51 protein-coding genes (2 of these 51 only partly in view) are annotated in these 55,778 nt (G+C 72.7%); 22 read left to right on the top strand and 29 right to left on the bottom strand.

The window, feature by feature from the left end:
• From AB0D99_RS16080 to AB0D99_RS16045, 8 genes are all read right to left on the bottom strand, one after another.
• Positions 1-432, bottom strand: partial view of a class F sortase gene (locus AB0D99_RS16080; RefSeq protein WP_362361296.1) — the 5' portion only. Its footprint begins 360 nt before the window's first position; the window shows 432 of its 792 coding nt (coding positions 1-432); its start codon is at positions 430-432; its stop codon lies off the left edge, out of view.
• The gene (locus AB0D99_RS16075; RefSeq protein WP_362361293.1) at positions 419-1,198 is read right to left on the bottom strand and encodes a hypothetical protein; all 780 of its coding nucleotides are present in this window, start codon (positions 1,196-1,198) and stop codon (positions 419-421) included. The genes AB0D99_RS16080 and AB0D99_RS16075 overlap by 14 nt, the downstream gene beginning before the upstream one ends.
• Positions 1,199-1,355: 157 nt before the next feature.
• Positions 1,356-2,846, bottom strand: coding sequence for a citrate:proton symporter (locus tag AB0D99_RS16070; RefSeq protein WP_362361290.1), 1,491 nt, complete (start codon positions 2,844-2,846; stop codon positions 1,356-1,358).
• Between the two features lie 134 nt (positions 2,847-2,980).
• The gene (locus tag AB0D99_RS16065; RefSeq protein ID WP_362361288.1) at positions 2,981-5,176 is read right to left on the bottom strand and encodes a molybdopterin oxidoreductase family protein; all 2,196 of its coding nucleotides are present in this window, start codon (positions 5,174-5,176) and stop codon (positions 2,981-2,983) included.
• A gap of 76 nt (positions 5,177-5,252) precedes the next feature.
• Positions 5,253-5,873 (bottom strand): TetR/AcrR family transcriptional regulator, encoded by a 621-nt coding sequence (locus AB0D99_RS16060; protein ID WP_362361285.1) that lies wholly within the window; start codon positions 5,871-5,873, stop codon positions 5,253-5,255.
• Between the two features lie 41 nt (positions 5,874-5,914).
• Positions 5,915-7,192: a hypothetical protein gene (locus AB0D99_RS16055; protein WP_362361282.1), complete on the bottom strand. Its 1,278-nt coding sequence runs from the start codon at positions 7,190-7,192 to the stop codon at positions 5,915-5,917.
• A complete protein-coding gene (locus AB0D99_RS16050; protein WP_362361279.1) occupies positions 7,189-7,968 on the bottom strand; it encodes a hypothetical protein in 780 nt (259 codons plus the stop codon). The genes AB0D99_RS16055 and AB0D99_RS16050 overlap by 4 nt, the downstream gene beginning before the upstream one ends.
• Positions 7,969-8,237: 269 nt before the next feature.
• Entirely contained in the window at positions 8,238-10,304 is a 2,067-nt protein-coding gene (locus tag AB0D99_RS16045; RefSeq protein ID WP_362361276.1) for a right-handed parallel beta-helix repeat-containing protein, read from the bottom strand.
• A 143-nt stretch (positions 10,305-10,447) separates the two neighbouring features.
• On the opposite strand from AB0D99_RS16045, the gene hmgA reads away from it, so the two are divergent.
• The 3 genes from hmgA (at position 10,448) to AB0D99_RS16030 (ending at position 13,797) form a co-directional block, all read left to right on the top strand.
• A complete protein-coding gene (gene hmgA / locus AB0D99_RS16040; RefSeq protein WP_362361273.1) occupies positions 10,448-11,773 on the top strand; it encodes a homogentisate 1,2-dioxygenase in 1,326 nt (441 codons plus the stop codon).
• 48 nt (positions 11,774-11,821) lie between these two features.
• A complete protein-coding gene (locus AB0D99_RS16035; RefSeq protein ID WP_362361270.1) occupies positions 11,822-12,571 on the top strand; it encodes a GntR family transcriptional regulator in 750 nt (249 codons plus the stop codon).
• 71 nt (positions 12,572-12,642) lie between these two features.
• A complete protein-coding gene (locus AB0D99_RS16030) occupies positions 12,643-13,797 on the top strand; it encodes a type ISP restriction/modification enzyme (protein WP_362361464.1) in 1,155 nt (384 codons plus the stop codon).
• A gap of 87 nt (positions 13,798-13,884) precedes the next feature.
• Here AB0D99_RS16030 and AB0D99_RS16025 read toward each other — a convergent pair whose 3' ends face one another.
• Positions 13,885-14,622 (bottom strand): TetR/AcrR family transcriptional regulator, encoded by a 738-nt coding sequence (locus AB0D99_RS16025; protein ID WP_362361267.1) that lies wholly within the window; start codon positions 14,620-14,622, stop codon positions 13,885-13,887.
• A 62-nt stretch (positions 14,623-14,684) separates the two neighbouring features.
• Here AB0D99_RS16025 and AB0D99_RS16020 point away from each other — a divergent pair, with 62 nt between their 5' ends.
• The 3 genes from AB0D99_RS16020 (at position 14,685) to AB0D99_RS16010 (ending at position 17,655) form a co-directional block, all read left to right on the top strand.
• Entirely contained in the window at positions 14,685-15,623 is a 939-nt protein-coding gene (locus AB0D99_RS16020) for an ATP-binding cassette domain-containing protein (RefSeq protein WP_362361264.1), read from the top strand.
• Entirely contained in the window at positions 15,620-16,396 is a 777-nt protein-coding gene (locus tag AB0D99_RS16015; protein WP_362361261.1) for an ABC transporter permease, read from the top strand. Before AB0D99_RS16020 ends, AB0D99_RS16015 begins: the two co-directional genes overlap by 4 nt.
• A 62-nt stretch (positions 16,397-16,458) precedes the next feature.
• Positions 16,459-17,655, top strand: coding sequence for a CaiB/BaiF CoA-transferase family protein (locus AB0D99_RS16010; RefSeq protein WP_362361258.1), 1,197 nt, complete (start codon positions 16,459-16,461; stop codon positions 17,653-17,655).
• Between the two features lie 129 nt (positions 17,656-17,784).
• Here AB0D99_RS16010 and AB0D99_RS16005 read toward each other — a convergent pair whose 3' ends face one another.
• On the bottom strand, positions 17,785-18,048 hold the full coding sequence (locus tag AB0D99_RS16005) for a hypothetical protein (protein WP_362361255.1): 264 nt from the start codon (positions 18,046-18,048) through the stop codon (positions 17,785-17,787).
• Positions 18,049-18,382: 334 nt separating this feature from the next.
• On the opposite strand from AB0D99_RS16005, the gene AB0D99_RS16000 reads away from it, so the two are divergent.
• Positions 18,383-19,957: a protein kinase gene (locus AB0D99_RS16000; RefSeq protein ID WP_362361252.1), complete on the top strand. Its 1,575-nt coding sequence runs from the start codon at positions 18,383-18,385 to the stop codon at positions 19,955-19,957.
• Here the strand turns inward: AB0D99_RS16000 and AB0D99_RS15995 are convergent.
• Positions 19,941-20,747, bottom strand: a complete 807-nt coding sequence (locus tag AB0D99_RS15995; RefSeq protein ID WP_362361249.1) for an SGNH/GDSL hydrolase family protein — start codon at positions 20,745-20,747, stop codon at positions 19,941-19,943. The genes AB0D99_RS16000 and AB0D99_RS15995 overlap by 17 nt on opposite strands.
• Positions 20,748-21,387: 640 nt before the next feature.
• Between AB0D99_RS15995 and AB0D99_RS15990 the strand changes: the two genes are divergently transcribed.
• From AB0D99_RS15990 to AB0D99_RS15975, 4 genes are all read left to right on the top strand, one after another.
• Complete coding sequence (locus tag AB0D99_RS15990) at positions 21,388-22,218, top strand: glycosyltransferase family 2 protein (RefSeq protein ID WP_362361246.1); 831 nt, start codon at positions 21,388-21,390, stop codon at positions 22,216-22,218.
• Entirely contained in the window at positions 22,215-23,237 is a 1,023-nt protein-coding gene (locus AB0D99_RS15985; RefSeq protein ID WP_362361242.1) for a glycosyltransferase family 2 protein, read from the top strand. Before AB0D99_RS15990 ends, AB0D99_RS15985 begins: the two co-directional genes overlap by 4 nt.
• A 20-nt stretch (positions 23,238-23,257) precedes the next feature.
• Positions 23,258-24,031, top strand: coding sequence for a polysaccharide deacetylase family protein (locus AB0D99_RS15980; protein WP_362361461.1), 774 nt, complete (start codon positions 23,258-23,260; stop codon positions 24,029-24,031).
• Between the two features lie 89 nt (positions 24,032-24,120).
• Positions 24,121-25,236 (top strand): DUF5925 domain-containing protein, encoded by a 1,116-nt coding sequence (locus AB0D99_RS15975; RefSeq protein WP_362361239.1) that lies wholly within the window; start codon positions 24,121-24,123, stop codon positions 25,234-25,236.
• A gap of 56 nt (positions 25,237-25,292) precedes the next feature.
• On the opposite strand, the gene AB0D99_RS15970 is transcribed toward AB0D99_RS15975, so the two are convergent.
• The gene (locus tag AB0D99_RS15970; RefSeq protein WP_362361236.1) at positions 25,293-25,667 is read right to left on the bottom strand and encodes a GntR family transcriptional regulator; all 375 of its coding nucleotides are present in this window, start codon (positions 25,665-25,667) and stop codon (positions 25,293-25,295) included.
• Positions 25,668-25,740: 73 nt separating this feature from the next.
• On the opposite strand from AB0D99_RS15970, the gene AB0D99_RS15965 reads away from it, so the two are divergent.
• Positions 25,741-26,661: a GNAT family N-acetyltransferase gene (locus tag AB0D99_RS15965; protein WP_362361233.1), complete on the top strand. Its 921-nt coding sequence runs from the start codon at positions 25,741-25,743 to the stop codon at positions 26,659-26,661.
• A complete protein-coding gene (locus tag AB0D99_RS15960; protein ID WP_362361230.1) occupies positions 26,642-27,127 on the top strand; it encodes a DUF402 domain-containing protein in 486 nt (161 codons plus the stop codon). The genes AB0D99_RS15965 and AB0D99_RS15960 overlap by 20 nt, the downstream gene beginning before the upstream one ends.
• Here AB0D99_RS15960 and AB0D99_RS15955 read toward each other — a convergent pair.
• The 5 genes from AB0D99_RS15955 to AB0D99_RS15935 form a co-directional block, all read right to left on the bottom strand.
• Complete coding sequence (locus AB0D99_RS15955; RefSeq protein ID WP_362361227.1) at positions 27,114-27,527, bottom strand: DUF6299 family protein; 414 nt, start codon at positions 27,525-27,527, stop codon at positions 27,114-27,116. The genes AB0D99_RS15960 and AB0D99_RS15955 overlap by 14 nt on opposite strands.
• A 79-nt stretch (positions 27,528-27,606) precedes the next feature.
• Positions 27,607-28,077 (bottom strand): GNAT family N-acetyltransferase, encoded by a 471-nt coding sequence (locus tag AB0D99_RS15950; protein WP_362361224.1) that lies wholly within the window; start codon positions 28,075-28,077, stop codon positions 27,607-27,609.
• Entirely contained in the window at positions 28,074-29,570 is a 1,497-nt protein-coding gene (locus tag AB0D99_RS15945) for a tripartite tricarboxylate transporter permease (RefSeq protein ID WP_362361221.1), read from the bottom strand. The genes AB0D99_RS15950 and AB0D99_RS15945 overlap by 4 nt, the downstream gene beginning before the upstream one ends.
• A 3-nt stretch (positions 29,571-29,573) precedes the next feature.
• The gene (locus AB0D99_RS15940) at positions 29,574-30,119 is read right to left on the bottom strand and encodes a tripartite tricarboxylate transporter TctB family protein (RefSeq protein WP_362361218.1); all 546 of its coding nucleotides are present in this window, start codon (positions 30,117-30,119) and stop codon (positions 29,574-29,576) included.
• The gene (locus AB0D99_RS15935; protein ID WP_362361215.1) at positions 30,116-31,099 is read right to left on the bottom strand and encodes a tripartite tricarboxylate transporter substrate binding protein; all 984 of its coding nucleotides are present in this window, start codon (positions 31,097-31,099) and stop codon (positions 30,116-30,118) included. Before AB0D99_RS15935 ends, AB0D99_RS15940 begins: the two co-directional genes overlap by 4 nt.
• 121 nt (positions 31,100-31,220) lie before the next feature.
• Between AB0D99_RS15935 and AB0D99_RS15930 the strand changes: the two genes are divergently transcribed.
• Together AB0D99_RS15930 and AB0D99_RS15925 are read left to right on the top strand one after the other, a co-directional pair.
• A complete protein-coding gene (locus tag AB0D99_RS15930) occupies positions 31,221-31,889 on the top strand; it encodes a response regulator (protein ID WP_362361212.1) in 669 nt (222 codons plus the stop codon).
• A 302-nt stretch (positions 31,890-32,191) separates the two neighbouring features.
• Positions 32,192-33,196: a lytic polysaccharide monooxygenase gene (locus AB0D99_RS15925; RefSeq protein ID WP_362361209.1), complete on the top strand. Its 1,005-nt coding sequence runs from the start codon at positions 32,192-32,194 to the stop codon at positions 33,194-33,196.
• A 10-nt stretch (positions 33,197-33,206) separates the two neighbouring features.
• On the opposite strand, the gene AB0D99_RS15920 is transcribed toward AB0D99_RS15925, so the two are convergent.
• The 3 genes from AB0D99_RS15920 to AB0D99_RS15910 all read right to left on the bottom strand — a co-directional run bounded on the left by AB0D99_RS15920 (position 33,207) and on the right by AB0D99_RS15910 (position 38,862).
• A complete protein-coding gene (locus AB0D99_RS15920) occupies positions 33,207-34,067 on the bottom strand; it encodes an alpha/beta fold hydrolase (protein WP_362361206.1) in 861 nt (286 codons plus the stop codon).
• Positions 34,068-34,258: 191 nt separating this feature from the next.
• Positions 34,259-35,218, bottom strand: coding sequence for a hypothetical protein (locus AB0D99_RS15915; RefSeq protein WP_362361203.1), 960 nt, complete (start codon positions 35,216-35,218; stop codon positions 34,259-34,261).
• Complete coding sequence (locus AB0D99_RS15910; RefSeq protein WP_362361200.1) at positions 35,215-38,862, bottom strand: DNA polymerase III subunit alpha; 3,648 nt, start codon at positions 38,860-38,862, stop codon at positions 35,215-35,217. Before AB0D99_RS15910 ends, AB0D99_RS15915 begins: the two co-directional genes overlap by 4 nt.
• A gap of 150 nt (positions 38,863-39,012) precedes the next feature.
• On the opposite strand from AB0D99_RS15910, the gene AB0D99_RS15905 reads away from it, so the two are divergent.
• From AB0D99_RS15905 to AB0D99_RS15895, 3 genes are all read left to right on the top strand, one after another.
• A complete protein-coding gene (locus AB0D99_RS15905) occupies positions 39,013-40,044 on the top strand; it encodes a DUF3533 domain-containing protein (RefSeq protein WP_362361197.1) in 1,032 nt (343 codons plus the stop codon).
• A 146-nt stretch (positions 40,045-40,190) separates the two neighbouring features.
• Positions 40,191-41,132 carry a GNAT family N-acetyltransferase gene (locus AB0D99_RS15900; RefSeq protein WP_362361194.1) on the top strand — a complete coding sequence of 314 codons (942 nt, stop codon included), beginning with the start codon at positions 40,191-40,193 and terminating at the stop codon, positions 41,130-41,132.
• Positions 41,133-41,174: 42 nt separating this feature from the next.
• Entirely contained in the window at positions 41,175-42,056 is an 882-nt protein-coding gene (locus tag AB0D99_RS15895; RefSeq protein WP_362361191.1) for an alpha/beta hydrolase, read from the top strand.
• Here the strand turns inward: AB0D99_RS15895 and AB0D99_RS15890 are convergent.
• The 6 genes from AB0D99_RS15890 to AB0D99_RS15865 form a co-directional block, all read right to left on the bottom strand.
• Positions 42,035-42,733 (bottom strand): hypothetical protein, encoded by a 699-nt coding sequence (locus AB0D99_RS15890; protein ID WP_362361188.1) that lies wholly within the window; start codon positions 42,731-42,733, stop codon positions 42,035-42,037. The two genes, AB0D99_RS15895 and AB0D99_RS15890, sit on opposite strands and share 22 nt — an antisense overlap.
• Before the next feature lie 102 nt (positions 42,734-42,835).
• Positions 42,836-43,726: a S1 family peptidase gene (locus AB0D99_RS15885; RefSeq protein ID WP_362361185.1), complete on the bottom strand. Its 891-nt coding sequence runs from the start codon at positions 43,724-43,726 to the stop codon at positions 42,836-42,838.
• A gap of 182 nt (positions 43,727-43,908) precedes the next feature.
• Positions 43,909-44,709, bottom strand: coding sequence for a DUF1684 domain-containing protein (locus tag AB0D99_RS15880; RefSeq protein WP_362361182.1), 801 nt, complete (start codon positions 44,707-44,709; stop codon positions 43,909-43,911).
• Positions 44,710-44,781: 72 nt separating this feature from the next.
• A complete protein-coding gene (locus tag AB0D99_RS15875) occupies positions 44,782-45,534 on the bottom strand; it encodes an amino acid ABC transporter ATP-binding protein (protein WP_362361179.1) in 753 nt (250 codons plus the stop codon).
• Positions 45,535-45,609: 75 nt separating this feature from the next.
• Positions 45,610-47,409: an FAD/NAD(P)-binding protein gene (locus AB0D99_RS15870; protein WP_362361176.1), complete on the bottom strand. Its 1,800-nt coding sequence runs from the start codon at positions 47,407-47,409 to the stop codon at positions 45,610-45,612.
• Positions 47,406-48,251, bottom strand: coding sequence for an amino acid ABC transporter permease (locus AB0D99_RS15865; RefSeq protein ID WP_362361173.1), 846 nt, complete (start codon positions 48,249-48,251; stop codon positions 47,406-47,408). Before AB0D99_RS15865 ends, AB0D99_RS15870 begins: the two co-directional genes overlap by 4 nt.
• A gap of 496 nt (positions 48,252-48,747) precedes the next feature.
• Here AB0D99_RS15865 and AB0D99_RS15860 point away from each other — a divergent pair, with 496 nt between their 5' ends.
• Complete coding sequence (locus AB0D99_RS15860) at positions 48,748-49,704, top strand: ABC transporter substrate-binding protein (protein WP_362361169.1); 957 nt, start codon at positions 48,748-48,750, stop codon at positions 49,702-49,704.
• Positions 49,705-49,728: 24 nt separating this feature from the next.
• On the opposite strand, the gene AB0D99_RS15855 is transcribed toward AB0D99_RS15860, so the two are convergent.
• Positions 49,729-50,976, bottom strand: coding sequence for a DUF5685 family protein (locus tag AB0D99_RS15855; protein ID WP_362361166.1), 1,248 nt, complete (start codon positions 50,974-50,976; stop codon positions 49,729-49,731).
• A 320-nt stretch (positions 50,977-51,296) separates the two neighbouring features.
• Here AB0D99_RS15855 and AB0D99_RS15850 point away from each other — a divergent pair, with 320 nt between their 5' ends.
• The gene (locus AB0D99_RS15850; protein ID WP_362361163.1) at positions 51,297-51,731 is read left to right on the top strand and encodes a cell division protein SepF; all 435 of its coding nucleotides are present in this window, start codon (positions 51,297-51,299) and stop codon (positions 51,729-51,731) included.
• 100 nt (positions 51,732-51,831) lie between these two features.
• On the opposite strand, the gene AB0D99_RS15845 is transcribed toward AB0D99_RS15850, so the two are convergent.
• A complete protein-coding gene (locus AB0D99_RS15845; protein ID WP_362361160.1) occupies positions 51,832-53,508 on the bottom strand; it encodes an MFS transporter in 1,677 nt (558 codons plus the stop codon).
• A gap of 406 nt (positions 53,509-53,914) precedes the next feature.
• Between AB0D99_RS15845 and AB0D99_RS15840 the strand changes: the two genes are divergently transcribed.
• Entirely contained in the window at positions 53,915-54,952 is a 1,038-nt protein-coding gene (locus tag AB0D99_RS15840) for a phosphatase PAP2 family protein (protein WP_362361157.1), read from the top strand.
• A 141-nt stretch (positions 54,953-55,093) separates the two neighbouring features.
• Here the strand turns inward: AB0D99_RS15840 and AB0D99_RS15835 are convergent, their stop codons facing one another.
• The gene (locus AB0D99_RS15835) at positions 55,094-55,297 is read right to left on the bottom strand and encodes a proteinase inhibitor I78 (protein WP_362361154.1); all 204 of its coding nucleotides are present in this window, start codon (positions 55,295-55,297) and stop codon (positions 55,094-55,096) included.
• Between the two features lie 331 nt (positions 55,298-55,628).
• On the opposite strand from AB0D99_RS15835, the gene ctaD reads away from it, so the two are divergent.
• A protein-coding gene (gene ctaD, locus AB0D99_RS15830; protein WP_362361151.1) for a cytochrome c oxidase subunit I crosses the window boundary here: on the top strand, positions 55,629-55,778 show its 5' portion. 1,554 nt of this gene lie beyond the right edge of the window; 150 of the gene's 1,704 nt are visible here — the first part of the coding sequence; it begins with the start codon at positions 55,629-55,631; its stop codon lies off the right edge, out of view.

Raw genomic sequence — 55,778 nt, 5'->3', positions numbered from 1 at the left:
GGCCGGCGGCGTGGCGAGCCGTCCGGAGGAGTCGAGTCCCAGGCCGAGCATCGGGGCCTCGATGGTGATCGCCGGGACGGCGAGGCCGGTGGGGCGCGAGCGGGCCAGGGGCGCGGGCAGCGGATCGGCCGTGGGCTTCGGCCGGGCCTTGGGCGCGGCCGGAGCCCCGGGCCGGGGCCCGGCCTTGCGCGGCGCCGAAGCCGTGGGCCGGGGCTGGGTCTTGGGCTTCTGGTCGGGGGGCCGCCCCGACCCGGCCGGGGACTGCGCGCCCGCCCCGTGCGCGGCCGGGGCGGCGATCGGCGGGTCGGACGGATCCTCGTCCTGAGCCCACCAGATGCCGCCGCCGACCAGCGACAGGGTCACCACCACCGTCCGGGTGAGCCGGAGGAGGCGCCGCTGCCTGCGCGTGAAGCGGGACCTACGCGGCGCCATCGGTGCGGCGGCGCGACCGGCGGACGAGGATCAGGCCGACCGTACCCGCGAGGGCGGCGGCGATGGCCGATCCGACCCCGAAGGCGGAGCTGTCCGTCCCGGTGGCGTCGGCACTGCCGCCACCACCCGCGCCGACCGGGCCCTGCGGGGGCTTGGTGGCGCCGCCGCCCCAGCTGCCGCTGCCGGTGGGGCCGGCGCCGGTGCCGCCGGTGGTGGCGCCGTTCCCGTTGCCGCCGGTCCCGTTGCCGCCGTTGGCTCCGTTCCCGCCGTTGCCGCCGTTCCCGTTGCCACCGTTGCCGTTGCCGCCGGTCCCGTTCGTCGGCGGGCTGGTGCTGTCGTCGCAGTCGACTCTGAAGACCTTGCTCTTCTCCGCGCCCTGCTGGCCCTCCCAGGTCCACTCGACCTTGTACCTGCCGTCGGCGAGCGTCAGGTCCGGGCTGATCCCGTGCCCCGCGGCGTCGATCGTGATCGAGCCGCTCGTGGTCACGCTGTCCACCGGTGGCTGTGGGGTGATGGCCCAGTTGATGGTCTGGAGCCCGTCGAAGTTGAAGGCGGCGAAGTAGAAGGTGCAGACCGAGGGATTGTTGACCGGGTTGTTCGCGGCCGTGCGGGGCTCCTCGCCCGGGCGTCCGGCGTGGTGGACCTTGACGTCGCCGTTGTCTCCGGGGGCGGCGACGGCCGCGGGAGCACCGGCGAGCGCGCTGCCGCCGAGGGCGAGGGTGACGAGCGCGGCGGACAGCAGGGGACGGACAGCCAGAGCGGCCATGTGGGGGTTCCTCCAGTCATGAAGACATCGGATGATCAACCGATAATCTGACTATCTGTCATGATGGAAACGCGGAGGGTGGTCGCAACGCCGTCCACCCTCCGCGTTTCACTCCCCCGGCGGAGGAGCCGACCCCCTCCGCCGCGCGCGCCGCCCCTTAGACGACCCCGAAGAGGATGCCCGCCGCGAGGACCACCAGCGAGGTGAGAGCCGCCCACTTCACCGTGAACCGGGTGTGGTCGCCGAACTCCACCTTCGCCATCCCGACCAGGACGTAGACGGCCGGAACCAGCGGGCTCGACATGTGCAGGGCCTGGCCGGCGATCGACGCGCGGGCGATCTCCAGCGGGGAGACGCCATGGGCCGCGCCCGCCTCCGCCAGGACCGGCAGCACACCGAAGTAGAAGCCGTCGTTCGACATGAAATACGTCAGCGGCAGGCTGAGCACACCCGTCACCAGGGCCATGTGCGGGCCCATGCCCTCGGGGATCGCCCCCACGAGCCAGTCGGCCATGTGCTTGACCATGCCCGTGCCGGTGAGGACTCCGGTGAACACGGCGGCCGCGAAGACCATGCCGGCGACATTGAGCACGTTGTCCGCGTGGGCGGCGATCCGGGCCTTCTGGTCGGCCATGTTCGGGTAGTTGACGGTGAGCGCGAGGGCGGCGCCGAGGAGGAAGAGGACGGGGATCGGCAGCAGTTCCAGGATCATCGCGGAGAGCAGGGCCACGGTGAGTCCGGCGTTGAACCAGTAGAGCCGGGGGCGCAGGGTCGGACGGTTCGGGTCGAGGCCCGGGAAGCCCTCCTCGGGCGCCTCCTCCGGCCGCCCCGGGGCGCCACCGGCACCCCCGGACGCCTTCTCGGGGTCCGCGCCCCGCCCGGCGCCACCCGCACCCCCGGACGCCTTCTCGGGGCCCGCGCCCCGCCCGGCGCCACCCGCACCCCCGGACGCCTTCGCGGGGTCCGCGCCCGGGCCGGCCTTCACCACGACGGTCTCGGTCCGCGCCGGCTCCAGGGCCTCGTCCAGGGTGAGGTAGCCGATGCGCTTGCGCTCGCGGCGGCCGAGGACGTACGCGAGGAGGAAGACGAAGAGCAGCCCCGTGCCGAGCGCCGGGATCATCGGGACGAAGATGTCGGCCGCGTCCAGTTTCAGGGCGGTGGCGGCTCGGGCGGTGGGGCCGCCCCAGGGAAGGGTGTTCATGACGCCGTTGGCGGTGGCGGCCACACCGGTCATGACGACCAGGCTCATCCCGAGCCGCTTGTAGAGCGGGTACATCGCCGAGACGGTGATCATGAAGGTGGTGGAGCCGTCGCCGTCGAGCGAGACGATCGCGGCCAGCGCCGCCGTACCGACCACCACGCGCACCGGGTCGGCCTTGCAGAAGCGCAGGATGCCCCGCACGATCGGGTCGAAGAGACCGACGTCGATCATCACGCCGAAGTAGACGATGGCGAACATCAGCATCGCCGCGGTGGGCGCCAGCTTGCCCACGCCGTCGAGGACGTAGTCCCCCAGCTGGGCCCCTTGTCCGACGACGACGCAGAACAACGCGGGGATCAGCACGAGCGCCGCGATCGGCGACATCTTCCTCGTCATGATCAGGACCAGGAAGGTCGCGATCATGGCGAAGCCGAGGACGGTCAGCATGGAGGACACCTCACGTTCACCCTTGAACTCCCACCGGGGCGGCTCCCACCGGTGCGGCGTTCGGATGACGTTAGGTGCCCCCTTCCGCCGTCAGCAAGATGTCGACGCGTGAGCAATACGAGCAAAACCCCAGGTCACGGCAGGGGCGCCAGCTCCACGGGGAAGCCGTTGAGCACGGCGGTACCGGACAGCGGGTCCAGCCGGGTGCCGTCGAGGAGCTGGTTCACGTTCACGCCGGGACGGGCGGCGGCGACCGTGAGACGGGTGCCCGGACGGTCGTGGCCCCAGCCGTGCGGCAGGCTCACCACCCCGCTCCGTACGGTGTCGGTGATCTCCACCTCGACCTCCAGCGCGCCCCCCTCGGCCGCGATCCTGGCGGGCTTGCCGTCCGCGAGACCGAGCCGGTCGGCGTCGTCCGGGTGGACCTGGAGGGTGCACCGGTTCGAGCCGCCGTTGAGGGACGGCGCGTTGTGCAGCCAGCTGTTGTTGGAGCGCAGGTGCCGCCTGCCGACGAGGACGAGGCCGCCCGGTTCCACGGCGAGGGCGGCGCGCAGCCGGGGCAGGTCGGCGGCGATCGGCGCGGGCAGCAGCTCGACGCGCCCGCTGCGGGTCTTGAGGACCCCGGGGAGACGGGGCTTCAGCGGACCGAGGTCGATGCCGTGGGGCGCCTGGCGGAGGTCGTCGAGGACCAGGTCGTACGGGCCGAGGCGCAGCATCATGTCGAGGCGCCGCTCGGGCCCGGTCGCGCCGCTCAGCCGCGCCGCGACGGCCTTGGGGTCGGCGCCGTGGACGGGCGAGTGCTCCTGCGCGACGGCCTTGGCGAGTGTCGTGTCGATGGCGAGGTCGTCGACGGCGGAGGGCGGCGCGCCGTGCATTCCCGAGACGGCGAGGATCAACCGGGCGTGGATCTCGCACTCGTCCATGCGCCCCTCCTCCAGCGGGACGGCGGCGGGCGTGAAGCGGACCTGGTTGCGGACGGCGAAGTTGTTGAAGGCGAAGTCGAAGTGGGCGCTCTGCGAGGGCGGCGGCGGGGGCAGCACGACATCGGCGTGCCGGGTGGTCTCGTTGAGGTACGGGTCGACGGCGACCATGAAGTCCACGGAGCCGAGGGCGGTGTCGAGGCGCCTCCCGTCGGGGGCGGACAGGACGGGGTTGGCGGCGACCGTGATCACGACGCGGATGCGCCCCTCCCCCTCCGTCTCGATCTCCTCGGCGAGGGCGGCCATCGGGATCTCGCCCTTGGCCTCGGGGTGGCCGGAGACGCGGCTGCGCCAGCGCCCCAGGGCGAAGCCCTTCCCCGGCCCGGCGGGGCGGGGCGCGGGGGAGGTCGCGGAGAGCGGGAAGAGCGCGCCCCCGGGACGGTCGAGGTTGCCGGTGAGGACGTTGAGGACGTCGACGAGCCAGTTCGCGAGGGTGCCGTACGCGACGGTGGAGCTGCCCATGCGGCCGTAGACGGCCGCCGTGGGCGCGGCGGCCAGTTCGCGGGCGACGGTACGGATGGTGGCGGCGTCCAGGTCGCAGGCGGTGGCGACCGCCTCGGGCGTGAAGTCCCGTACCGCTTCCCGCCCCTCCTCCACTCCCTCGATGTGCGCGGTGAGCGCGCCGGGGTCGGCGAGGTTCTCGGCGAAGAGGGTGTGGACGAGCGCGGCGAGGAAGAGGGCGTCGGTGCCGGGACGGATGGCGACATGGCGGTCGGCGAGCCGGGCCGTGCGGGTCCGGCGCGGGTCGACGACGGTGAGGGTGCCGCCGCGCCCGCGCAGCGCCTTGAGCTTGCCGGGGAAGTCGGGTGCGGTGCAGAGACTCCCGTTGGAGTCCAGGGGGTTGGCGCCGAGCATCAGCAGGTGGTCGGTGCGGTCCAGGTCCGGTACGGGGATGGCGAAGGGGTCGCCGAAGAGCAGTCCGCTGGAGACGTGCTTGGGCATCTGGTCGAGCGTGGAGGCGGTGAAGAGGTTCCGCGTGCGCAGGGCGCCGAGCAGCAGGGGCGGGTAGAGGGCGCCGGCCATGGTGTGGACGTTCGGGTTGCCGAGGACGACGCCGACCGCGTTCGGTCCGTGCTCCTCGATCAGGGGCCGGACCCGGGCGGCGATGGTGTCGAACGCCTCGGCCCAGGTCGCCTCCCGCAGCGTGCCGCCCTCGCGGACGAGGGGCCCGGTGAGCCGGTCGGGGTCGGCGTCGACCTCTCCGAAGGAGGCGCCCTTGGGGCAGATGAAGCCCTGGCTGAAGACGTCGTCGCGGTCCCCGCGAGCGCCGGTGACACGGGAGCCGTCGAGGGTGAGGGTCAGTCCGCAGGTGGCTTCGCAGAGCGGGCAGATACGCAGGGCAGTGGACATGACGGGCTCCCTGGGGCGGCGGCTGTGACGCGCGGGCACCAGCGAGCATACCGACCGGTACGCACGGTGGGGAGGGTCACGTCAGAGAGGGCGCGAGATAGGCGTAGAGCAGCTCGCGGGTCTCGGCGACGAGCTCGGGGTCCCCCGACGGGTCGGTACGGAAGGCGAGCTGGAGCAGCGCGTCGGCGGCCTCGACGCCGACCAGCACCTTGCGGCGCAGGATGTCGTCGGTGGTCCGGCCGAGCTGGGCGGCGAGCAGCCCGCAGAGGCGGTCCGCGACGCGATGGTTGGGGTCCTCGGCCGATTCCTCGCCGGCGGGCGGCGCCGGGACGCCGAAGTCGACGAGGGCGAAGCCGGGGACGGTGCGCTTCATGGCGATGTACTCGTCCAGGACGCTGTCGATCGCGCCGTGCGCGTCGACGTCGCCCGCCGAGGAGAGCCGGGCGGAGATCCGCTCGGCGTAGCGGTCGAGGTTGCGCTGGGCGAGGGCCGCGGCCATGGCGCGCTTGTTGCCGAAGAAGCGGTAGACGGAGCCGATGGGGACGCCCGCGCGGGCGGCGACGGCGCGGGTGCTCAGCTGCTCGTAACCGGTCTCGTCGAGGACTTCCGCACAGGCGTCGAGGATCCGCGCGAGGCGCTCGGCGCTGCGCTGCTGGACGGGGGTGCGGCGGAGTGAGGACGGGGACACGGGGTCCATGATGCCGCTCCGTTCCTGGTCGGGTCAGGAGATGGGCGGGGTCAGGCGATGAGCAGGCCGATGCCGCCGAGGGTGTACGCGATCATCAGCGCGAACAGCGGGAGTTGACCGGCCACCGCCCGGGCGGGCGGGAAGAGGCGCACGGAGCGGTCGTGGGCGGCGACGACGCCGAGGACGTGGCCGCTGACGATCGCGGCGACCTGGAGGGCGGCGAGGCCGCCGGGGCTCAGCGGTGGGGCGGGCGCGGAGGCGTTGTCGGTGCCCGCTGCCATCATGACTGTGCGTGGCCCTTCGGTGACGAGGAGTGTGAAGTAGTGGGCGATCAGGTAGCCGAGGGCGATCGGCAGGAGGGAGTGGGCGAAGGACAGGAGGGGGTGGGTGAGGCTGCGGGACATCAGGCGCAGCGTGCCGGCGCACAGGGCGTAGAGGGCGGCGACGAGGGCGACGGCGGCGAGCAGGCCGAGCGTGGCGGTGGGGGTCGGGCCGAGGGCGGAGGTCTGGAGGGTGGTGATCCAGCGGGGGTTGTCGGAGATGCCGTCGTAGGCGGTGGAGCCGAGGAGGACGCAGACGGTGGCGACCAGGCCGGGGGTCCGGGGCGTGGAGTCGAGGCCGTTGAAGGGCGAGCGCAGGACGAGTCGGCCGTCGGCACGGCGGCCGAGCGGGGAGAGCCGGGCGAGGAGGGAGGAGTAGACCTCGAAGGGGTCGGCGTGGGCGAACCAGTCGGGGCCGTGGCGGGCGGCGCCGAGGAGTCCGACGGCCGTGAGCACGGCGAGGAAGGAAAGGAGGGTGGCGGTGGACGCGGGGTCGGGTGCGGCGAGTTCGAGCCAGGCGAAGAGGAGGAGGCCCGCGGCTGCCGGGCGGATGCCGAGGGCGGCGGGCACGGGACGTGGGGCTCGGGGCGTGGGAAGCAGCGCGTGGAGGGCGCGCAGCGGGTTGAGCAGGCGCCAGACGGGGCCGAGGAGGAGGGAGGCGGGGACGAGCCCGACCCACAGCAGGACGTAGACGGCGCCGGGGGCCGGGTTGCGGTCGGGGTCGTCGGGCCCGAGGAGGAGGTGGAGCAGCACGGCGAGCCCGGCGGCGGCGCCGAGGACTCGGAGCGTCGTGCGGGTGGCCGGGGCGTCGGCGAGGCGCTGGAGGGCGACGGGCAGGGGGCGGCCCGCCCGGTCGCCGCGGAAGCGGGAGGACGACCAGAGCAGGCCCAGGGCGAGGAAGGAGACGAAGAGCGCGGCGAACGCGCCGGCGTAGGCGTAGAAGGGCGAGAGGGGGAGATCGTGCTGGGAGCCGACCCCATGGGCGAGGAGACGCGCGGGAGCGGTCACCGGACGGCGAGTTGGGTCAGGAGGAGCCCGGACCCGTGGGTCTCGACCTCGAAGAGTCCGGTGCGGTCGGCGGTCAGGGTGAGGGAGGCGGGCCTGCCCGCGGCGAGTGGCAGTTCGCGGTCGTAGCCGTGGACATGGAGGGTGTCGGCGCGGTCGCTGGTGACGCGGAGGGTGACGCGCTCGCCCTTGGACAACTCGATGCGGGAGGGGGGTGGTTGTACGGAGGTGCCGGTGACGGTGATCTCGACGGTCCGAGCGGCGGCGGTCGCGGTGGGGGTCGGTGTCCCGGTGGCGGGCGAACCGGTCAGGCGGACGGTGGCTTCGATCGGCTTGCCCGCGACGGCCCAGACGGTGTGGTCGTCCGCGTGGAGGCGGACGGTCACGGTACGCGCACCGGGTGGGACGTGGTGCCAGGGGCCGTAGGCGCGGGCGGTCTCCCTGCCGTCGACGAGGAGCCGGGCGTGCCCGCGGCCCGGGATCGCGGCGCCGCCGACGCTCTCGGGGGTGAACCGGAACCTCTCCACGGTGAGATGGATGTTCCAGCCGCCCTCGGAGTCGGGCCGCGCCTCGGCCCGGACGACAGGGGCGGCCGAGGCGGGCACCTCGCGCAAGCGGTGCCCCGCCTCGTCCTTCGCCGCGAGCAGTGTGCCGCTGCCGCCGGTCGCCTCCTGGTGGCTGGTGCCCGGCTTGTGGTGCGTGGTGGCCCGTCCGCCACAGCCGACGACGAGGGCGGAGGCCAGGGCGACACCGGCGGCGGCGGCGATCCACCGCCGCACACCACCACGCGGGACGCCGAGGCGCGGGACGGACCCGTGCGGGACGGACCCTCGCCGGGCCTCTGCGTTCGGGACGGACCCTCGCCGGGCCTCTGCGTTCGGGACGGAGCCCCGCGGGACGGAGCCCGGCGGGACGGGCACGTGCCGCGCGGCCCCGTGCCGGGCGCACTCGTGCGAGGCCGCCCCTCCACCGCCGGTGGCTCCCCCGCCCGGAGGACGGGAGGCGGTCGCCTCACGTGGCGCCGGGGCCGCGGTCCTCGGGGTGGTGGTCATGCGCGGGCTCCCGGCGTCTCGGCGGGTTCGTCCCTCGGTGCGGGTGGGACGGGCGCCGCTGGGGCGCGACGGCCGGCCGCCACGACCGCCCACAGCACCCACACCACCGCGAGCAGCCCGCGCAGCCACGCCGGGCTCAGCGGGATCCAGGGGATCATCAGGACGGCCTTGTCGAAGGCGTCGAGGAGGGTGAGGGCGCCCAGGGCGAGGGTGATCCAGGCGAAGGCGGGACGGGACGGACGCAGGGCGAGTCCGAGCGCCGTCCACCAGGCGCCGATCAGGAGCAGCGCCAGGGCGGGTACGGGGCCCGAGGACAGACCGAGGGTCGAGCCGGCCACGTCCAGCCCCAGGCCCGCGAGGCCCGCCAGGGTCGCCGCGCCCGCGAGCCGGCTGCCGCGGAGCCGGCGCCACCACAGCGCGCCGCCGACCAGGGCGAGGACGACCGCGAGCGCCAGGGCGAGCTGGGTCTCGACGCGCTGGATGCCCCGCGCCCCGTACCAGTCGCAGCCGGCCGGCAGCCGCCGCGCCTGGACGTTGTAGTCGGCGCAGACGAGGAGGTGCGCCAGCTTGGCCGGCTCCCCGACGAGCCGGTCGGTGTTCCCCGAGACGTCGCCCCGCCGGGTCCCGCACTCGGGCAGGGAGCCCGGGCTGGAGGCCCCGGCGTCGGCCTGCCAGCAGTTGCCGCCGCCCTGGCCGTCCCACCAGACGTCCGTGCGGTTGGGGCGGGAGGCGCCGGAGCGGTCGACGCCCAGGTGGTTGCCGGCGTAGCGGTTGCGGTGGGAGGTGTCGGTCTGCTTGCCCCAGTCGGACTCGCCGCGGATGAAGGCGGGCACGGCGCTCAGGAAGAAGGCGGCGCGCTGGTGCCCGTACACCCAGTTGTTCTCGTAGAGGTTCCAGTTGCCGCCCGCGGTGATGATGCCGGTGCCGGGCGGCATGGATATCTGGGGGCAGACGACGCCCTGTTCGTAGCCGCGCTCGACGGGCGGCTTGGCGCAGGTGCCGTCGGCGACGTGACGGTAGTAGTTCTGGTTGTTGTCGTGGATGAGGTTCCGCTCGAAGCGGGCGTGGTTCTGCGGCAGTCCGGGGTGGCCCGGGAAGGCGGAGTCCATCGACGCACCGCCCATGTTGTGGTCGAACTCGTTGTCGTGGACGTAGACCGAGTCCCCGGCCGTTCCCGAGTAGCCGACCATGTTGTGGTGGCTGCGGCAGCCGGTGATCTCGATGGAGTAGCGCGGGACGTCGTAGCCCCGGCCGTTGTTGATGTCGGAGGCCGAGCCGGGGTAGATCCCGGAGTCGCCGTTGCCGTAGGACTCGCAGTTCTTGTACAGGCCGTGGTCGGACGCGAAGGTCAGGAAGCCGTACTCGTCGTTCCACCGGGTCAGCACGTCGTCGATGACGAAGCCGTCGCCCGCGAGCACATAGAGGGAGTTGAAGGTGGTGCGCTGGGCGGTGAAGTTGCGGAAGTAGATCCCGTCGGACTCGTCGGCCCGTATCGCGTTGAGCTTGGTGTACTTGGCGTCGATCACGACGTCGAGACGTGAGGCTCCGGTGCCCTCGATCTGGAGGTTCTTCTTGCCCAGGATCGCGACCAGGTTCTGGTTGTGGGGACACTGCCTCTGCTGCTCGTACGACAGGATCTGGTAGCCGAGCGCGGAGTTCGGCGCCTTGAGCGAGGCGCAGGCGCCGGTCGGCGCGGGCTGCGAAGGCTCCTCCTCGTACAGGCCGGGCAGGACGGCGATGGTCATGCCGGGCCGGTCGACCGCGTCGACGGCCTGTTGGAGATGGCGGTGGCCGGACCGCGTGCAGCGCTCGAACAGGGCCAGGTTGCGTGCCTTCACCTCGGCCGGGAAGCCGGAGACGCGCCGGGCGAAGTCGGCCCGGTCGGTCTTGCAGACGAGCAGATCGGGTTCCCCGGTCCGCAGCGTGGGCACGCTGCCGGAGCCGTCGGGGAAGGTGACGGGCCGCTCCTCGTGGGCCTGGGCCACGGGAGCGGTGACGAGGGCGGCGGCGAGCGCCGCGAGAACGACCGAGAGCGCGACAAGGAGCCTACGGGTCCACGACATGCGCGAGAGAGTAGAGCAATGTTCATCTTTTGGAACCCCTTCTGCGCGCATCACGTCGAACCGTGACCCGTTGACGCGAGCGGTCGCGGAATCCTACGGTCTTCCATAGGATTCCTTATGCGGGCTCAGAACAGGAGCGGGCGATGACCACGGAACAGCCGACGGAGCAGGCCAGAAAGGTGGCCGAGGCGCTGGACTACAGCACCGGCTTCGGCAACGAGCACAGCTCGGAGGCGGTGCCCGGCGCGTTGCCGCACGGCCGCAACTCTCCGCAGCGCGCCCCCCTCGGCCTCTACGCGGAGCAGCTCAGCGGCAGCGCCTTCACCGAGCCCCGCGCGCACAACCGCCGCTCGTGGCTCTACCGCATCCGGCCCTCGGCGGCGCACCCGCCGTTCGCCCGGATCGACAACGGCGCGCTGCGCTCGGCGCCCTTCACCGAGACCGTCCCCGACCCCAACCGGCTGCGCTGGAACCCGCTGCCCGAGCCGGCGCCGGGCACGGACTGGCTCGCCGGCCTGTGGACCCTCGGCGGCAACGGGGACGCCACCCAGCGCGCCGGCATGGCCGTGCACCTGTACCACGCGAACGCCTCGATGGACCGGGTCTTCAGCGACGCCGACGGCGAGCTGCTGATCGTCCCCGAGCGCGGCGGTCTGCTGCTCCGCACCGAGCTGGGCCTGCTCGCCGCCCGCCCCGGAGAGGTCGCGCTGATCCCGCGCGGTGTCCGCTTCCGCGTCGAGCTCCTGGACGAGAGCGCCCGGGGGTACGTCTGCGAGAACTACGGGGCGCCGTTCCAGCTCCCGGACCTCGGCCCGATCGGCGCCAACGGCCTGGCCAACGCCCGCGACTTCCGCGCGCCCGTCGCCGCCTACGAGGACGTCGAGGGCCCGGTCGAGGTCGTCAACAAGTACTGCGGGAACCTCTGGTCGGCGACGTACGGCCACTCCCCGCTCGATGTCGTCGCCTGGCACGGCAACCACACCCCGTACGTCTACGACCTGCACCGCTTCAACGTCATCGGGACGATCTCGTACGACCACCCCGACCCGTCGATCTTCACGGTCCTCACCTCGCCGTCGGACACCCCGGGCCTCGCCGGTGTCGACTTCGTGGTCTTCGCCCCGCGCTGGCTGGTCGGCGAGGACACCTTCCGCCCGCCCTACTTCCACCGCAACGTGATGAGCGAGTACATGGGCCTGATCGAGGGGGCCTACGACGCCAAGGCGGAGGGCTTCGTTCCCGGCGGTGGCTCGCTGCACAACATGATGTCCGCGCACGGCCCCGACCGGGAGACCTTCGACAGGGCGAGCGCGGCCGAGCTGAAGCCGCAGCGGATCGACGACGGTCTGGCCTTCATGTTCGAGACCCGCTGGCCCGTCACCGCCACCGGCCAGGCCGCGAACGCCGACCATCTGCAGAAGGGCTACGACGACGTATGGCAGGGTCTGGAGCGCCACTTCCGGCCGTAGAGACTCGTAGCCGTCGAGTCTCGTCGTAGTCGTCGTACGGAGAACGCCGTGACCGCCTTCGCCCCCGACTCGCTGGTCCTGAACCGCAAGCTGCCGCTCTGGTATCAGGTCTCGCAGTCGTTGCGCGCCTCCATACTGGGCCGCACGCCGGACGCCTCGCTGCGGCTGCCCACCGAGGAGCAGCTCGCCGCGCACTACGGCGTGAGCGTGCTGACCATGCGCCAGGCCCTCAAGGAGCTGGAGGAGGAGGGCCTGATCAGCAGGCACCGGCGGCGCGGCACCTTCATCGAACCGGGCGCCCGGCGCTCCAGCCCGCGCCGGCTGCTCGGCTCGATCGACGCGATCGTGGCCCAGCAGTCCGGCGAGCGGACCACCGTCCTCGGCCACGGCACGGAGCCGGTGCCGGGCGAGCTCGCCGAGTACTTCCCCGACGCGACGGAGGTCGTCGCGTACCGCCGGCTGCGGCGCGACGGGGAGACCGGCGAGCCGACCAACTGGGCTCAGAACGCGGTACGGCCGGACGTCGCGGCCGGTCTCGACCCGGCCGATCTGGAGCGCTGGCCGATGACGAAGGTGCTGCGGGACGTGATGGGGGTCCGGATCAGCCGGATCACGGACACCGTCGAGGCCCGTCTCGCCGACCCGGAGACGGCCGCGCTCCTGGAGGTGCCGCTGCTCTCGCCGATCCTCCACTACACCGGCGTGACCTACGACGAGGACGGCCGGGTGGTCGACGTGGCCCGGATCCGCTATCGGGGCGACCGGTTCTCGTTCACGGTGACGGTGGAGGCGCACTGAGCCCGCTCGCTAGCATCCGGGGCGTGACCGAAGACGTACCGCTGGACGACGCGCCCCTCCTGGACGAGCTGATGCCGTGGTCCGTCGCGCCGCTGCGGCTCGGCCGCTCCTGGATCGTGGCGCCGGACGTCCGCACGCTGCGGGCCCGCTGGGACCGTCTCGTCCGGGCGGAGGGGGCCGAGCGCGAGGAGCTGTTCCGGCCCAGCCGGGCACGGACCCCGTCGAGTTCGGTGTCCGCGCTGCCCGGGCAGCGGACCGGCACGGTCCGCTTCGTCCGGGAGTCGGGGCCGTGCCCCGAGCCGGTACGGCTGGCCCACGGCCCCTTCGACGAGCAGTGGCTGCTCCCCGACCACCGGCTCATCGACACCGCCCGTCCGGAGCTGTGGCGGGTCGCCGACGACCAGCAGCTCTTCGCGGTGGAGCAGGGATTCGTACCGGGGGCGTCGGGCCCCGCGCTCCTGGTGACCTCGGCGCTCCCCGACGGCCGCTCCCCCGCGGGGCGGCCGGGGCGGATCCGGCCGCTCTTCCGGCGCCCCGGGGGCGAGGAGCCGAACCTCACGCCCGGTCTGCTCCCGCTGCTCGGCGAGCGGTACGGCATGCCGGTCACCCCCGAGTCCGTTCTGGCCTGGACCGTCGCGGCCGTCCGCCCCTCCGCGGCGGGCTGTCGCGTGCCCCTCCCGGCCGACCCGGAGCTCTGGGAGGCGGGTGTGGCGCTGGGCCGGCGGCTCACCGACATCCAGCTGCGGGGCTCCCGGGGCGGCGAGCGGCCGCGGCTGCCCGGCGGCCGCCGGCCCTACGTGCGAGCGCCGATCCCGGCCCGGCCCGCCGTGCTGGCGTACGAGCCGGCGGAGGAGACGCTGACCCTCGACGACGGCCGGATCTCCCCCGTACCGGCCGAGGCGTGGGAGTTCCACGTCGGCGGCGTGCGGATGCTCGAACAGTGGTTCACGCACCGGACCTCGCCGGCCGAGTCCGGCGGTCTGGAGGCGATCGGCCCGGCGGCCTGGCCGCAGGAGTGGACCTCGGAGCTCCTGGAGCTGATCACGGTCCTCGCCCTCCTGGCCCAGCGGGACCCGGAGCGGGAGGCGCTCGCACGGGGCGAGCCGCTGACCCGGAACGCGCTGCGGGCCGCCGGAGTGCTGCCGGTGCCGGAGGCGGCGCGCCGCCCCGCCTCCGTGCTGGACCATCGGGAAGAGGGCCCCGAGGGCCAGTTCGCGCTGCTCTAGCGACGCCCGGAAGGTCTCACCGTCCGCCCGCGGGGCGTCGCGAGCCGGGCGCGTCCGCCGGACCCGACCCGGTGCGTCCCTTCCGGATCAGGCCGGACTCGCGACACCCCGGCCGGGCACGAAGGAGTCGAGGACCCGGCCCAGCGTCAGTTCGAAGATCTGCTCGGGGTCGAGGGGTCCGGCGCCGGCCTCGCCGAACACCGCCGCCAGCCGGGGGTACGCGCCTCCCGCGAGCCGCTCCCTCAGATAGGCCCCGCGCACCGCCTGTTCCTGCTCCTCGGACCAGGGCAGTCCGCGGGCGCGCTCGGCGAGGGCGAGTTCGTTGGCGACGATCGTCATCACGGTGCCGTTGACCGTCGCGATCAGCTCCATCTTGGTGCCGCCGGGCAGGTCGAGACCGTCCAGGCAGGCCAGACACCCTTCGAGGAAGCGCAGCGCGTTGGGACCGAAGGCGTAGCCGGTCGTCATCAGCCTGATCACCCAGGGGTGGCGGCGCAGGATGCCCCGGGCCTCGCGCGCCACGTGGAACATGTCCGCGCGCCAGTCGCCGCTCGGCGGTTCGGGGAGGTCGTACTCGCCGCTGACGGCGTCGACCATCAGCTCGTACAGGTCCTCCTTGCGCGGCACGTAGTTGTAGAGCGACATCGTGCCGCAGCCGATGTCGGCCGCGATCCGGCGCATCGAGAGCGCCTCGATCCCGTCGGCGTCGGCGATGCGGACGGCGGCGGCCACGATGTCGGCCCTGCTGTACGCCGGTTTCGGGCCGCGGCCCGTGCGCTCGGGGCGCGCCCAGATCACTTCCGGTTCGGCCGCTCGGCCCGCCATTGATCATCACCTCCCCCTCATCTTAGTTACGTACAGCGTACGTAGTGGGGTATGGTCCAACCATGACTACTACGTACGCTGTACTTAGTGAGGGTCTGCGGAAACGCTACGGCGACGTCCACGCGCTGCGCGGGCTCGACCTGGCCGTCCCCGAGGGCACGGTCTGCGGGGTCCTCGGCCCCAACGGTGCGGGCAAGACGACCGCCGTCCGGGTCCTGACCACGCTGGTCGCCCCGGACGGCGGAAGCGCCCGGGTCGCGGGGTGCGACGTCGTGCGCGACCCGGCGGGGGTGCGGAAACGGATCGCGGTCACCGGCCAGTACGCCTCGGTCGACGGCGACCTCTCCGGCGCCGAGAACCTGCGGCTCTTCGCCAGGCTGCTGCGTGCCCCGCGCACCCGGGCCGACGAACTCCTGGAGCGGTTCGGCCTGACGGAGGCGGCCGGCCGGCCCGTCCGGACCTACTCGGGCGGGATGCGCCGCCGGCTCGACCTCGCGGCGAGCCTGCTCGTCCCGCCGCGGGTCCTCTTCCTCGACGAGCCGACGACCGGGCTCGACCCGCACAGCCGGAACGGGATCTGGGACGCCGTACGGGGGTTGGCGTCGCAGGGCACGACCGTGCTGCTCACCACGCAGTACCTGGAGGAGGCCGATCAGCTCGCCGACGACATCGTGCTGATCGACGGGGGCCGGGCCGCGCACCGAGGCACCCCGGCCGAGCTCAAGGCGATGATCGGCGGCTGGGCGGAGGTCGTCGTCGCCGATCCGGCGCTGCTCGACGCCGCGGCCGCCGTCCTCGACCGACTGACCGGCTCCGCACCGGCGCTGGACGCCGAGCGGCGCACGGTCGGCGCGGTGACCACGGACACCACGCTCACCCTGCCCCGGATCGTCCGGGAGATCGACGCCGCCGGGGTCCACATCGTCGACGCCTCGCTGCGTCCGCCCACCCTCGACGAGGTGTTCCTGCGCCTCACCGACCGGAAGGAGCTCGCCGCATGAGCGCGCTCGCCCTCGACGGGGCCGCGGTACTGGGCCGCCATCTGCGGAAGGTCCGCCGCGCCCCGGCGATCGTCGTGATGACGCAGACGATGCCCGTCGTCTTCCTGCTCTTCTTCGGATACGTCTTCGGCAGCGCGCTCGCCATGCCGGGCACCGAGTACCGGGCGTATCTGCTGCCCGGGCTGCTCGTGGCGACGGCGGCGGGCGGTGTGATGACGGGAATGTTCCAGGCCGCCCAGGACTCGCACCGGGGCGTCATGGACCGCTTCCGGACCATGCCGATCAGCCGGGCCGCCGTACCGCTCGGGCAGGCCCTCGCCGATCTGCTGACCAGCGCGGCCGGCATGGTGCCGATGATCCTGGTCGGTCTCGCGATGGGCTGGCGGATCGAGGGCTCCGCCGTGGAGGCGCTCGGGGCGTTCGGGCTGCTGCTCCTCTTCCGCTTCGCGGCGACATGGGTGGGGATCCTGCTCGGCCTGGCCTCGCGGAGCGAGGAGGCGGCCGGCCAGCTGGGCAGCGCCACGTTCATGCTGCCGCTCCTGTCGAACGCGTACATCCCGACCGGGAACATGCCCGGCTGGCTGCGCACGCTCGCCGAGTGGAACCCGATCTCGGCGGTCACGACGGCGGTGCGGGACCTCTTCGGCAACGCGGCCGTCCCGGCGGACGCCGCCTGGCCGGTGGCACACCCGGTGGCCGGCTCGCTGCTCTGGTCGGTGGGGCTGATCGCCGTCTTCGCACCCCTGGCGGTGCGCAGGTACACCCGCGGGTGACACGCCCGGGGTGACGAGGGTGACGGTGACAAGGCGCCGGTCACACGGTAGGCAGGGCTGTCATGAGCACTCAGCCACTCCCCCTGGAGGGGATCACGGTCGTGGCGGTCGAGCAGGCCGTCGCCGCCCCCTTCGCCACCCGCCAACTCGCGGATCTGGGCGCCCGCGTCATCAAGATCGAGCGCCCGGACGGCGGGGACTTCGCCCGGGGCTACGACACGGCGGCGCTGGGCCTGGCCTCGCACTTCGTGTGGTGCAACCGCGGCAAGGAGTCGGTGGCCGTCGACCTGAAGGACCCCCGCGGGCTCGACCTGGTCCGCCGGCTGGTGGCCGGCGCGGACGTCTTCGTCCAGAACCTGGCGCAGGGCGCGGCGGCCCGGCTCGGCCTGGACGCGGCCGCCCTCTGTGCCGCGCATCCGCGGCTGATCGCGGTGGACGTCTCGGGTTACGGGCCGGGCGGGCCGTACGCGCACAAGCGGGCCTACGACATGCTCGTGCAGTGCGAGGCGGGTCTGGTCTCGGTGACCGGGACGCGGGAGCGGCCGGTCAAGTCGGGGATCCCGGCGGCCGACATCGCGGCGGGGATGTACGCCTTCTCGGGTGTCCTCGCCGCGCTGGTTCGCCGCGGGACGACCGGGCGGGGCGGCCCGGTGGAGGTGTCGCTGCTCGACTCCCTGGCCGAGTGGATGGGGCATCCGCTGCACCACGGGATGCACGGGGGCACGGCACCGGCGCGCACGGGACTGGCGCACGCCGTCATCGCGCCCTACGACGCCTATCCCACCGTCGACGGGGGCCTGGTCCTGCTGTCGGTCCAGAACGACCGTGAGTGGCGGCGGCTCGCCGAACAGGTGCTGGAGCGGCCGGATCTGGCGGACGATCCGGCCTTCGCCACGAACACGGCACGGGTGGCCGGGCGGGCGAGGACGGACGCGGTGGTGGCCGATGCCCTGGCTCCGCTGACGGCGGCGGAGGCGCTGGCGCGGCTGGACGCGGCGGGGGTCGCGTGCGCGCGGCTGAACACGGTCGCCGACCTGGCGGAACATCCTCAGCTGGCGGCGCGGGACCGGTGGAGGTTCGTGCACTCGGCGGCCGGGCCGCTGAGGACCCTGCTGCCGCCGGTCACGTTCCCGGACGGGCCGGAAGCCCGGATGGGCCGCATTCCGACGTTGGGGGAGGACACGGACGCGGTGCTCGGTGAGCTCGGGGTGGGGCCGGCGGAGCTGGTGTCGCTACGGGGGGACGGTGTGGTGGCGTGACGGGGCCGCTGGGGTGAGCGGGGTGGGGCGGCCGCCGTCGTCGGAGGTGTGCTCGTCCGCCCCCAGGGCTTCTCCTGGGGGATCCCCAGCCCTGCGGATCGGACGCCCACGCCCCCGGAGGAACGCGGGCTAGCCGCGGCTGCCGAAGAGCGAGCGCCGCAGGCGGCGCAGAGGCGCGAAGAGCGAGACCCGCGCGCTCCTGCTGCGACGGCTGTGCGCGACATCGCGCGACGTCAGCTCCCGCATCAGCAGTGTCGCCTCGGCCGCGTCGCGCTGTGGCACGACGGGACCGCCGAGCACCGCGAGATGTCGGTCGAGTCGCGAACTGGTCGCACTGCTCCCGCATGTGATGGCAGGCACTCGCGGCCTGCTGCGCATTGCTATCTGTTCCATGTCACTCCCCACCCTAACGAGGGCACCCATCCCGGGCAGGTTAACCCTATCGCTCCGCTGTGACACTCGTGTATCCCGGCGTCAGGATTCACCGCACTCGTACGGGGGTTGACGGTTACCGTCTGAATCCATCTGATTCCAGGGCGAGTTGGACAGCGCTCGAACACCTGCCGAACCGTCACGAACCATCCTGCACGCAAGCCCGCCGACCGTCGTCGTCTGACGGTGTGTGATCTCCACCACCAAGATCGCCAGGGGCTCGCAGGGGGGTGTTCCAAGTGGCCGGGCCCGGGGCAGGAATGTTCCACCGGTGGACGACGGACGGGGACACGCCATGACCGTGATCGCGGGGCGGTACCGACTCCTCGACGTCCTGGGCCAGGGCGGCATGGGCACCGTGTGGCGGGCCAGGGACGAGCTTCTCGGCCGCGAGGTCGCGGTCAAGGAGGTCCGCGCCCCGGCGGGGCTCTCCGGGGACGACGAGCGGCGGCTCTACGCCCGCCTGGAGCGGGAGGCGTGGGCGGCCGCCCGGATCTCGCACCGGAACGTGGTGACGGTGTACGACGTGGCCACCGAGGACGGCCGGCCCTGGATCGTGATGGAGCTGATCCGCGGGCTCACGCTCTCCGACGTCCTCGACGCGGAGGGCCCCATGACCCCGCGGCGTGCCGCGGGCGTGGGCGCCGAGGTGCTGGCCGCGCTGCGCGCCGCGCACGAGGCGGGGGTGCTCCACCGGGACGTGAAGCCGGGCAACGTCCTGCTCGCCAACGACGGACGGGTCGTCCTCACCGACTTCGGCATCGCGACGGTGGAGGGGACCTCCAACCTCACGATGACGGGCGAGCTGGTCGGATCGCCCGAGTTCCTGGCCCCCGAAAGGGCCTTGGGACGCACCCCGGGACCCGCGTCGGACCTGTGGTCGCTCGGCGTGCTCCTGTACGCGGCGGTGGAGGGCGCCTCCCCCTTCCACCAGGACACCCCGCTGAGCACCCTGCGGGCCGTGGTGGACGAGGAACTGCCGCCGCCCCGCGGGGCGGGCCCGCTGGCCCCCGTGATCGAGGGACTGCTCCGCAAGGATCCACGGGAACGGATCCCGGCGGACGAGGCGGAACGGGAGCTGAGGCTGGTGGCCGCGGGCGGCACGCCGCACCCCGAGCCGACGCGCACCGCGCCCCTGCCCCCCGCCCCGCACGGACCGGGTGACCCGGCCGAGGCCGCCGGGTCGACCCCGCCCCTGCCCCTGCCGCACCCCCCGAGCCCCGGCCCCTCGCGCGAGGCGTCCCCGGAACGCCGGAAGCGGGCGGGCACCGTGCTCGCGGTGGGTGTCGCCCTTCTGGTGCTGGCCGTGGGCGGACTGACGTACGCCCTGCTGCGGAACCAGGGCGACGACGAGGACCCGGGCGGGGCGCCGACGAGCAGCGCCCCGGCGACGAGCGCGCCGGCGACCTCCTCGCCCGCGCCGACCACCACCGCCCCGAGCAGCCCGCCCACGACGCGGACCGACCCGCCGCCGGTACAGACGGTCCTGGTGCACGTGCGGGCCGTGCGCGACAGCTACAGCGGGACCTGCCCGCCGCCGGAGACCTCGGCTCCCGCCTTCACCGGAGTGCTCACCGTGGGGCGTACCCCGGTCTCGGTGGAGTACCGCTGGGTGACCGAGAGCGGGGAGAGTCCGGCGACGGACTGGCGGACGCTGGAGTTCGCCGCGGACGGCCCCCGGGAGAAGCAGGTCGACCACACCGAGCCGACGTATCGGGCGGACGAGACCCTTCGTGACCGCATCCGGCTGGAGGTGCGCGCCCCGGTCGAGAAGCGGTCGAACTGGGTGGCGTTCTCGGTGACCTGTGAGCAGGCGACCCCGACGGGCGGGGCCACCTCCCCGAGCGGATCGGCTACGCCACAGCCCTGAAGCTGGGCAGATAACCGCCGGACTGTCCGGCGGCGGTGGGGTGGTACGACTCCCCGATGTTGAGCCAGTTGACGCTGTGCAGCCATGCCGAGCCGGAGCAGATCTCGTGCCCGGTGAACGACGGGACGACGCTGGCGAAGGTGTAGCCGTGGTCGGCCGCGCGCTTGGCGGTGGCGGCGTTGAGGTAGTCGGCCGCGTCGTTGATGGCGCGGCGCTCGTTCTCGCTCAGGCCGGCGACGCAGCTGCCGCCGAGCTTGTAGAAGCGCGGGTAGCCGAGGACGACGACGCGGGCGTTCGGCGCCTTGGAGGCGATGGCCGAATACACCGCGTCGAGCTTCCCGGGCAGCGTGGTGTCGACATAGCCCTTGGCCTGATTCACACGGTTGATGCAGGTCGATTCCGACTGGAGGACACAGGTGGTCATGACGTCGGCGAAGCCGGCGTCATTGCCGCCGATCGTGAGAGAGACCAGGTCGGTGGCGGTGGAGAGGGGTCCGAGCTGCCCGCTCGTGACATCACCCGTTCGGGCGCCCGAGCAAGCCGTGAAGGCGAACGACGAGGGGGCGTTCGCGTTCTTCCAGAGGACGGGGAATGCCTTGGTGGAGCGCTTGCAGTCGCCGCTGGCGCCGTCGTAGCTCCCGGCGCCCACGCCGGAGGAGTACGAGTCACCGAGGGCCACGTAGTCGAGCGCCGCGGTTTCTGCGGCCTGTGCGGCTCCCGCCCCGGTCAGGGCGAGGACGGCACCGAGCATCAGCGAGGACGAGAAAGCCGCGAATCGGGACAGTTTCATGGAACCTCCCTGTAGCAGGATCTCTGCGTTACTTGGTAGTAGCAGCGCATCCGGCGCGCTGGAAGTGTCCATGCCAAGATTCCTTGGCGAGAAGTTGCCGATCACCCGTCAGAGACCGTCGAAATCAAGCCAGCTGATGGATCATGCGGAGCCGGCGGCGGCGCGAGGTCGAACGAATCGTGAAATGAATTCGCACGGAATTACTCAGAAGTCTCGCGAAACCTCAACGGCAACAGAGGCCAAACGGATTGTGAAAAACCGATCGTGACGGTTCCGCATCCGACCACAGAAGACTCCCCGAATAGCAGAAACGGGAGCCGTCGATCCAGGACTTGCCATACAGTCGCATTCATCAATACCGTCGTACATCTCACCCGCATCGGTCCATCGGCACAGCGGCTCAGGGGAGGGCTCTAGCGTCGCGATGGTCCCGGAGCGGGGCGCGGTAGGGGGGTGCTGTGCTCGGTGTACACAGGCGTGTCCACCGAGTCGCGTGCCGCGCGGCTTGAGATGCCAACTCACCCATGCCATGCGGCGATTGCTGCCGTGTGGACGGGGTGAGGACCCCCCTTTCGAACCGGACAGACCACCGGACAGCCCGGGGGCGGGCGGTCCACCGGACGAGAGGGAAACACCAGCCATGAGCTCATTCCTGCGCCCGGCCGTCACCGGCCATGATTCCGCGGACCGGAGTCTGATAGCCGCTCATTACAAGGCGATCACCTCGCATTTGGCGATCACGCCTCCGGTGAGTGTCGTCATCCCCGCGATGAACGAAGCGGAAAATCTTCCCTACGTCTTCAAGTCGCTTCCCGACTGGATCCACGAAGTCGTTCTCGTCGACGGAAACTCCACCGACGACACCGTCCGCGTGGCCCGTGACATGTGGCCCGGCGTCAAGGTCGTCAAGCAGGCAGGCAAGGGCAAGGGGGACGCCCTCATCAGCGGATTCGCCGCCTGCACCGGCGACATCATCGTGATGGTGGACGCGGACGGCTCCGCCGACGGCCAGGAGATCGTCTCCTACGTCTCCGCGCTGGTCGGCGGCGCCGACTTCGCCAAGGGATCCCGCTTCGCCAACGGCGGCGGCACGGACGACATGACGCCGATCCGCCGGCTCGGCAACTGGGCCCTGTGCGCCCTGGTCAACCGGAAGTTCGGCGCCCGCTACACCGACCTCTGCTACGGGTACAACGCCTTCTGGCGCCGCTGCCTCGACGAGATCACCCTCGACTGCACCGGCTTCGAGATCGAGACCCTCATCAACGTCCGGGTCGTCAAGGCCGGACTGAAGGTCCAGGAGGTGCCGAGCCACGAGTACCTGCGCATCCACGGCGTCAGCAACCTCAACGCCGTCCGCGACGGCATCCGGGTCCTCAAGGTCATCCTCAAGGAGAAGGGCGTGAGACGCTCGGCACGCCGCCGGCCCACCGCGTTCTCCGTCAACGTCCCCCGGGGAGAGACGTCTTGAGCGACCGCCGGTTCTCGGTCGTGATCTGCGTCTACACGGAGGAGCGCTGGGGGGACATCCTCGCCGCGGTCGACTCCGTACGGACACAGTCGCATCCGGCGCTGGAGATCCTGCTCGTGGTCGACCACAACGAGCGGCTCCGCGCCCGGCTGACCGAGCGGTTCGAGGACGCGTCGGTACGAGAGGAGGTGCGGGTGCTCGCCAACGCGGGCCCCCGCGGCCTCTCCTCCGGACGCAACACCGGCATCGCGGCGTCCCGCGGCGAGTTCGTGGCCTTCCTCGACGACGACGCCGTCGCCGAGCGGGACTGGCTGCGGTACTTCGCCGCCGGGTACGAGGACCCGGACGTGATGGCCGTCGGCGGCCGGACCCTGCCCGCGTGGGCGTCGGGAACGCGGCCGGCCTGGTTCCCCGAAGAGTTCGACTGGGTCGTCGGCTGCACCTACCGGGGCCTGCCGCCGGGGCTGGTCAGGGTACGGAACGTGCTGGGGGGCAACGCCTCCTTCCGCCGCACGGCCTTCGACGTCGCCGGCGGCTTCGCCACCGGCATCGGGAGGGACGGCGACAGGCGGCCCCTCGGCTGCGAGGAGACGGAGCTGTGCATCCGGCTCTCCCAGGCACTGCCCGAGGCGCTGCTGCTGATCGACGACCGGTCCGTCATCCACCACAAGGTCCCGGCGGCCCGCGAGCGTTTCGACTACTTCCGCAGCCGGACGTACGCCGAGGGGATCTCCAAGGCACTGGTGTCCAGAAGCGTCGGGGCGAACGAGGGCCTGGAGGCCGAACGGCGCTACACCACCCGGGTGTTGCCGGCCGGTGTCGTGCGCGGACTGCGCGACGCCGTGCTCGGCCGGCCCGGCGGCGCGGGCCGCGCCGCCGCCATCGTGGTGGGCGTGGCGGTGGCGGCCGGCGGCTTCGTGCGGGGCACCCTGCGGGTGCGCCGGGGCGGGGCGACGTTCTCCTCCGGTCCGATCCCGGCCCGGCCGGACTCCTCCCCGGCTCCGGAGGTGGCCGCGTGAGCGAGCGCGTACCGATCCTGATGTACCACGCGGTCGACCACCGGCCCTCCCCCGCGACGCACCGGCTGTCCGTCTCGCCCGAGGCGTTCGCCGAGCAGATGGCGGTGGTGGCCGAGCACGGTCTCACCCCGCTCACCACCGCCGAACTGGCCACGGCCTGGCGCACGGGCGGGGCCCTGCCCGCGCGCCCGGTCCTCATCACCTTCGACGACGGGTACGAGGGGGTGCACCGGCATGCCCTGCCGGTGCTGGCCCGGCACGGCTTCGCCTCGACGCTCTTCGTCTCCACGGGCTGGCTGCGCGGTGCCCACGACGAGGGCGGGGCCCCCGACACCATGCTCGACTGGGACCAGGTCCGGGAACTGGCCGCCGCGGGAGCGGAGATCGGCGGCCACACCCATACGCATCCGCAGCTCGACCAGGTCGACGACCGCCGGCTCCGGTACGAGGCCCAGCGGTGCAAGGAGATCGTCCGGGAGGAGCTGGGCAACGCGCCGGAGTCCTTCGCCTACCCGTACGGATACTCCAGCCGGCGCGTCCGGCAGGCGGTCCGGGGCGCCGGCTACGCCCAGGCGCTGGCCGTCGGCAACGCGACGGCGAAGCGCTGTCAGGGGCCGTACGCCCTGGAGCGGATGACCGTCCGGCGGTCCACCGGCATCGAGGAGTTCGCACGGCTGGTGGAAGGGCGGGCCATCGGGCGGGCCTTCGCCGCGGACCGGGCGCTGACCAAGGGGTACGCGGTGGTGCGCAGGGCGCGGGGGGCCCTGCGGGCGGCCGGCCGGCAGCCGGTCTGACCCCCGCGGGTCGCGGCGGCCGCCACCGCCGCGACCCGCGGGATCGTCCCGTTCAAAACACCGTGCACGGAATGCCCGATTGCCGGATCATGGCCGTCATGTCTGCCACCATGCCGCCGTCCGAGCCGCAGCGAGCGCTGCCGATGCGGCTCACCGTCGACGACAGCGACTCACCCGCCGATGTCGTCGACGCGCTGTTCCTCGGCCGGTTCGCGACCGGCGAGCAGCCGCACTCCCACAGCACCACCCTGGACCGGGTGAAGCCCTCCGCGACGCTTCTGCCGACCGGGGCGAAGGTGCTGCGGGCCGCCAAGGACGACGACCGCAGCGCCCTGCTGGCCGAGGGCGAGGGCTGGACGCTGCTGGTCTCCCGCTGGAACCGGGGTGCGGACGTCACCGTGACGGCGACCGGGGCGGAGCTGGCGGAGAAGGTCCTGAAGGAGGCGACGGACGGGGCGAAGGACGAGCCCGAACCGCAGCCCGAGAACGTGACCATGGGCTTCTGGTACGTGTCTCCGCGACGCGGCCCGCACCGTACGACCCGTCAGATCAGCGCGGGTACGTGGGAGGAGATCCGGCCCAACTACACGGCGCCGGTCGCCGACGCGATGGACCGGCTGATGAGGGTCACCCCGGACGACATCGCGGGGCGGCTGCTGCTGCTCCACGGCCCCCCGGGGACGGGCAAGACGTCCGCGCTGCGCACACTCGCCCGGTCGTGGCGGGACTGGTGCCAGGTGGACTGCGTCCTGGACCCGGAGCGGCTCTTCAGCGACGTCGGATATCTGATGGACATCGCCATCGGTGAGGACGAGGGCACGGCGAAGGGGCGGTGGCGGCTGCTGCTCCTGGAGGACTGCGACGAACTGATCCGCGGCGAGGCGAAGCACACGGCGGGCCAGGCGCTGTCCCGGCTCCTGAACCTGACGGACGGGCTGCTGGGCCAGGGCCGGAACGTCCTCGTCGGCGTCACCACCAACGAGGACCTGGAGCGGCTGCACCCGGCGGTCGTCCGGCCGGGCCGGTGCCTGGCCCGGATCGAGGTGGGCGGGCTGACCCGGCGCGAGGCGGTGGGATGGCTGGGCACGGAGGAAGGGGTACCGCACGACGGTGCCACGCTGGCGGAGCTGTACGCCCTGCGCCGTGGCGGGTCGGCCCCGGGGCTCCCGGAGCCCCGGATCCCGGACGCGGGAATGTACCTGTAGGGCGGCTGCCGTCCCGTTCTCGGGACGGCAGCCCGGGGCCGGTGTCCGAAAGAGGGTCAGGCGCCGTACGCCGCCCGCAGCGCGTCCGTCACCGCTGACGCCGCCGATGCGCGGGTGAGGCCCAGCCGCTTCGCCTCCGCCGCGTAGGCCGCCGCCGCGCTCGCCGCCAGGCGCTCGGCCGCGTCGCCCGCCGCGGCGACGAACGTGCCGTTGCGGCCGCGCGTCTCGATCACGCCGTCCGCCTCCAGCGACTTGTACGCCTTGGCGACCGTGTTCGCCGCGAGGCCCAGCTCCTGCGCCAGCCCGCGTACCGTCGGGAGCTTGTAGCCGACCGGCAGGGCGCCGGAGCGGGCTCGCTCCGCGATCTGGGCGCGCAGTTGTTCGTATGGGGCGGTCGACGAGTCCGTGTCCACGGTGATTCGCAATGTCACGGCCCGATTCTGCCCCCGCCCCCGGGAAAATGGGGAGGCGGCCTCGCCACTCCGGCCCGTACCGTGCGGCACCATGACTGTGATCGTCCGTGATGTACGACCCGAGGACGCCGAGGGCTTCGCCCGAGTCCGGCGCGCCGCCGTCCCGTTCATGCTGGCCAACGCCGCTCAGGTGGCCTTCGACTGGGCCCACTCCCATCCCGACGCGCATGCGCGTCCGCTGGTCGCGGAGGTCGACGGGGAGATCGTCGGCACCTCCCAGCTCCGTATCGCGCACGACGCGCCCGAGGCCGGTGTCGGTTCGCTCAACGTCTACGTCCACCCGGAGAGGCGCGGACTCGGCGCCGGGTCGCTGCTGGCGCGGGCCTCCGAGGAGCACCTCGTGGAGCACGGCGCGACCGTCCTCTACAGCTGGGTGTTCGACGAGCCGGCGTTCCGTGCCTTCGCCGAGCGGCGCGGCTACGCGGCGCGCCGTTCCGCGCACTTCCTGCGCCTCGACCTCGTCTCCGCCCCCCTTCCCCCGCTCCAGGAGCCGCCGGCCGGTGTCGAGCTGCGTTCCGCCGCCGAGTTCGCCGCCGACCCCCGTCCGCTGTTCGTGCTCGACGCGCTGACCACGTCCGACGAACCCGGCGACGTCGGCGCCGAGCTGACGGACTACGAGCACTGGCTGGCGACGACCTGGAACCATCCGCTGTTCTCCCGCGAGCTGACCTCCGTCGCGGTCGTCGACGGCCGTCCCGTCGCCTTCAGCGCCGCCCAGACCGACGGGCAGGGCCGGTACAGCACGGGGATGACGGGCACCGACCCTGCCTTCCGGGGTCGGGGTCTCGCGAAGCTGGCCAAGAACGACTCCCTGCACCGGGCGCGCGCGGCCGGCTGCACGGAGGCGTTCACCGGGAACGACACCGGCAACGGGCCGATGCTGGCGATCAACAAGTGGTTCGGTTACGAGATCTGCGCGACGGAGGTACGTCATGTCCGCACCCTCGGTTGAGGTCGTGCTCGTGAAGGCGGGGCGCACGAAGATCCGCTACCCCGCCGCCGTCCTCGCCGACGACGGCACCCGGCTGTCGGTCCGGGCTCCGTGGGCGGCGGAGGGGGTACGGGACTTCGGCTTCGTCCGCTTCGAGCCGGGAGATGTGTTCGTGGAGCACTACTGGCGGGACCGCTGGTACGCGGTCAAGGAGGTCCGCTCCGCCGACGGGACGCTCAAGGGCTGGTACTGCGATGTCGCCCGGCCGGCCGTGGTCGACGGCGCCGAGGTCGTGGTCGAGGACCTGGACCTGGACCTGTGGGTGTCGGCGGACGGCAGCGAGGTGCTGCGGCTCGACGAGGACGAGTTCGAGGCCGGTGGCCTTGCCGCCTCCGATCCGAAGGCGGCGGCCCGCGCGGTCGCGGCCCTCGACGAGCTGGAGGGCCTGGGGAGGGACGGTCTGATCGCCCTGGTCAGCGCAGGGTGACGGCCGAGTCCCGGGTGGCGACGAAGCCGGGGAGCGGGAGCCCGAGCGAGCCGGCGGGGGTGAGCTGCGTCAGGGTGGCCTTCACCCGGGCGGCGCCCGCACGGTAGGCGGGCTCCTTCACGACGGCCGAGTGGGACCAGGTGCGCGGCCGGCCGTCGCAGACGGCCCGGGTGCCGCCGATCCCGGCGGAGCGTTCCCGCTGGACGAGCGTGCTGCTGACGAAGACCGGGCCGTCGCTGTCGTCCAGGCAGCGATACGTGCCGGAGACGGTGACCGTGCCGTCGGCGGCGACGGTTCCGTGGCCGTCGACCGAGAGCCGGTCGCCGGGGCCGGCGTGGGCGGCGGAAGCGCAGGCGGCGACCAGCAGGCTGCTGGCGGTGAGGGCGAGGCGGAGGCGCATCGAGGGATGTCCCTTCCGGACGTGGGGGGGTGGTGTCGCCCGCCAGGGATATCCGATCAAGCCGTCCGCTGTCCGAAACTCACCCTATCGGGGGCGAGTTGAGGCGCTTGCGGTAATGAATACGGTCGTACGGGCCGTCCAGCCTCCGTTCGACGACCTCGTAGCCGTACCGCTCGTACATCTTCTGGTTCTCCCACATCATCGCGTTGGTCAGCAGCCGCACCTCGGGGAGCCCCAGTTCGCGGGCGCGGGACTCCACGAAGGCCAGCAGCCGACGGCCGAGACCGGTGCCCTGGGCGTCGGGGTGGACGGCGATGTTGTCGAGGTACAGATGGTCGGCCTCGGTCCTGAGGACCACGAGGCCGACCACGGGATCGCCGGCGACGAACACCCTCCCCGCGGTGACGTCCGCCGCGTGGTCCGCCTCCATCGGGCCCGGCACGAGGCCGATCCGCTCGATGTAGTGGTGGTAGGCCGCGTCGGTCACGGCCTTCACCCTTGGAACGTCGCTCGGCGCCGCGAGGCGTAGGGGGAGGATGTCCTGTGTCATGCCGCCACGTTACGGCGGCGGACGATCACCTTCTTCAGCAGGGGCCAGGCCAGGAGGACGGCGATGACGGCGTAGACGGTCACGGAGAAGGGCGTGTTCACCAGGCCCGTGAGCGCACCGTCGCTGATCTGCAGGGCGCGGCGCAGCTGCTGTTCGGCGGCCGGGCCGAGGATGACGCCGATGACGGCGGGCAGCACCGGAAGGCCGTAACGCCGCATGCCGAAGCCGAGCAGGCCGATGATCAGCAGCAGGACCAGGTCGAGCGCCTCGCCGCCCACCGCGTAGGCGCCGACGGCGGCGAAGAAGAGGATGCCGGCGTACAGGTACGGGCGCGGGATGCGGAGCAGCTTGGCCCAGACGGGCGCGAGCGGCAGGTTGAGCGCGAGCAGCAGGACCATGCCGACGAAGAGCGAGGCGATCAGGCCCCAGACCAGGTCGGGTTCGCGCTCGAAGAGCAGCGGGCCGGGCTGGATGCCGTACTGCTGGAAGGCGGCGAGCATGACGGCGGCGACGGCCGTCGTCGGCAGGCCCAGGGTCAGCATGGAGACGAGGGTGCCGGCGGCGGAGGCCGAGGCGGCGGACTCTGGTCCGGCGACGCCCTCGATGGCGCCCTTGCCGAACTGGTCCTTGTGCCGGGAGAGCCGCTTCTCGGTGACGTACGAGAGGAAGGTCGGGATCTCCGCGCCGCCCGCCGGGATCGCCCCGAACGGGAAGCCGATGACGGGGCCGCGCAGCCAGGACTTCCAGGTACGCCGTACATCGTCCTTGCCGAGCCAGGGGCGTCCGACCGGGATGGCCTCGCCGGCCGTGCGGCGCAGATGGGCGGCGACCCACAGGGCCTCGCCGATGGCGAAGAGGCCGACCGCGACGATCACGACGTCGATGCCGTCGGCGAGTTGCAGCGAGCCGAAGGTGAGGCGCTGCTGACCGGTCATCTGGTCGAGGCCGACCAGGCCGAGGGTGAGGCCGATGAGGAGCGAGGCGAGCCCGCGGATGCGGGAGGAGCCGAGGACGGAGGTCACCGCGATGAACGCGAGGACCATGATCGCGAAGTAGTCGGGTGCGCCGATGTCGACGGCGAGCGCGGCGACGGTCGGGGCGAGCGCGACGAGCAGGAGCGTGCCGATCATGCCGCCGGCGAAGTGGCCGATGGCGGCGGCCGCGAGCGCCTGGGCGCCGCGCCCGGCCTTCGCCATGGGGTTGCCCTCCATGGCGGCGACGACTGCCGCGCTCTCGCCGGGGGTGTTGAGCAGGATCGAGGTGGTGGAGCCGCCGAACATGGCTCCGTAGTAGATGCCGGCGAACATGATGAAGGCGCCGGTCGGTTCGAGTCCGTACGTCACCGGCAGCAGCAGGGCGACCGCCATGGCGGGGCCGATGCCGGGCAGGACGCCGATGGCGGTGCCGAGGAGCACGCCGATCGCGGCCCACAGCAGGTTCATCGGGGTGAGGGCCGTACCGAAGCCGTCGATCAGGGAGTTCAGTGAGTCCATGGGTCAGAGCACTCCCATCAGCGGGCCGCCGGGCAGCGGAACTCCGAGCAGGTTGTTGAAGACGACGTAGGTGAGGAGGGAGAGTCCGGCGGCGATCAGCGGGTCGCGGTGGAGGTGGCGGCTGCCGAGGGCGTAGGCCGCGCCCCAGAAGAGCAGGGCTCCGGAGACGGGGAAGCCGACCGGTCCGATGAGGACGGCGAACGCGAGGAAGACTCCGGCGAGGAGCAGGACCGTACGCCAGTCGCCGGGCTCGGAGAGGTCGACGTCCTCACCGCCCTCGGCCTCGCCGCGGCCGCCGCGCAGGACGTCGATCGCGAGGAGGACGGCGACGACGAGCAGGCCGGCGCCGACGACGACCGGGACGGTTCTGGGGCCGACGGGGCCGCGCTGGGCGATGTCGACGGTCATGGTGAGGGCGTCGGTGAGGACGAGCACGCCGATGACGAGCAGGAGGAGGCCGACACCGAGCTCGGAGTGCTCGCGCAGCCAGGACCCCTTCCCCGGGGCCGTCTCCCGGGCCGTCACCGTGTCCTTCACGGGGTTCGTCACAGTCCGAGCTCCTTCAGTACCGAGCCGACCCGCCGGTCCTGTTCGGTGAGGAAGGTCCCGAACTCCTCACCGGGCAGGAAGGCGTCGTTCCAGTTGTTCTTCCGCAGCGACTCGCGCCACTGCGGGGAGTCGTGCAGCTTCTTCGCCAGGCCGACGAGCTTGTCCCGCTCCGCGTCCGACAGGCCGGGCGGGGCGACGATCCCCCGCCAGTTGATGAACTCGGTGTCGAGTCCGGCCTCGCGCAGGGTCGGGGCGTCCAGGCCCGGGATCCGCTCGGCGCCGGTGACGGCGAGGAGCCGCAGCTCGCCGGAGTGGATCTGGTCGAGATACTCGCCGACGCCCGAGACGCCGAAGGCGACCTTGTTTCCGAGGATGGACGCGAGGAGCTCGCCGCCGCCGTCGAAGGGGACGTAGTTGACGCTCTTCGGGGCGATGCCGGCGGCCTGCGCCATCAGCATCGGGGCGAGGTGGTCGGGTCCGCCGGGCGAGGAGCCGCCGCCGACGGGCAGCTTGCCCGGGTCCTTCTTCCAGGCGGCGAGCAGGTCCTGGATGGTCTTGTACGGGGAGTTCTTGCCGACGACGACGATGTCCTGCTCCATGGTGAGCCGGGCGATCGGGGTGGTGTCGGCGAGGGTCTTCGGGGTCTTGTTGGTGTGGACCGCTCCGACGACGCCGAGGCCCATGGACATCGCGAGCCGGCCGTTGCCGTGCTCGCCGACGAGCCGGGTCAGGCCGACGGTGCCGCCGGCGCCGGGCAGGTTGAAGACCTCGATGCCGGTGGTGAGCCCGGCGTCCTCCGCGTTCTTGGCCGCGGTGCGGGCGGTGATGTCGTACCCGCCGCCGGGCGTGTTGGGAACCATGAACCGCAGGCCCGGTATCTGGGTGCCGGTGTCGGAGCCGCCGCCGGTGGAGAGCAGGGGCGGCCCCACCAACACCAGCAGCGCGGCCCCGAGCAGGGCGAGGGGGGTGCGCAGACGCACGTGTGCCGCCTCTCGATAGGTGTGTGAAGTGGCCCACATGTTGCCCGCGCGTTAAGAACCTGTCTCTCTTCCGCAATCAACGGACGTTGTGGTCCTTGTGGTCGCGACCTAGCGTGTCGGGGTGACGAAGGTGCTGGTGGTCGACGACGACTTCATGGTCGCGAAGCTGCACAGCCGTTGTGTGGCGGCCGTGGACGGCTTCTCCGTCGTGGGCGTCGCGCACAGCGGCGCGGAGGCGCTGCGCCTGGCGGACCGGCTGCGCCCGGACCTGGTGCTCCTCGACATCTTCCTGCCGGACATGGACGGCGTCTCGGTCCTGCGCGAGCTGCGCGGGGCGGGTCTCGCGGTCGACGCCCTGTTCATCACGGCGGCGCGGGACGCCGGCATGATCCGCTCGGCGCTCCGGGCGGGGGCGCTGCACTACCTGATCAAGCCGTTCAACCCGTCCGCCCTCCAGGAGCAGCTGCGTCATGTGGCCTCGCTGCGCACGCGCCTGGACGCGCTGGACGAGGCGCGTCAGGAGGACGTGGACCAGATCTTCGGCACGCGTCCGCCGGGCTCGCGCGAACTCCCGAAGGGCCTCGCCGCGCCCACGGCGGAACTGGTCGACGGCATCCTGCGCGCCCACCCGGAGGGCCTGTCGGCGACGGAGTGCGCGGAGGCGGGCTCCCTCTCCCGTGTCAGCGCGCGCCGCTACCTGGAGTACTTCGCGGAGACGGGCCGCGCGGAGATCACCCTCCGCTACGGCGGAACGGGCCGCCCGGAACGGCGCTACCGCCGGCTGGGCTAGGGCGTGTCCGGCGGACACGGGACGAGAGCGTCGCGTGTCAGGGCAGGTGGGACGACACCTGTCACGCGGCCCGGGGGCGGAGGCCCACGCCAAGCACGCGCCGGGCGGAGGCCCACGCCAAGCACGCGCCCCACCAGCCCCGCGGAGCGCGACACAGGGCCCTTCCTGAGCCCCCTCTTACCCCCGCCTTAAAGGCGTCCTAAGGATCGCCCCCACCCCCTCTCCACCGGCCTTTTCCCTCCTCGCGGCGGCTAGTTTTCTGGGCAACCCCCACATCACCCCCGTGAAGGAGTTGTCCCCCCATGACCTCTCGTCGCCGTACGGCCGCCACCGTTCTCGCCCTCGGTGTCGCGCCGATAGCGCTCGCCGGGCTCGCCGCCGCGCCGGCCTCCGCGCACGGGTCGATGACCGATCCGGTGAGCCGGGTCTCGGCCTGTTACGCCGAGGGGCCGGAGAGCCCGAAGTCGGCGGCGTGCAAGGCCGCCGTCGCGGCCAGTGGGACGCAGGCGTTCTACGACTGGAACGCCGTGAACATCGCCAACGCCGCCGGCAAGCACCGCGACCTGATCCCGGACGGCAAGCTCTGCAGCGCCGGCAACGACAAGTACCGCGGGCTCGACCTGGCCCGGGGCGACTGGCCGGCCAGCACGCTCGCCTCCGGGAAGCACACCTTCCGTTACAAGGGGACCGCGCCCCACAGGGGTTCCTTCGAGCTGTACGTCACCAAGGACGGCTACGACCCCTCGAAGCCGCTGAAGTGGTCGGACCTGGAGGGCGAGCCGTTCGCGACGGTCACCGACCCGCGGATGGAGAACGGCGACTACGTCTTCGACGGCACGGTCCCGAACAAGTCCGGCCGCCACCTGATCTACTCGATCTGGCAGCGTTCCGACTCCCCCGAGGCGTTCTACACCTGCTCCGACGTCGTGTTCGGCAAGGACAACGGCAGCGCGGGCGGCGCCCCGGCGCCGACCGCCTCCGCGCCGACCGACGAGGAGATCGAGGACGGGCAGGACAAGTCGTCCGTGGAGCACGGCGGCCACGGTGACGACAAGGCCGAGACCGGGGCGGAGGCCACGGCGGCCGCGCCGGCCGCCACGACGGCGCCCGCCTCCTCGGAGCCGGCGGCGCCGAACGCGCCCGCCGCCGCCGGCTCCGGCCCGGGCGAGAGCCTCGCCGAGACCGGGGGCGACGCCGCGACCCCCTACATCGCGGTCGGCGGCGCCGCCGTCCTGGCGCTCGGCGCGTCGCTGCTCTTCGCGGCCGTCCGCCGCAAGGCGGTCCCCGCGGGCCGGCACGGCCGCTGACCCCGCGGGGTCAGCCGATCACGGACGCGCAGGTGGTCGGGGTCGCACGGACCGGGTCGAGAGCGTTCGTCACCTCGTGGAACGTGATCCGGTCCAGCGTCCCGATCGCCACGTGCTCCGAGAGGTCCAGCGCGCACTTGTCCTGGATGACGATGTTGGTGACGTTCGGACCGTCGAGGAACCCGGACCGGTAGGGGGTGACGACCTCGTCGTACTTGGTCGTGATGACCGTGTACGTGACGCCGGGCACCGTGTCCCCGCCCTCGTTGAGCCGGGTGATGAACGGGGATCCCGCGATCTGGTCGGCGAGGCCCGGGGTGTTCGCGCTGATGAACTTCTCGACACCGGGGAAGTACGGCAGCAGCTTGGTGAGGCCGAGGAGGGTCGTGCCGTGGTTGTCGGGGGCGATCCCGACGAGCGCGTTGACCTTCTCGGCCCCGCCGAGGAACTTGATGTAGTGACGCGGCATCATGCCGCCCTGTGAGTGGCCGACGAGGTCGGCCTCGGCGGCACCGGTGGCGGCGAGCACCTTGTCGACGTATACGTCGAGCTGCTCCGCCGACTTCTCGATCGGGCCGAGTCCGTGGAAGAACGGCACGTTCGGCAGCTGGCCGTAGTCGAGCGAGAAGACGCAGTATCCGCGGTTGACCAGATAGGGCGCGAGGGCCAGCCAGTTGTCCACGGAGTTGCCGAAGGTGCCGTGGACGAGGACGACCGGACGCGGATGGGAAGCGGAGGGCTTGCAGGAGAAGTCGTTCCAGCCCCGGCTCGGGGCTGCGGCGGCCTGGGCCGACGCGGTGGGGGCGAGGGTGGCGGCGGCGGTCAGCAGGAGGACCGAGAGGGTTCTGAGCGCGTGTTTCCAGGGCAGCATCGTGCGATCTCCTTGCGGCTCAAGGGAAATCTTCGACGAACGATGGCAGTGAGCCCTGCGGTCCGGACCACAAGTGGGGATGCTCTGCTTCCAGCCAAGCTACGCACGAGTAGCCTCGACTGGGAAGTTACGCGTCGGTAAAAACTGACTTCTCGTCAATAAGGAGTAGTCATGGACGTTACGGGTGCCCGTCAGGCCGCCAGCGAGCCCGGCACGATCGCCCCCGGGCCGAACCTCGCCCGCGCCCGGTCCACCACCGCCTCGATCCTGCGGGCCTTCTCGTCCGCCGGATCGAAGGTCAGCTGACGCGCGGCCCCCTTCGCCGGCGCGAGCCCCTCCACGCGCAGCGCGATCCCCCGCACCCGGGCCCGCTGCAGCCCGAACGAGCCGTGGATCGCGTACGCGAGCGCGGTGAGCGCCGCCGAGTGGGCGGTCGGCTCGGGCAGCGTACGGGTACGGGTGGTGGTCGACCGGTCCGCGTACCGCACGGTCACCGTGAGGGAGCGGCACACCTGCTTCTCCGTACGCATCCGGGCACCCAGTTCCCCGGCGAGCGCGAGCAGCGCCCTGCGATGCGCCGAGTGGTCCAACTCGTCCTGGGAGAAGGTCTGTTCGGCCGCCATCGAACGGGAGAGCGCGTTCGGGACGACGGCGGCGCGGTCGACCCCCCGGGCCCGCTCCGCCAGCTCGCGGCCTGCCTTCGCGCCGACGAGCCGCTGGAGCACGGCGAGGGGCGCGTCCGCCACCCTGCCGATGGAGTCGAGTCCGTACGCGCAGAGGGTACGGGCGGTCGCGCGGCCGACGCCGTCGAGCGCGACGACCGGGCGTTCCCGCAGGAAGGCGGCCGGGTCGTCGACGACCAGGGTGACGCCGGGGCGGGCCTCGCGCGCCGCCATCCGGGCCAGCATCGGGTTCGGCCCGGCCCCGATGACACAGTCGACGCCGTACAGGGCGAGCGCCCTGACCCGTACCACGGAGGCCAGTTCGACGGGGCTCCAGCCGAAGTAGCGCAGCGCGCCGCGCACGTCGGCGAGCAGGGTGTCGGGCGGGGCCGCCTCGACGACGGGGGTGAACTCGGTGAGCAGCCCGACCAGCCGGGGAAGCATCGCCTCCCCGAGGGCTTCGAGCCGGAACCGTACACAGAGGATCATCCCGCGCTCCCCGGACTCTGGTGCCACAGCTTCCTGGCCGGAGTCGCCGCGCCTTCGCCGGCCGGCTTCAGGTCGGCCCAGGCGTTCATCTCGAAACCGGTCTCCATCGTGATCCGGCGGCCTCCGTCGCCGTCTCCGGTGGGCACCGGCGCGGGCTCCGCGAGCCGTGCGCCCACCGCCTCCAGCCCGCCGGTGGCCCGCAGTTCCACCAGCTCGGCGAGGTTCCAGGCCGCGGACCCGACCACGCTGAGGCTGCGCGGGCCGCGCCGCTGCACCACACCTCGGACGAGGAGCAGCCAGGAGTGGAAGACGGTGCGGGCGCAGGCCTCGTGGGAGTCGTCGAAGAAGGCGAGGTCGACCAGGCCCGTGCCGTCGTCGAGCGTGGTGAAGATGACCCGCTTGCCGGAGCGGATCGGCGGGGTCTGGGTGGCCGCCTTGGCGCCCGCGACCAGCACGGTCCGCCCGTGCGGGGCCTCGCGCAGCCGCTTGGCCGAGACCACGCCGAGTTCGCGCAGGAAGGCGTGGTGGTCGCCCATGAGGTGGCGCGAGGCGTCCATGCCGAGGACGCCCAGTTCGGCGCTGAGCCGCTCCGACTCGTCGAGGTCGGGCAGCCCGATGGGGGCGGTCTTCCGGCCCTGGGCGAGCGGGAGCTGGCCGCCGTAGGAGGCGGCTCCGCGCTGGGTGCGGTGGAGTTCGGTCACGTGCAGCAGCAGGTCACGGCGGTTGGCGCCGAAGGCGTCCAGCGCGCCGACCTGTACCAGCCGTTCGGCGACCGGCTTGCGCGGGCGGGCCCGCTCCCAGAAGTCGAGCAGCGAGGCGTACGGCTGCCCGGCCTCGATCCGCGCGCTCTCCGCCTCGCTGATGCCATGGACGTCGGAGAGGGCGAGCCGCAGTCCCCAGCACGTCGGCGGACCGGACACCAGTTCGATTCGATGGGCGGCCGCCGACCGGTTCACGTCCAACGGCAGCACCGGCACCCCGCGCCGCCGCGCGTCCGCGAGCAGCAGCCGCTTCGGGTACATCCCGGGGTCGTGGGTGAGCAGCCCGGCGTAGAAGGCCGCCGGGTGGTGCGCCTTGAGCCAGGCCGACTGGTAGGTGGGGACCGCGAAGGCGACCGCATGCGCCTTGCAGAAGCCGTACGAGCCGAATGCCTCCACGATCTCCCAGGTGCGGGCGATGACCTCGTAGTCGTACCCCCGTTTCTCGGCCCGCTGGGCGAACCAGATCTTGATCCGGCCCTGCGACTCGGGATGCGAGAGCCCGCGCCGGACCTGGTCGGCCTCGCCCCGGCCGCAGCCGGTCATGATCCGCACGATCTCGATGATCTGCTCGTGGAAGACGACGACGCCGTAGGTCTCCTTCAGCGCGCCCTCCAGGTCCGGGTGCGGATAGCGGACGGGTGCCCGGCCGTGGCGGGCCTCGATGAACGGGCGGACCATGTCGGCGGCGACCGGTCCCGGCCGGAAGAGCGAGATGTCGACGACGAGGTCGTGGAAGGTGGCCGGCTGGAGCCGGCCGACCAGGTCGCGCTGGCCGGGCGACTCGATCTGGAAGCAGCCGAGGGTCTCGGTGGACTGGATGAGCCGGTACGTCGTGGGGTCGCCGGCCGGCACCCGCGCCGGGTCGTCGAGATCCAGCCGTTCGCCGGTGGCCCGCTCCACCTCCGCGACGGCATGCGCCATCGCGGACTGCATCCGTACTCCGAGGACGTCGAGCTTGAGCAGCCCGAGGTCCTCCACGTCCTCCTTGTCGAACTGGGCCATGGGGAACCCCTCGCCGCTGGTGGGCACGACCGGGGTACGGGTGAGCAGCGAGGCGTCCGAGAGGAGCACCCCGCACGGATGCATGGCGATTCCGCGCGGCAGCGCGTCGAGGGCCTCGACCAGCTCCCAGAGCTTGCCGTACGCCTGTCTCTCGCCCGCGAGTTCGCGCAGTTCGGGCAGTTCGTCGAGGGCGGCGAGCGCGTCCCTCGCCCGGATGTGCGGGAACGCCTTGGCGATCCGGTCGATCTCGGCCGGATCCATGGAGAGCGCGGCGCCCACGTCCCGTACCGCGTGGCGGACCCGGTAGGTCTCGGGCATGGCGACGGTGGCGACCCGCTCGGTGCCGAAGCGGTCCATGATCGCGCGGTAGACCTCCAGGCGGCGGGCGGACTCCACGTCGATGTCGATGTCGGGCAGCGCGGTGCGGTTCTTGGAGAGGAAGCGCTCCATGAGGAGTCCGTGTTCGACCGGGTCGGCGTGGGCGATGCCGAGGAGGTGGTTGACGAGCGAGCCGGCGCCGGAGCCGCGCGCGGCGACCCTGATCCCCATGCGCTTCACGTCGTCGACGACCTGGGCGACCGTCAGGAAGTAGGTGGCGAAGCCGTGGTGGGCGATGATGTCGAGCTCGCGGTGCATCCGGTCCCAGTAGGCACGCCGGCCGGGACCGCGGTCGTACCCCCGCAGCACCATGCCGGCGGCGGCCCGGGAGGCCAGCACCCGCTGGGCGGTGCGGTGCGCGGCGCCGACGAGGTACGGCTCGGGGAAGTGGGCGGAGCCCATGCCGAGGTCGTCCTGGGGGTCGACCACGCAGCCGTCGGCGACCGCCATGGTCTGGTCGAGCAGCCGGTGCGCGGTGTCCCTGCGGAAGCCGGCCGCCTCGACGATCCGCTCGGCGGCGGCCAGCATGTCGCCGGCGTCCTTGAGCCAGGCCTCGCCGCTGTCGAGCTCCTTGCGGGGGTCGATGGGGACGAGGCGTCGGGCGGAGTCGAGGACGTCGGCGACGGGGCCCTGACCGGAGTCCGCGTACCGCACGGCGTTGCTGAGGACCGGGCGGACGCCCTGCTCGGCGGCGAAGCCGACGGTGCGGGCGGCGAGCCGGAGCGAACCGGGCCCGGTGCCGGAGCGGCCGTGATGGACGGCCTCCAGCCGCAGGGCGTCGCCGTACCGCTCGCGCCAGGGGACGAGGAGCCTGGCGGCCCGGTCGGGGCGGCCCGCGGCGAGGGCCCGGCCGACGTCGGAGGCGGGTCCGAGGAGCACGGTCAGGTCGTCGCCGTGGTTGGCGCCCCAGGGCAGCCGCGGCTGCTCGCCCTCCGCGTGGGCGGCGGTGATCATCCGGCAGAGCTCGGCCCAGCCGACCGCGGAGCGGGCGAGGAGGACGACGCGGGAGGCGGACTCGTCGACGAAGGCGCCGCCCCGCACGGGCACCCGCCGCGCGGAGGTCCCGGCCTCCCGGACCGGCCACCCGGCCGCGCCGGAGCCCCGGGCGGAGCCTCCGCCGGCCGCCCGTCCGTCCGCGTCCTCCCCGGAAGCGGCCGGACCGGACTCCCCGGCCGCCCGCCCCGCCGCGCCGGAGCCGGTCGCGGCGCGCCCGCCGACGGAGCCGTTCGCGCGCGCCCCGTCGCCGCCCCTGCGCCGTCCGTCCGGCCCCCGTCCGGCCGGCGCCGGGTCCGCGACCGCGAGGTCCACGCCGAACAGAGGGCGCACCCCCGCCTCCGCGCATGCCTTCGCGAAGCGGACCACGCCCGCGACCGTGTCCCGGTCCGTGAGGGCCAGGACGTCCATGCCCCGCTCGGCGGCGCGCCCGGCCAGCCGCTCGGGGTGCGAGGCCCCGTAGCGCAGGGAGAAGCCCGAGGCGGTGTGCAGATGCGCGAACCCCGGCATGTGCACCTCCCGCATCGAATTCGTACGTACGTTCCCACCCCCTCCTTCTCACCCTAACCCATTTCGAACGTGCGTACGATACGCCGCGCACATCATCCGTACGGGCCCGTCCCACCTGCGCAAACACCACCTCCCCCGGAGCGTGGAGGCATGAGTCTCGCCGCTGAACTGAAGAGTGCCGTCACCCCGCGAGCAGCCCTGCTCGTCATCGGCGTGTTCGCCCTCCAGCTGCTGTTCATCACCTCGTACGTCGGAGCGCTGCACGATCCGAAGCCGAGGGACGTGCCCTTCGGCGTGGTCGCGCCCCCGCAGGTCTCCGCCCGGCTCGTCGGGCAGCTGGAGGCACTCCCCGGCGGGCCGCTCGACCCCCGCACGGTCACGGACGAGGCGGAGGCCAGGCAGCAGATCCTGAACCGGGAGCTCGACGGCGCCCTGGTGGTGCGCCCGGCCGGGACCACCGACACCCTGCTCGTCGCCTCGGGCGGCGGCACCGTGCTCTCCTCCGCCCTGGACACGCTCTTCACCAGGCTGGAGGGCGCCGACCAGCGCACCATCAGGACCGTCGACGTGGCCCCGGCCTCCCCCGAGGACTTCGACGGCCTCTCGGCGTTCTACCTCGTCGTCGGCTGGTGCGTCGGCGGCTACATCTGCGCCGCGATCCTCGCCATCAGCTCGGGCGCGCGACCCGCCAACCCCGAGCGGGCCGTCATCCGGCTCGGGGTGCTCGCGGTGTACGCGATCCTCGGCGGCCTCGGCGGCGCGGTCATCGTGGGGCCGATCCTCGGGGCCCTGCCGGGCAGCGTCGCGGCCCTGTGGGGGCTGGGCGCCCTGGTGGTCTTCGCCGTCGGCGCGGCGACCCTGGCCCTGCAGTCGGTCTTCGGCATCGTCGGCATCGGTCTCGCGATCCTGCTGATCGTGGTCGCGGGCAACCCGAGCGCGGGCGGCGCCTTCCCGCTGCCGATGCTGCCGCCGTTCTGGAACGCGATCGGGCCCGCCCTTCCGCCGGGTGCCGGGACCTGGGTGGCGCGTTCGATCGCGTACTTCAAGGGCAACGACGTCACCGGCTCCCTGCTGGTGCTCTCCGCGTGGGCGGTCGTCGGCAGCGCGGTCACGCTGGTGATGTCCTCGCTGAGACGCGCGCCGCAGCCGACGGCCGGGGAGCCCGGCGCGGCCACGACGTGAGGGCACGCGATCGGGCCGGCCCCCCGTCCCCGCGGACGCGGTGCCGGTGTCCACACCGACGGCGACCGTGAAATCCCCTGGCCCGTGGGCCAGTCGACGGCTAGGTTCGCGAGGCAGACCAACCCCGAACCGAGAAGGCTCTCTCTGTGACGATCGTCCGTCCCGCTCGGCCCGACGAACTCCCCGCCCTGGTCGAGCACTCGGGTGACACCGAGCGCAACGCCGCCACCCGTGCGTACCTCACCCAGCTCCTCGACAGCGGGTGCACCCGGCCCGAGTGGTGTCTGGTGGCCGAGGACGGCGAAGGGCGGCCGGCCGGCAGCGTGGTCCTGTGGACCATCCCGGGGCAGGAGGTCCCGCTCGCCGTCGTGCTGTTCGAGGCCCCGGAGGACTCGCCCGAGACCGGCACCGCTCTTCTCGACGCGGCGGCCGCGAAGGCGAGGGAGCTGGGGGCGACGGAGCTGGAGCATGTCGTCGACTCCCCCGCCCAGGCCCCCCAGTTCCAGCGGAACCCGGAGCGCCGGGGCGAGCTGCTGCGGACGGCGGGCTACGAGGTGGTGCGCGACGGACGCCGGTTCACTCTCCGGGACCCCTGCGGATCCGGAGAGCTGCCGGCCGACGATCCCCGGCTGACCTTCCGCTCGCTCGCCGAGCTCGGTCCCGAGCCCTTCGTCGCCGTCCTGGCTGACCTGCTCGTGGACACCGCGGACGCCCGGCTCGCGGCGGACGTACGGCAGCACGGCGCGCGGCGCGCGGCGGAGCTGCTCTTCGAGGAGACCGCCGAGCTCACGCACGAGCCCGCGTGGTGGGAGCTCGGCTACGACGAGGACGGCACCGTCGCCGTGATCAGCCTGCCCGCCGAGAACCCGAGCGTTCCGGTGATCGGCTTCGTCGGCGTCGCGCCGGCCCACCGCGGCAAGGGGTACGCGACCTCGGTCGTGGTCCGGGGCACCCGCGTCCTCACCGCCGCGGGCGCCACCGAGATCCGCGGGGACTGCGACGCGGCCAACGTGGCGATGGCGAGGGCCTTCGAGCGGGCCGGGTACGTGAACTTCGCCGACCGGCTGGAGTTCGCCCGCACCCTCTGACACCGGGGCGGGGCGGCCGCCCCGGCGGTACGCTGCGGGCCCATGGGCAAGCATGTGCGCACCGACGACGGCCGCCTGCTGATGGCCGAGGAGTGGGGCAACCCGTCGGGAACCCCCGTACTGCTGCTGCACGGCACGCCGGGCAGCAGGCTGGGCACCGCGCTGCCCGACCTCGCGGCCCACCGTCCCGACGTCCGGTTCTTCTCCTACGACCGTCCCGGTTACGGCGGCTCGGACCGGCTCCCCGGCCGGCGGGTCGCCGACGCGGCCCGGGACGCCGCGGCCGTCGCCGACGCGCTGGGCATCGAGCGTTTCGCCGCGGTCGGACGCTCCGGCGGCGCCCCGCACGCGCTCGCGTGCGCCGCCCTGCTGCCCGAGCGCGTCCGGGCGGCCGCCGCGCTGGTGGGGATCGCTCCCCGGGACGCGGCGGGTCTGGACTGGTCCGCCGGCATGACGCCGTTCAACGTCCGCGAGTACGGACTGGCCGTCGAGTCGCCCGCGCTGCTCGACGAGGACCTCGCGGCGCGGGCCGCGGCCGTCAGGAAGGACCCGGAGGGGCTCATCGAGGATCTCCGGGCGGAGCTGTCCGAGCACGACCTGCCGGTCGTGTCCGATCCCGCCGTGCGCGCGACCCTGCTGCGCTCCTACCGCGAGGCGCTCGGCACCTCGCACCACGGCTGGACCGACGACTGTCTGGCCTTCACCCGGCCATGGGGCTTCGAGGTGTCCGACGTGACCGCCCCGGTCCTGCTCTGGCACGGTCTCGACGACGCGTTCTCGCCGCCCTCCCACACCCGTTGGCTGGCCGGGCGGATCGCCGGGTCCACCCTCGTCCTGGAGCCGCGCGCCGGCCACTTCGCGGCGCAGTACGCGCTGCCGCGTGTCCTGGAGTGGCTGCGGACTCAGGAGGACGGCGGCGCGTAGCCGCTCGCCCGGGCCCCCTCGAGGCAGTTCATGGTCCGCTCGTGACTGTCGCCCACCGTGTCGACGACCCGGACCCGGATGAAGAAGGCGTCGACCTCGGCGACGAAGCGCCGGGAGAAGGAGGCCACCGTGAGGGTGTCGTAGCTTCCGGTGCCCACCAGCGGGAACCTGCCGAAGGAGACGATCTGGAAGTCCTCCTTGACGGTCAGTCCGGCCGCGGTCAGCCGGTCCACCGCGCCGGCGACGTCGGTCCAGGCCACGGGCGTGGACTCGCCGGCGAGGACGACCCCGCACTCGTACCGCTCGATCACCGCGGTGTGCTGCCCTCCGTTGAGCAGTCCGACGCGCCACTCGTCCGCGCCGGCTCGCAGGTTCCCGCTCGCCCAGTCGGCCCGGAGCCCGAGGTAGGGCCGTACGGTACGGGCGTACTGCGCCCGCCCCAGAACCGCGGCCGCGGCGACCGCGAGCAGGCTGCCCAGCGGCTCCATGTCCAGGAGCTGCAACCGCCAGGGCCAGTCGGTCCTGGCCTCCTCGGTCATGTTGGCGCGCACGATCTCCCAGCCGAGGACGGCGGTGAGCAGGAGGAGCAGCACGATCGGCGCCGTGTAGAGCAGCGGGCTGCGCCGGACCCGGCGCTGGGGACGTGAGGCGTGCACCTCTGCCGGCCTTGACGTCACGCGCTCTCCCCCGCCACGAGTCCAGGCGTCCGGCCCCCGGGCAGGCATGCCCCGGGGCCGGACGTCGTTCGGATCATCGTGCTACGGAGGCTTCGCCTCCGGCTAGTACACGTTGACTCCATAGGCGCTCAGCGCCTCGGTGACGGGCTGGAAGAAGGTCGTGCCGCCCGAGGAGCAGTTGCCGCTGCCGCCGGAGGTGAGGCCGATGGCACGGCTGCCGGAGTAGAGCGGGCCGCCGGAGTCGCCGGGCTCGGCGCACACGTTGGTGCGGATCATGCCGTACACGATGTCGCCGCCGCCGTAGTTGACCGTGGCGTTGAGTCCGGTCACGGAGCCGCTGTGGGTGCCGGTGGTGGAGCCGCGACGCGTCACGGACATGCCGACGGTGGCGTTGGCGGCGCTGGTGATGTCGACGCCGCCGACCGTGCCGGACTTGGTGACGGAGCTGTTGGTGTAGCGGACGATGCCGTAGTCGTTGGTCGGGAAGCTGGATCCCGAGGTGGAGCCGAGCACGGTGGTCCGGCCGGAGTTGGAGTACCAGGTGCCCGCGCCGTCGGTGCAGTGTCCGGCGGTGAGGAAGTAGTAGTTGCCCGCGCTGTCACGGACGTTGAAGCCGAGGGAGCAGCGCCAGCTGGTGGCGTAGATCGCGTCGCCGCCGGAGATCAGCTTGGTGAACGTGCCGGGGGTGCGCTCGACCCGGAGCGCGCCGGCGTTGGCGCCCGCCTGGCGCTTGATCTTGGCTATCTCCGCCTGCGACACGGTGGAGTCCGCGGTCACGACCACGCTGTTGGTGGCCTGGTCGACGTGCCAGGCGGTGCCCGCCACGTCGGCGGCGAGCACGGCGTCGCCCGCGGCGGCGAGCTGCGTCGCGCCGAACGTCTGCGCGGTGTCGGCGTTCGCGGCGGGGACGGCGACCGCTGCCGCGGCGGCGAGGCCGGTGGCGACGGCGAGCAGTCGGACGGTTCTTGTGGGGGTGGTGCGCTTGGTCCTCACTTCGCGTTCCTCCAGAGGGGAATCGGGGGCCCGACGTGGGGTGCGGGCCCGTGAGGCGCGGCCCGGGGCCGGCGCTGTGGGGGAGTCTCGGCCCGCCCGCACCACTGCCGCAAGGGCGCCTTTCGGCCGAACCGTACGATGCTCAACTACCGTGCGGGGCCTGGCACTTGCGAAGATTTCGGTCAGCCCTCGACCAGCCGCCGCTCCCCCGCGGGCACCGCGGTGTCCAGAGTGTTTCCCGGTGGCGGGAAGGGGCAGATGAAGTGGTCCACGAAGGCGCACGGCGGCAGCAGCGCACGGTTGAAGTCGACCGTCACCGTGCCGTCCTCGGCCGGCGCCTGGGGACGCAGGAAGCGGAACCGGTAGCTGTCCCGCCCGCTCGTGAGGTCCGCGAAGACCGCCCACAGCGTGCCGTCGTCCTCCACCGCGACCTGGAGCGCGTGTTCGACGCCGTGCAGTTCGAAGGCGAGCTCACCGGCGAGACCGAGCCCGCGCTCCTTGCCGTCGGCGTTCTCCACCCGGACGCTGCGGGAGTGCTCGTAGGCGCGGAAGGTGCCGGGCACCACCCAGCGCTCGTCGTACGGTGTGGCCTCGATGCCCCGGAAGGTCCGGCGCGCCCGCGACTCGGGGTCGAAGTCCCGTACGGCCCAGAGTCCTTCGCGGCGCAGCACGACGAGTCGTCGGCCGGCGGACTCGGCCCGGGACTCGTGGATCGGGGCGTGGTCCGCGGTGAGCCGGACGCTGCCGATCAGGGGCTTGCCGTCGACGGTGATCGCGTCCTCGGCGTCCGCCGTCAGGACCACCTCGTCGCCGCTGTCGTGCCACCGCCCGGGAACGGCCGGAATTCGCCCCTCCGGGTAGTCGGAGAGCCAGTACGTACCGGTGAGGGAGAGCGGGCCGTACGACGAGGAGACCGCCGCCGTGCGCTGTTCGTGCCAGTGCTGCCAGTCCTGCTGTGCGCCCTGTCGGGGATCCGTGCTCATGGTGTTCCACCTTTCCACAGGGCGTCAGCTCCTGATGCGTGGCTGGCCGTGCGGGTCGTCGGGTACGGCTGGTCAGAGGACCTTGGAGAGGAAGGCGCGGGTGCGTTCGTGGCGGGGGCTGTCGAGCACCTCGGCGGGCGGGCCCTGTTCGACGATCCGGCCCTCGTCCATGAAGACGACCGTGTCGGCGACCTCGCGGGCGAAGCCGATCTCGTGGGTGACGACGATCATGGTCGTGCCGGCGGCGGCGAGGTCCTTGATGACGTCGAGGACCTCCCCGACCAGCTCGGGGTCGAGGGCGGAGGTCGGCTCGTCGAAGAGCAGCAGCTTCGGTTCGAGGGCGAGCGCGCGGGCGATCGCGACCCGCTGTTGCTGACCGCCGGAGAGCTGTCCGGGATACGCGTCCGCCTTGTCCGCGAGACCGACCCGGTCGAGGAGCCTCCCGGCGGCGGCGACGGCCTCCTCGCGCGGGCGCTTGAGGGCCGAGACGGGGGCCTCGACGATGTTCTCGACCACGGTGAGGTGCGGGAAGAGACGGAAGTTCTGGAAGACGAAGCCGATCCTGGTGCGCTGCTTGAGGATCTCGCGTTCGCGCAGCTCGTAGAGCTTGTTCCCGGAGCGGCGGTAGCCGACGAGGGCTCCGTCGACGCTGATCCGGCCGCTGTCGGCCTTCTCCAGGTGGTTGATGGTCCGCAGCAGGGTGGACTTGCCCGAGCCGGACGGTCCGAGGACGACGGCGACCTCCCCCGCGCGGACGTCGAGGTCGACGCCCCGGAGCACGTCGAGCGCGCCGAAGGACTTGTGGACGGACCTGACTTCGACCATGGAGCTCATCGGACGGTGCCTTTCGGGTGGTGGCGTTCGGCGGATGCCGCGGGAGGAGGGCGCGCCGGAGCGGACTCAGGCGCTCAGCGGGGCACGGCGGGACAGGTCGCGCAGGAACGCCAGGGCGGCGCGCGCGGTCGCGTCGTTCTGGCGGAAGGCGGCGCCTCCGGTGCGCGGCCGGGTGAAGGCCCCGCCGGCCCCCGCGGTGGTGTGCGGGCCGAGCGCGAAACGGCGCGGGTGCGGGCCTCCGGCGCGCTCCAGGATCCGCCCGTCGGCGGGGTCGACGGCCAGTAGCCCGGCCGGGGTGGCCCGGGCGCCGTCCCGGTGGAGGGCGCGGAGCAGCGGACTGCCGGTGCGTTCCAGGGTCGGGCCGGGAAGCCGGGCCTCGACCAGGGCACGCGCCTCGGTCCACCGGCCCGGCACACTCGTGGAGTGGGCCCGGAAGACCCCGCGTTCCTCGTCGGTCAGCACGGTCAGGCCGGCGCCGAGGAAGCGGACGATCCCCGCCCGGGAGAGAGCGAGCAGCTGGTGGAGCCGGGGGCCGGGCGGCCCGGAGGCGAGGAAGCTGAAGAACCCGTGCCACCAGCCGTGCGGGTCGCCGGTGTCGCCGAGCCTGACGAGGTGCCCGTAGACCGAGAGCAGCGCGGTGAAGACCGCCAGGTCCGGGCTGTGTCCCGGGTCGTGGCTCCGCGCCAGGTCGCGGGCGATGTGGCGGCGCAGGCCGTCCTGCAGGGCCTCCGGGGAGCCGAAGCGCACCCCGTCCAGGGGATGGTCGAGGGCGTCCAGGCGGAGCCGGTCGGCGGGGTCGGGGACGGCGGCGGCGACGAGGGCGTCCAGCTCGGCCCCGCCGGGCGCCGCGGCGGCGTACTTCTCCTCGAAGTCGGTCCACGCGCCGCTGGTCCGCTCGGGGTGGGCGGCGAAGAGGCGGTGGTAGTGGGCCCAGCCGAGCTCCTTGTCGACGAGGGGTCGGATGTCGCGGCGGAAGTCGAGCCGCCCGGGCCTGCGCAGCAGCGCGTCGACCTGGGCGGGACCGAAGAACCGGGGCAGCGGGGGCTGTTCGCCCTCCAGCGGGTACCCGATCTTGGCGTGGTAGGGCACTCCCCGCCGGGATCCGACGTACAGGACCGGTTCGCGCCCGGACGGTAGGTACTCCAGCCGTTCGCCCCGCTGCTCGTACCGCCCGCCGCGCCCCTCGGTGACCAGCACCATCAGGTCGACGAAGGCGAGCCCGAAGCCGCGCACGATCACCGGTTCACCGGCGGGCAGCGGGGACAGATCGGCGTCGGCGGTGAAGTCGGGCGGCAGGTGGACGAGCCCGTGCCGCTCGGCGAAGTCGGCCGACCGGCGCTGCTCGTCGTCGGGTTCGGCGTCGAGATGGCCGAGGGAGAGCACGACGAGGTCGGCGAGGAGGGGTACGGAACGGTCCTCCAGCCAGACCCGCTGGCGCCCATGGCGCGGGCCGCCGACCCGGACCGCTCGGGTGCGGTGCTCGTGGACCGTGACGGACGCGGGCAGCGCGGCGCGGGCCCGCTCGTACACCCAGCGCAGATAGGCGCCCTGCCGGGGGCGGCTGGGGAACGTGCGACCGTCGATTCCGGCCCACTCGGCGAGGGTGGGTCCCGGTCGCACCGGGCCGTCCATGTCCACCGTCTCGTCGGTGAACATGGTGACGTCCTCGGCCCGCGAGTTCATCCGGAGCAGCGGTGACTGCGCGGCGCGCCAGACACGTCCGCCGCCGGCCGGGTGCGGGTCGACGAGATGGATGTCCAGGGGCCGGTCCCCGTACAGCTCCGGCAGGTTGGCGGCGAGTCGTTCGAGGAGGCCGGTCCCCCGCGGCCCGGCGCCCACGATCACGAGGGACGCGTTCCCCGTCATCGCGCACCGGCCGTGCCGCGGGCGTAGTACCGCTCGACGTAGTGCTGTCCGACGCTGAGGACCGAGGTGACGACGACGTACCAGACCGTGGCGACGAGGAGGAGCGGCACGACCTGGTAGGTGCGGTGGTAGACGAGCTGGACGGAGTGGAGCAGGTCCTGGACGGCGATGACGGAGACGATGGAGGTGCCTTTGAGCGTGCCGATCAGCATGTTCCCGGCGGGCGGGACGATCGAGCGCATCGCCTGCGGCAGCACGATCCGGGTGAGTCGCCTCCACCGCCCGAGGCCGAGGGACTGGGCGGCCTCGATCTGGTCGTGGTCGACGGAGAGGATGCCGCCGCGCACGACCTCGGCGGCGTACGCGGCCTCGTGCAGGGTGAGACCGATGACGGCGACCGCGACGGGGCCGAGCAGGTTGACCGTGTCGATGCCGAGGATCGTCGGGTAGAGCGCCCCGATGTTGAACCAGAAGAGCAGCTGGACCAGGATCGGGGTGGAGCGGAAGAACCAGATGTAGCCCCAACTGACTCCGCGCAGAACGGGGTTGGCGGAGAGTCTGCCGACGGCGAGCAGCGTGCCGAGGGCGAAGCCGAGGAGCATCACGAGGGCGGTCAGCCACAGGGTGAGCCCCAGTCCGCGCAGGACGGCGGCCGAGGTGAAGTAGTCGGCGACGACGTCCCATTGGAAGGCTCTGTTGCGGACGACCGAGACGACGCCGAGCGCGAGCAGCGCCAGGACGACGACGGCCGCGGCCCGTTGGCCGGTGCGGCGGGCGGGGACGATGCGGAGGGGGGCGGCCGACGGGGCCGTGGAGGGTGTCTTGGTGAGGGTCGCGGACATGCGAAGGCTCCGTGGATTCCAGAGACGGATCGAACACGGGTGTGCGCCTTCACGCGCGGTGAGCACGGATCCGAGCCCCTCAGCTCGATCCGCCCCCCTGAGGCTACGGCGACGGAGCGCCGCCTTGTCAAGGCTGTCCGAAGGATGAGCCGTACGTCTCACCGCGGTTGACGGACAATCGGATACCTGTTCCACTTGGCCCATGCATTCGCAGCAGTGGCTGGTCACGCGCTCCCACATCGACTTCGGTCGCGTGTGGTCCTCTTCCTGTTGAGCCGACCTCCCGCGTTTCGCCTGCCCGCACTCTTCCGCGCGGCGCCTTCACCCGTGTGACCGAGCTCGACTCCCCTCGCTCCGCCCTGCCTCGTCCTGCTCCTGAGGGACACGTACGACTCCCTTCCCCGCCGTGGATCCGCGCTGCCCGCGCGTCGGACACGGCCGGCCCCTTTGGCGCGCCCGCCTTCTCGGCCGAGAGACATCTGGAGACCCCGAAGCCATGAGCCTCACCCGTACACGGCGCCACACGGTCGCCTTCGCCCTGATCACCGCGACCACGCTCGCCCTCACGGCGTGCGGCTCGGGCACTCCCGCGACGACGGCGCCCGCGGCGGGGGCGGGGAAGGGCGCGGTGCCGACGGCCGACGTGGTGTCGACGATCGCCAGGGACGAGGCGGCGGCGCGGCTGCTGCCCGCCGAGGTACGTCGCGGCGGCACGATCTCCGTCGCCTCCGCGACCGGCACCCTGCCCGGCGCCGCCTACCTCCCGGACGGGAGGACACTGGTCGGCGCGGACGTCGACGTCACCGACGCGGTGGCGAAGGTGCTCGGACTCCGGGTGAAGCGCGAGGTGGTGAGCTGGGAGGCGATCCTGCCGGCCCTCGGCAGCGGGAAGTACGACGTCGGCACGGGGAACTTCGGGGTGACGGAGGAACGGCGCAGGACGATCGACTTCGTGACCTACGTCAACGACGGGCAGGGGTTCGCGACGCGCGCGGACAGTCCGCTGAAGAAGGTCACCGACCTGACCCAGCTGTGCGGCCTGAACGTGGCGACGGGCGGCGGCACGACCTTCGAGGCGACGCTGGAGCGGAACCGTCCGCGGTGCGCGGCGGCCGGCAGGAAGCCGTACGAGGTCCAGGTCTTCAACGACCTGGGCGCCCAGTGGATGTCGCTCCAGCAGGGGCGCAGCGATGTGCTGATGAGCACGGTCAACGGCCTGCGGTACGCGGTGACCCAGCAGGAGAACGTCAGGTTCCTCAACGAGTACCGTCGGCTGGACGTGGGCTTCGCCTTCACCAAGGGCACGCCGCTCGCGCCCGCGTTCCGGGCGGCGGTGAACAGGCTGAAGGCGGACGGCACGTACGACCGGATCCTGAGGAAGTGGGGCCTGACGGACTCGGCGATCGCCGAGTCCCGGATCTCTCCTCCGGAGATCCCGGCACCGGAGAAGTGAGGGGAGCGGGGCGGGCGGTGGGGCTCAGCACCCGCAGTCGCACCCGCAGTCACAGCCGTCGCAGCAGCCCCCGTCGCCGCCCTCGCCACCCCCGCAGCAGTTGCCGCAGTTGCCGCAGCATTCACAGCAGTCGCAGCAGCTGCCGATGTCATGGCAGAGCCCCTCGCGGCGCTCGCGGCTCCAGGGGTCCTCGTGCCCGCAGCACAGCTGGCACGTGCATGCCAGCCCCATCCAGACGGCGCAGCCGGCCATCAGGCCGCGGCGCCGGTTCGGCGGCTCGGGCGGCAGCGGGTCTCCCGGCCCGCCGGGACCGGGGGCGTACGGGTTCCCCGGCACGGGACCGGGCGCGTACGGCCCCGGTGAGTACGGGCCGGGCTGGTGCGCTCCCCCGGGAGCGGCCACACCGTGGTCACAGCTGGTCGTGCCGAAGGCGCGCTCCACCGACCTGCGCAGCTCGTGGGCGAGCAGCACGTGCGCGAGTCCGCCGTTCACGAACTCCGCGTCCCGCAGCGCCAGCCGGATCCCGTGCAGCGCGTCGTCCGCGAGCCTGCGCGCCTCCTCCCGCGAGGTGCCCGTGGCGGTGAGCGGGTTCCAGGCGCCCGCCGCGGCGTCGGCCTCGCGGTCCTCCACGGCGTCCAGCAGGTGCGCGAGCCTTCCGAAGAGCCTGCCCGCCTCGGCCAGCGGCTCCACGTTCCCCGGCCGGCCCGCCAGGATCGCGGTGTGGGCGAAGGCCGCGGCCGTCGCCGTCTCGGTCGGTTCGGTCACGACGAGGAGCGGTGTGCCGGGTCCGGCGAGTTCCTCGATGCCGGTCTGCCGGTCGACGGCGTCCACCAGGACCGCCGTGTCGAAGCCGAGCTCGCGCCCGGTGCGCGCGCCCGCCCGGTCCCAGGACCTGGCGACCCGGCGGGCCGCCGCGGCGACCGGCCGGCGGGCCAACAGCCCGTCCCGGTCGGCGACGTGGTCCCGGACCTTCGCCGAGGCGAGGACGAGCGAGACCGCCGCCGCGAGGCGGGCGCCCTCGCCCTGGGCCACCGGCGCGGTCCGCATCTGGCGCAGCGGGCAGGGTCCCGCGGTGCGCCTCCCGCCCGGGACCGAACCGGTCTGAGCCTCGGTCAGAACGGAGACTATGAGGCCGTCGTAGTTGGTGACCACCCTGGCGAACTGCCCGTGGTCGGCCCGAAGTGCCAGGCAGAGGCCGCAGAGATGGGCCATCCACTCGGTCTTGAGACCCTCCGTGAGCCGATGCGTGCAGGGCCTGACGATTCCGAACAAAGAGACTCCCCCGTGAGTCGTCGCGCGTGCTTCGGCGCTCCGCGGACATCGTATCCAGCCCGCTCGTTCACCCGGACGCTCCGACCGTCACCCTTCTGGACCGACTTTCATATTTAAGTTGCCCACGCCCTCCGGAACCTCCGTCAGGCCCCGTATACCGCAATATTCCTGACGATTCGCCAGAAAACCGACCTCACGTTCTGCACCAGTACCGTCACGAAACCCGCGCGCGCCGACTATCCACTTGGCGCGCGATCCGCATCATGGACGACGATAGGGATATGCGGAACCACAAGTGACCGCGTCGAAAGGAGGCGTCCATGGGATCGGTGCGCAAGGCGAGTGCCTGGCTGGGACTCGTCGAGGACAGCGACGAGCGTTACTACGACGACGAGTACGCCGAGGGTGCCGAGAACGGCGACGCCTGGGTGACGGACCCGCGGGTCCGGGTGGCGTCCGACGCGGCGCAGGAGCACGGCCGCCGGATCGCGACCGTCTCCCCGGACGGCTTCCGGGACGCCCGGGGCATCGGCGAGCTCTTCCGGGACGGCGTCCCGGTCATCGTGAACCTCACGGCCATGGAGCCCTCCGACGCCAAGCGCGTGGTGGACTTCGCCGCCGGTCTCGCCTTCGGCCTGCGCGGGTCGATCGAGCGGGTGGCGACGCGGGTCTTCCTCCTGACGCCCGCCGACACCCAGATCATCAGCGGGGACCCCGCGGGGCGCGCACAGGACGGCTTCTTCAACCAGAGCTGAGCCGCGGGCGGCTCCCGTCGGCGGCGACCGGGCGGGGGCTTCCCGACGGCGGCACCGGGGGACGGCTCACCGTTCGCCGGGACGCGGCACGCGGGGCGTCTCAGCGCGCCGTGCGTCCGGAGCGGGCCGGCTCCGCGGGCTCGCGGGTGGCAGGCACCCGTACCTCCTCGGGAGCCGAGGCCGCCGGGCCCTTCGGAGCCGCCGGGCCGCCCGCCTGCTCCACCAGATCCTCCGGATCCACCGGGCACTCCATCACCCGCGGCAGCCGGAGCGCCATCAGCGCGCCGAGCAGCAGCAGGCCGGCGCTGACGAACAGCGTCACGTGCAGTCCGTCCACGAAGGCATGCCGGGCCGCGTGGTACAGCGCGGTACCGGCCGCGCCGCCCAGCTGGTCGGCCACCTGGTACGCCTCCCCCAGCGAGTTCGCGGCGGCCCGGCTCGCCTCGTCCGGAACACCGGGGACGGCGGAGAGGCCGGGGGCGTACGCCGCGTTCATCACGCTGCCGAGCAGCGCGATGCCCATGCCCGCGCCGAGCTGGTACGAGGTCTCGCCGATGGCCGCCGCGCCGCCCGCGCTCTCCGGCGGGGCCTCGCTGAGCATCGACTCGTAGGCGGAGAAGAGCGTCGTCTGCAGCCCGAAACCGAGCAGCACGAAGCCGCAGGTGAGCAGGAGCGGCCGGTCGTCCTGGCCCATGAGGACCAGGAGCAGCACGGCGGCGGCGGTGAGCACGAAGCCCCAGCCGACCATGCGGCGCGGGCCGATCCTGCGCAGGGTGTACGAGCCGGTGGCGCCCGCCGCCATGGCGGCGAAGGTGAGCGGCAGCAGCCGCAGCCCGGTCTCCAGGGGGCTGAGACCGAGGACCAGCTGGAGGTACTGGACGGCGATCAGCTCCAGGCCGACCAGCGCCAGCATGGCGAGCACGATGCAGCCGACGGACGTGGTGAACGCGGCCCGGGAGAAGAGCCGCATGTCGATCAGCGGGTGGGCCCGTCGCCGCTGCCTGCGTACGAAGAGGACCAGCAGGGCGGCGCCGATGAGCAGCGGTCCGGCGGTCGGGTACGTGAGGAGGTCCTCGCCTGCGCCGATCCGCTTCACCCCGAGGACCGCGCCGAGGACGCCGGCCGCGGCCATCAGCGCGCCGAGCACGTCCCAGGGGCCGTCGCCGCGGCCCTTGGACTCGGGCAGCAGCCAGCGGCCGAGCGGCAGGATCAGCGCCATCAGCGGGATGTTGATCAGGAAGACCGAGCCCCACCAGTAGTGCTCGACCAGGAAGCCGCCGAGCACGGGGCCGGTGGCGGCGCCGATGGCGGCGACCGCCGTCCAGATGCCGATGGCCGTGGCCCGCTCACGCCGGTCGGGGAAGACCGCCCGGAGGATCGAGAGGGTGGCGGGCATGATCATCGCGCCGCCGACGCCGAGCAGGGCACGGGCGGCGATCAGGACCCCGGGGTCGGTGGCGAGGGCGGCGACCGCGGAGGCGACCCCGAACAGCGCGTAGCCGAGGAGCAGCACCTTCCGCCGTCCCACCCGGTCACCGAGCGTGCCGAAGAGGATCAGCAGCGAGGCGCAGATGAGGGGATAGGCGTCGACGATCCACAGCAGCGCGGTGGAGCTGGGGCGCAGGTCCTCGGTGAGGGAGGGGACGGCGACATGGAGCACGGTCGCGTCCAGCGCGACCAGCAGCAGGCTGACGCAGAGGACGACGAGGACGACCCAGCGGTTCGCTCCGCCGCCGGCGACGCGGAGCCGAGCTCCGGCCGTGATCGTCCGCTGCATGTACGTACCTCCCAAGGAATCCCTCGCGCTCGGTGGGCACCGGCCGGGGCGTGGGGCCTCGGGGCGGCCCGGCATCGACGGGCGAGTGAGCCGTCAGCGTACGCGAGTTCAGTGCCCGAGCGCGTGGTGCAGCTCTCACCCCGGCGGACCGCGGAGTGTGGCGTACGCCACTCCGACCTCGCCGCGCGTCGCATGGAATTGCACACGCACAGGTGTTTGAAGCATTTCCGTGGCGTACAAACAGACTTCCGGAAAGTCACCTGGCGGCAAAAGGGCAGAAGGTCATCGGATTCTCCGACGTACGCCAGGAATAAGTACCGGTCTGAGACCTACTCCACATCACATCGTCATCACGAAGACACCGGATCGACCGAGGTCGCTACTCACTCCCTGTAACGTCGATTGGGTGCGAACCGACATCTTTGCCCGGCTGGACCGGGAGCCGGAACCGCCGAAGATAGAGGTCCCGGGGATGACCCGCACGCGTCTCGCCCTCTTCGGCGGGACGCTGGCGTTCTATCTCGCCATCGTCGTGGCCGTGCTCCTGTCGACCTGGCTGGTGACCCTCGACTGGAAGATCATGCTCTTCCGGCCGTACCAGCAGTGGCCGGAGATCCACGGCTTCCTCGACTACTACGTGGTCCTCGGTCAACGCGGTCCCACCGCGGTGATGGTGGCGGCCTGGCTGGGCTGGCGCTCCTGGCGCCAGCACACACTGCGACCCCTGCTGTCGCTCGGCGCGGCGCTGCTCCTGCTGAATGTGACCGTCGGCGCGGTCAAGCTCGGGCTCGGCCGTCTCGGGCCCCACTACGCGACGCAGGTCGGCTCGGCCGAGCTCTTCGCGGGCGGCGATATATTTCCGTCGGGGCACACCGCCAACGCCGTCGTGACCTGGGGAATCCTGGCCTATCTGGCGACCACTCCGCGGGCCCGGCGCTACCTGTCGGCCCTCTCGGCCGTGGTCGCGCTCGGCGTCGGTCTCACCACCGTCTACATCGGTACGCACTGGCTGAGCGATGTGCTGCTCGGCTGGGCCGCGGGACTCCTCATCCTGCTGGCCCTGCCGTGGTGCGAGGCGCCGATCGCCCGGGCCGAGACGATGATCCTGAGCCTGCGCGACCGCCTGCGCGAGCAGCTGCGGGCCCGCCGCCGGCTGGTGCCCTCGCTGCCCGTCGCGACCGGTGGACCGCGCCCCGCGGTGCACCAGCAGCGGCCGACCGGAGCCGAGGAGCCCGTCCGGGAGATCATCGGCGTCAGGAGCGGGCGGTCCGCCGCCGGGCACGGCGAGGGGCGGCTGGCGTCGCCGCTCACCACCCCCCGCGCGCACTCCGCGCACGCGACCCACTCGACGCACTCCGCCCACGCCGTGCGCTCCGAGCGGACGCCGGTCACCCCGACCGGCAGCCGCCGCCCGCCGCACTCGCGGCCGGTCACCGGAGGCTGACCCCCGTCACGACCGCATGAGGAAGGGCCCCGGCACCCGCGCCGGGGCCCTTCCTCATGTCCTCGTGCGGCGGCCCAGGACGTTCCCTCCGGATCACCCCGCGCTTCCCGATCGAGCCCGGCACGATCCGGAAGGGGCGCCCTAGCCGAGCCAGCAGCGGGTGACGGTGCCCTCCGTCACCTCGAAGTTGATGCGCCCCTCCAGGTACTCCATGGTGATGATCGAGCCGGGCGGCAGGGACCGCACCACGCTCCAGCCGTGGTCCCGGGCGAGCGCCTCGGCCCGTTCCCGGGCCATCCCCACATAGTCGTCCGGCGGTACGGGAGAGCTCTGCTTCGGTGTCATGCAACTCACGTTAGTCCCTTACCGGTCACGCTTGTGTCACAGCTTCTCGACATACGTTTGACACGAGCCCCGTCACCCTGGAGGACGCTTTCCTGCCGAATCCCCGGCAATTACCGGCGCACTCCGACAGCGGGAACAAAGCCCTTCGAATTCCCTCTCCACGCCCCTCCCAAGGGAATTGAGAGGGCGCGTGACGGCCGTCCGGCATTCACGATTTCCCCGCACGATGCGCACACGTTCGGCCGATCGGAGCAGCGTCGTCGGCCCGCCTACCGAGCTCCTGGACCGCAGGCGCGCATCATGTCCGGACGATTCGGAACCGGAGGCATCGATGGGCACCGACACCGCGCAGGCGGCCGTCGAATCACCTCGGGAACGGCATGGGCGGGTCCTGATCGACTGGCTCACGACGACCGACCACAAGAAGATCGGCCACCTCTACCTGGTCACCTCGTTCGTCTTCTTCCTGGCCGCCGGGCTC

Origin of the sequence: Streptomyces sp. NPDC047971 (assembly GCF_040653355.1) — a bacterium.
Classification (GTDB): domain Bacteria; phylum Actinomycetota; class Actinomycetes; order Streptomycetales; family Streptomycetaceae; genus Streptomyces.
This window is presented reverse-complemented; position numbering and strand designations above follow the sequence as displayed.

Excerpts from the sequence above, each read along its gene's own strand:
- AB0D99_RS16015 (WP_362361261.1), top strand. The coding sequence starts at position 15,620 with ATGAGCGCGCTCGCCCTCGACGGGGCCGCGGTACTGGGCCGCCATCTG.
- AB0D99_RS16075 (WP_362361293.1), bottom strand. The coding sequence starts at position 1,198 with ATGGCCGCTCTGGCTGTCCGTCCCCTGCTGTCCGCCGCGCTCGTCACC.
- AB0D99_RS16060 (WP_362361285.1), bottom strand. The coding sequence starts at position 5,873 with ATGGACCCCGTGTCCCCGTCCTCACTCCGCCGCACCCCCGTCCAGCAG.
- AB0D99_RS16070 (WP_362361290.1), bottom strand. The coding sequence starts at position 2,846 with ATGCTGACCGTCCTCGGCTTCGCCATGATCGCGACCTTCCTGGTCCTG.
- AB0D99_RS15845 (WP_362361160.1), bottom strand. The coding sequence starts at position 53,508 with ATGCAGCGGACGATCACGGCCGGAGCTCGGCTCCGCGTCGCCGGCGGC.
- AB0D99_RS15945 (WP_362361221.1), bottom strand. The coding sequence starts at position 29,570 with ATGGACTCACTGAACTCCCTGATCGACGGCTTCGGTACGGCCCTCACC.
- AB0D99_RS15915 (WP_362361203.1), bottom strand. The coding sequence starts at position 35,218 with ATGATCCTCTGTGTACGGTTCCGGCTCGAAGCCCTCGGGGAGGCGATG.
- AB0D99_RS15975 (WP_362361239.1), top strand. The coding sequence starts at position 24,121 with ATGGCCGTCATGTCTGCCACCATGCCGCCGTCCGAGCCGCAGCGAGCG.
- AB0D99_RS15925 (WP_362361209.1), top strand. The coding sequence starts at position 32,192 with ATGACCTCTCGTCGCCGTACGGCCGCCACCGTTCTCGCCCTCGGTGTC.
- AB0D99_RS15870 (WP_362361176.1), bottom strand. The coding sequence starts at position 47,409 with ATGACGGGGAACGCGTCCCTCGTGATCGTGGGCGCCGGGCCGCGGGGG.
- hmgA (WP_362361273.1), top strand. The coding sequence starts at position 10,448 with ATGACCACGGAACAGCCGACGGAGCAGGCCAGAAAGGTGGCCGAGGCG.
- AB0D99_RS15835 (WP_362361154.1), bottom strand. The coding sequence starts at position 55,297 with ATGACACCGAAGCAGAGCTCTCCCGTACCGCCGGACGACTATGTGGGG.
- AB0D99_RS15860 (WP_362361169.1), top strand. The coding sequence starts at position 48,748 with ATGAGCCTCACCCGTACACGGCGCCACACGGTCGCCTTCGCCCTGATC.
- AB0D99_RS15865 (WP_362361173.1), bottom strand. The coding sequence starts at position 48,251 with ATGTCCGCGACCCTCACCAAGACACCCTCCACGGCCCCGTCGGCCGCC.
- AB0D99_RS15920 (WP_362361206.1), bottom strand. The coding sequence starts at position 34,067 with ATGCTGCCCTGGAAACACGCGCTCAGAACCCTCTCGGTCCTCCTGCTG.
- AB0D99_RS15850 (WP_362361163.1), top strand. The coding sequence starts at position 51,297 with ATGGGATCGGTGCGCAAGGCGAGTGCCTGGCTGGGACTCGTCGAGGAC.
- AB0D99_RS16045 (WP_362361276.1), bottom strand. The coding sequence starts at position 10,304 with ATGTCGTGGACCCGTAGGCTCCTTGTCGCGCTCTCGGTCGTTCTCGCG.
- AB0D99_RS15955 (WP_362361227.1), bottom strand. The coding sequence starts at position 27,527 with ATGCGCCTCCGCCTCGCCCTCACCGCCAGCAGCCTGCTGGTCGCCGCC.
- AB0D99_RS15980 (WP_362361461.1), top strand. The coding sequence starts at position 23,258 with ATGTACCACGCGGTCGACCACCGGCCCTCCCCCGCGACGCACCGGCTG.
- AB0D99_RS15875 (WP_362361179.1), bottom strand. The coding sequence starts at position 45,534 with ATGGTCGAAGTCAGGTCCGTCCACAAGTCCTTCGGCGCGCTCGACGTG.
- AB0D99_RS15965 (WP_362361233.1), top strand. The coding sequence starts at position 25,741 with ATGACTGTGATCGTCCGTGATGTACGACCCGAGGACGCCGAGGGCTTC.
- AB0D99_RS15905 (WP_362361197.1), top strand. The coding sequence starts at position 39,013 with ATGAGTCTCGCCGCTGAACTGAAGAGTGCCGTCACCCCGCGAGCAGCC.
- AB0D99_RS15995 (WP_362361249.1), bottom strand. The coding sequence starts at position 20,747 with ATGAAACTGTCCCGATTCGCGGCTTTCTCGTCCTCGCTGATGCTCGGT.
- AB0D99_RS16000 (WP_362361252.1), top strand. The coding sequence starts at position 18,383 with ATGACCGTGATCGCGGGGCGGTACCGACTCCTCGACGTCCTGGGCCAG.
- AB0D99_RS16065 (WP_362361288.1), bottom strand. The coding sequence starts at position 5,176 with ATGTCCACTGCCCTGCGTATCTGCCCGCTCTGCGAAGCCACCTGCGGA.
- AB0D99_RS15895 (WP_362361191.1), top strand. The coding sequence starts at position 41,175 with ATGGGCAAGCATGTGCGCACCGACGACGGCCGCCTGCTGATGGCCGAG.
- AB0D99_RS16020 (WP_362361264.1), top strand. The coding sequence starts at position 14,685 with ATGACTACTACGTACGCTGTACTTAGTGAGGGTCTGCGGAAACGCTAC.
- AB0D99_RS16005 (WP_362361255.1), bottom strand. The coding sequence starts at position 18,048 with ATGGAACAGATAGCAATGCGCAGCAGGCCGCGAGTGCCTGCCATCACA.
- AB0D99_RS15910 (WP_362361200.1), bottom strand. The coding sequence starts at position 38,862 with ATGCCGGGGTTCGCGCATCTGCACACCGCCTCGGGCTTCTCCCTGCGC.
- AB0D99_RS15880 (WP_362361182.1), bottom strand. The coding sequence starts at position 44,709 with ATGAGCACGGATCCCCGACAGGGCGCACAGCAGGACTGGCAGCACTGG.
- AB0D99_RS15950 (WP_362361224.1), bottom strand. The coding sequence starts at position 28,077 with ATGACACAGGACATCCTCCCCCTACGCCTCGCGGCGCCGAGCGACGTT.
- AB0D99_RS16030 (WP_362361464.1), top strand. The coding sequence starts at position 12,643 with ATGCCGTGGTCCGTCGCGCCGCTGCGGCTCGGCCGCTCCTGGATCGTG.
- AB0D99_RS16025 (WP_362361267.1), bottom strand. The coding sequence starts at position 14,622 with ATGGCGGGCCGAGCGGCCGAACCGGAAGTGATCTGGGCGCGCCCCGAG.
- AB0D99_RS16010 (WP_362361258.1), top strand. The coding sequence starts at position 16,459 with ATGAGCACTCAGCCACTCCCCCTGGAGGGGATCACGGTCGTGGCGGTC.
- AB0D99_RS15960 (WP_362361230.1), top strand. The coding sequence starts at position 26,642 with ATGTCCGCACCCTCGGTTGAGGTCGTGCTCGTGAAGGCGGGGCGCACG.
- AB0D99_RS15990 (WP_362361246.1), top strand. The coding sequence starts at position 21,388 with ATGAGCTCATTCCTGCGCCCGGCCGTCACCGGCCATGATTCCGCGGAC.